Raw genomic sequence first — 55,518 nt, 5'->3', positions numbered from 1 at the left:
CCTGGCTGGCCTTTCTCGACAGCCGCTGCCCGGCCGCCGGCCTGACCCGCTGGATGATCCTGGTGGAGGGCGGCTACCGGGCCAACTGCAGCCTCGACGACAAGGCCATCGAAGGTCTGCAGCAGGCCGTCGCCATCTGGATTCGCAAGCATGTTTGAATTCGCCTGGCCCTGGGTATTCCTCCTCGCCCCGCTGCCCTGGCTGCTGCGCCTGCTGCTGCCGGCAGCGGACAGCGGCGAAGCCGCGCTCAAGGTCAGCTTCCTCAGCGAGCTGGAAGGCCTCAGCGGCCGTCGCGCCCGCGCCAACCTGCCGGCCTGGCGCCAACAGGCGCCCTTCGTCCTGTTGTGGCTGTTCCTGCTGCTCGCAGCGGCACGCCCGGAGTGGGTCGGCGAGCCCCTGCCCCTGCCAGCCAGTGGTCGCGACCTGCTGCTGGCGGTGGACGTGTCCGGCTCCATGGAGCATGACGACATGCAGTGGGATGGCGAAGACATCACCCGCCTGGCCTTGGTCAAGCAGCTGTTCGGCGACTTCATCGAGGATCGTCGCGGCGATCGCATCGGCCTGATCCTGTTTGGCAGCCGCGCCTACCTGCAATCACCACTGACCTTCGACCGCCATACCGTGCGCACCTGGCTGGATGAAGCGCTGATCAACATCGCCGGCCCACAGACCGCCATCGGCGACGCCATCGGCCTGGCGGTCAAGCGCCTGCGCGAACGCCCGGCCGACAGTCGCGTACTGGTGCTGATCACCGACGGCGCCAACAACGGCGGCGAGATCGAGCCGAAAACCGCCGCGCGCCTGGCCGCCGAGCAGCAGGTGAAGATCTATACCATCGGCATCGGCTCCGATCCCGAGCGGAGCGGCATCATGGGCATGCTCGGCCTGACCCCCGGTGTCGATCTGGACGAAGCGACCCTGATCGCCATCGCCGAACAGACCGGCGGCCAGTACTTCCGCGCACGCAACAGCGAAGAACTGCAGGAGATCGAAAGCACCCTTGACCGCCTGGAGCCAGCCGCCCAGCTGCCTACCCGCGCCCGTCCAGCCCACGCCCTGTACGCCTGGCCGCTGGCCATGGCCCTGTTCATCAGCCTGCTGCTGGTGGCCCGTGAACTGTGGCCACAGCACTGGCAAAACCTGGCCACACGCCTGCCGGGGGGCAAATGATGGAGATGCTCTGGCCCCACTGGCTGCGCCCTTTCTGGCTGCTTGTGCTGCCGCTGCTCGGCTGGTTGCTCTGGCAGCTCTGGCATCGCCAGCGGCGCAGCGGTCGCTGGCAGACCTTGCTGCCGGCCGCCTTTCAGGCCGTGCTCCTGACCGGCGGTCGAGTCCGCAGCAACAAGCTGCCCTGGATTGCCCTGGGCCTGGCCTGGCTGCTGGCCCTGCTGGCCCTGCTCGGGCCGAGCTGGCAGCGCATGGAGCAGGCCAGCCAGAAACGCGCCGACCCGCTGGTCGTGCTACTCGAACTGACGCCGGCCATGCTCGCCGGCGACGCCGCGCCAAACCGTCTGGAGCAAGCCAAGCGCAAGCTGCTCGATCTGCTCAGAGCCCGCCTCGATGCGCAGACCGCAATCATCGTCTACGCCGGCAGCGCCCACACCCTGGTGCCGCTGTCCGATGACCTGGCCACCGCGCGCAATCTGCTGGAAGCGGTCAAACCATCGATCATGCCCAGCCCCGGCCGCCAGGCCGACCTGGCCGTGGCCAAGGGCCTGGAACTGCTCGAACAGGGTGCTCAGGGCCGCGGCCGGCTGCTGCTGATCGGCAGTGAATTGAGCGAGACGGAGCGCGAGGGCATCCGCGCCAGCCTGCAGGACCGCCGCGAACAGCTGGCGATCCTCGGCGTCGGTAGCGTGCAGGGCGCGCCGATCCGCAATGACAACGGCACCTTCCTCAAGGATGCCAATGGCACCATCCTGGTCCCGCGCCTGGACGACAGTGGCTTGCGCCGCTTCGCCAACGAACTGGGTGGCCGCTACCGCCAGGCCCGCCCGGATGATGAAGACCTGCGCGCCCTCGGCCTGCTGGAGGGGCCGCAGGCGCTACGCGACAACGGCGAGCCGACCCAGTTGGCGGCCTGGGCCGACCAAGGCTACTGGCTGCTGCTGCCCTTGCTGTTGCTGGCCGCCTGCGCGGGTCGGCGCGGCTGGCTGTTCTGCCTGCCCCTGCTAATGCTAGTGAGCCCCCAGCCCAGCTATGCCCTGAGCTGGGATGACCTGTGGCTACGCCCGGACCAGCAAGGCCAGCGCCTGCTGCAGGCCGATCAGGCCAAACAAGCTGCCAGCCGTTTCGAAGACCCGCAATGGCAAGGCGAGGCACTGTACCGTGCTGGCGACTACCCCGCCGCCGCCGAACGCTTCGCTCGGGATGACAGCGCCACTGGCCACTACAACCGTGGCAATGCCCTGGCCAAGAGCAACGAGCTGGAGGCGGCCCTCGACGCCTACGAGCAGGCGCTGGAGCGCCAGCCCGAATTCCCCCAGGCCCTGCAGAACAAGGCCCTGGTCGAGCAGTTGCTGCGCCAGCAGCAACAGCAGTCGCAGCAGAACCAGAACGAGCAACAGCAAGAGCAGAACCCGCAGGAATCGCAGCAACCCGCCACCGGACAAACCTCACCCGGCCAGGGCGAGCAGTCCGCACAACAGCCACAGGCTCAGCCCGAGCAGCAGGCAGGGCAGCAGCAGGCACAGGAAGGCGAGGAACAAGCCGCCGAAGGCGAGGAACAAGCCGCCGAAGGCGAGCAGCAGGCCAATGCCCAGCAAGCTGGCGAGGGCGAGTCGCAAACCGACACCCAGGGCAGCGCCGCAGAGCCGCTCGACGGCGAGCAGCGCGACGCTCTGGAACAATGGTTGCGGCAGATCCCGGACGATCCCGGCGAACTGCTGCGGCGCAAATTTCGTTACGAACAACAGCAACGCCAGGAACAGACCCGATGAAGCGCCTGCTTTGCGCCCTCCTCTTTTGCCTTGTCACCCTGCAGGCCAGTGCTGCCGATTTTTCCGCCACCGTCGACCGCGCCCGCCTGAACGAGGGCGAGTCACTCGATCTGATCCTCGAATCGGACGACGCCACCGTCTTCGGCATGCCCGACCTGACCCCGCTCAAGCAGCAGTTCGAAGTGGTCAGCACGCGTCAGGAAAACCGCCTGTCCAGCTTTGACGGCAAGGCCCGCGCCAGTACCCGCTGGGTCGTCACCCTACTCCCACTGCAGACCGGCTTCGTGGTGATCCCACCGCTCAAGCTGGGTGACGCCGAAAGCCTGCCAATCACTCTGGAAGTCATCAAAAGCGAAGCAGGCGGCAAACTGGCACCGATCTTCATCGATGCCAGCCTGGACCGCGAAAGCGTCTATGTGCAGGCCCAGGCCGTACTGACCCTGCGCATCTACCATTCGGTGTCGCTGTACGACGACAGCAGCCTGACCCCGCTGAGCATCCCCAATGCCCGCGTCGAGCAATTGGGTGACCCGCGCACCTATGAAACCGACGTCAACGGCGTACGCCACGGCGTGATCGAACTGCGCTACGCGATCTTCCCGCAGCAGAGCGGCGAGCTGACCATCCCCGCCCAGGTCTTCAGTGCCACCCCGGCGCTACGCTCCTCGGGCCAGGACTACAACCCCTTCGGCCCACGTCCCGGGCGCCTGACCCGGGTACGCTCGCCACAGATCCCCCTGCAGGTGAAGGCCAAGCCGGCGAGCTGGCCGGCCAATGAACCCTGGCTACCCGCCCGCGCCCTGACCCTCAGCGAAGCCTGGAGCCCCGAGCCCGCCGCCACGCTGAACATCGGCGACTCGCTGACGCGCAACCTGATGCTGCGCGCCGAGGGCCTCTCCAGCGCCCAGTTGCCTCCGCTTCCGGTGCAGGACGTGGTCGGGCTGCGCCGTTACCCGGATCAGCCTCAACTGCGCAACCAGACCAACGACAAGGGGATGGCCGGCAGTCGTGAGGAAAGCGAGGCGCTGGTCGCCAGCCAGGGCGGCCGCATCAGCCTGCCCGCCGTGCAGCTGCACTGGTGGAACACCGAGACCGATCAACTGGAAACCGCCAGCCTGCCCGCCCGCGAGCTGCAGGTCGCACACAACCCCAGCCTCGACGTGGAAACGCCGACCAGCGACGCGGGTGAACTGCCTGCAGGCGACGCCCCACTGCTCTGGCCCTGGCAGCTGGCCAGCCTGCTGCTGAGCCTGACGACCCTGCTCGGCTTCGGTCTGTGGTGGCGCGCCCGCCGTCAGCCCGCGATTCTGCCAACCGCACAGAGCGGCCCGAGCCCACGCACCCTGCTCGATGACATCAAACGCGCCTGCCTGGCCAACGACAGCCAGGCCAGCCGTCAGGCCATCGATGCCTGGGCCCGCCAGCAACCGGAAACCCTGGCCGACATGGCCGAACGCTTCCAGCCGCTGTCCGAAGCCCTCGACGACCTCAACGGCACCCTGTACAGCGAAAGCGGCCATCAGTGGCAAGGCGAAAGTCTGTGGAAAGCCATCCGCAGCCTGCCACCGCTCGAGGCCGCGGCCAGCCCGCAGGAAACCAGCCCGCTGCCTCCGCTGTATCCACGCTGACCGCCTGTTCGGCAGCACAGGGCATTGCACGCCAGGAAGAACGACAATGAGCAACCTCAGTAGCGTGGAACTCAAGACTTTCGTGCCGGCCAAGGACTTCGCTCGCTCCCGGGATTTCTACCAGGCCCTGGGCTTCAACCTGCGTTGGAGCGACGACAACATGGCCTATATGCACCACGGTAGCTGCAGCTTCATGCTGCAGAACTTCTATGTGCGCGAGCAGGCGGAAAACTTCGTCATGCACCTGCTGGTGGAAGACGTGGCGTCATGGCACCGCCACCTCAGCGAAACCGGCTTGGCGGAGCACTTTTCAGTACGGATGGGCGAGTTGGTGGATCAGCCCTGGGGAATGCGCGAGTTCGTGCTGTTCGATCCCAGCGGTGTGCTCTGGCATATCGCACAGAACACCTGAGTGCAGCGCACCCGCGCTTACTCCGGCAGCAGCCCGATCGGGAAGAACTCACCGTTGCTCCACACGCCCAGCCAGAGCGTGCCGGCGATTTCCCGCTGTACCGCCAGCTCGACCAGTTGGTAGAACACGTTGCGGTGTACCAGCGCCTCCAGGTTGCTGCGCACATGCAGATAAGGTGACGGCTCCTGGGTCTGCGGGTCGAGCTCTACCCGCAGTGGATGCTCGGCCCCGGCCACGACTTCGTCCTCGACATTGGTGGTGAAACGCAGCACTTGGCCGTCACCTTCGCCCTCCACCTGTAGGCTCACTGCCACGAACGGCGCGTCGTCGACAGTGATGCCGACCTTCTCCACCGGGGTGATCAGGAAATACTTGTCGTCGTCGCGGCGGATGATGGTGGAGAACAGTTTGACCATCGGCTTGCGTCCGATCGGCGTGCCCAGGTAGTACCAGGTGCCATCGCGGGCGATGCGCATGTCGATGTCGCCGCAGAAGTCCGGATTCCACAGATGCACCGGCGGCAGGCCCTTGCCTTCGCTTTTGGGGATCTGTGCCAGCAGGCCGCCGGCCTTGTCTGCATCGCTCATGCTGTTCTCCTTGCCGCCCGCAGCGCCGATCAGCGCTCGCTCACCCCGAGCAGGGTACGGGCGTATTGTTCGAATGGCGCGCGCAGCTGATCTGCGGGCTGGTTGTCATACAGCGTCAGAAAGCCGCCGCGATTGCGAATACGGGCAGTATCCACCAGATAACGGGTGCCGACCTCGATCAGCATCAACTGGATCACCCCGCTGTCGATGCCCAGGCGATCCAGAGCCTCCTCGTCTTCCCACTCCTCGACCGTGCCAATGCGGTCGTCGGCATCGGCAAAGCGGGTGTACAGCAGGTAATGGGCGCCGGCTTCGCGGGCTTCGATCATGGCCTGATCCAGCCCCAGCGGGTGGGGCGAGCGGCGGACCAGCGGAAAGTATTCGACAAAGGCCTTGAAGGCCTCATCGGCCACTACATTGGGCCGAGGCTTGGCACCGCCTGGCGGCTCGTAGAAGGCCTGGGCGATAAACACGAAGGAATCGGCCTGCAGGCGCCAGGAGGCCGAGCGGCGAGTCTCGCTGTGGTCCAGCACCCCCACATCGCGCAGGTGGTATTCGGCGCCGGCGGCCAGGTCGCTGGTCTTCATGCAGCCACCCAGCGCTCCCAGCACCAGCAGCAGAATCAAGCTACGCATTGCATTTCCTCCCGTGCCGGTGACGGAAAACCGGCAGATGGGTAGTCATAGCAGCTTCCAGGCCAACGCGGCACGCGTTACAGCCCGCGCTGCCATTCCTGGCGCAGCCGGGCCTGCTCGGGACGCTCGATGGCCTGGCGCACCTGGGCCAGCAGCCGTGCCTTGTCTGCGCCCAAGTTGCCCTTGAGCACCAGGTAATTGGAGGCATGATCGCTGCGGAACACCGTATCCTGCAGCTCCAAGCCCTGCAGCAGCCGCTCCACCTCGTGGAACAGGGCCTGCTGGTCGAGCGGCTGGAAGTTCTCGAACCCCGAGCGGAAACGCGCCTCGCCCTGCGGGAAACTGACCACCAGAGTCGAGAGAAACTCCGGCTGCGCAGCGTTCATCAGGCGCGCCGAATTGTCGGCATGCTGCTCGCTAAGCGCCTTGCCGCCGAGACCATTGAGGATCATCACCGAGCGCGTGATGCCGGCCTGGCCCAGCTTGTCCAGGGCACTGAGGCTGGACGCGTAGGTCTCACCCTTGTTGACCCGCTCCAGCACTTCGTCATCACCCGACTCGCAACCGACATAGGCCATCTTCAGCCCGGCGTCGGCCAGTTCCTTGAGTTCCTCCACCGACTTTTTGCGCAGGTTGCGCGGCAGGCAGTAGCTGGAGACCCGCTCGACCTCGGGCATGTGCTCGCGGATAGCGTTGAGGATGTTCAGCAAACGTCGCGTCGGCAGCACCAGCGCATCGCCGTCGGCGAGAAATACCCGCTGTACGATCAGACGCTCGCCGGCGCGACGAATCTCGTCGAGCACCTGGGCCTCGTCGCGGGCGCGGAATTTCTTTTGCGGCTGCGTGTACATCTCGCAGAAGGTACAGCTGTTCCACGAGCAGCCGTTGGTGACCGGCAGGATCAGCGAGTGGGCTTCGCTCGGCGGCCGGAACACCGGCTCGATATAGGCAATGGGGAATTCGGCAGACATGGTTTCGTATATGTCGGTGGGCAGCAATCAGCCGCCGATGATTTTCATGATGGTGGTGCCGCCCGCAAAAGCAATGTCCTGCTTGTCCGCCAGGGCTCGCATCAACAAGCGTTGCAGCGCAGGCAAAGCCTGGTGCCGAGGCTTGTCGAGCAGGTCGCCGACATAGTGGCGATTACTCGACGACAGACAGCCATGCAGCCACCCCGTGGACGACAGACGCAGGCGCGAGCAGGTTCGGCAAAAAGGCACGCTCTCGTTGGCAATCACCCCGAAGAAGCCGCGCCCGGGAATTTCGTAGCGCAGCGCGGTGGCATCCACCGGCGCCGCAGCCTGGATGTACTCGTAACGGCTGGCCACGGTTTCCAGCAAATCCGCCATGCAATAGAACTGCTGCTGGAAACTGGCACCATCGCGGGCCAGATGGCCCATGCGCATCAACTCGATGAAGCGCAGCTCGAAGCCACGCTCCAGGCAGTAGTCGAGCAGCGGCAGTACCTGCTCGTGGTTTTGTCCGCGCAGCGGCACCATGTTGACCTTGATCTTCAGCCCGGCGGCTCGCGCTTCCTCCAACCCCTGCAGCACGGTCGGCAGATCACCGCCACGGGCGATGCGCTTGAAGTCGTCGGGATCGAGAGTGTCCAGTGAGACGTTGATGCGTTTGATGCCGCATTCGAGCAGCAGCGGCAGTTTGCGCGCAAGCAACTGGCCGTTGCTGGTCAGGCTGATGTCCTGCAGACCCAGGCGAGCAACCTCACGCAGAAAATGATCAAGCTTGGGGCTGACCAGCGGCTCGCCGCCGGTGATACGCAAGCGCTCGATGCCGGCGGCTTCGATCAAGTAGGCCACGCCACGCACCATGGCCTCGGCCGACAACTCGTCCTGCGCGGCCACCAGACGCTTGCCGTCCGGTACACAGTAGCTGCAGGCGTAGTTGCAGGCGGCGGTCAGGCTGACGCGCAGGTTGCGAAAGCGACGGCCCTGGCGGTCAACGATCATGGTGCGGCTCCGGAGCATTCATGCCCGAAGTATATGCCCGCCGCTGCCGCTGATAGGTGCATCATTGGCGGGCTGAATGGCACCTCAGGCGCCCGGTGCCTCGCCATCGCGCTTGCGCTTGTTGCCCATGCGCACGCCGATGTCCATGAGGAACTGGAAGAAGCCATCCTGGTCTTCCAGCACGCTGCTCCAGAACGGCGAGTGGTACAGCGCCACGGCGCCGTGCACGAGCGCCCAGGCCGCACAGTAGTGGAAGTAAGGCGGTACGTTCTCCAGCTTGCCTTCCTCGATACGCCCCTTGATCAGGTGGGTCAGGCGCTCGAAGTTGGAGGCGCGGATCTTGTGCAGCTGCTCGATCATCTCCGGCACCTGGTTGCCCTTGACCACCTTTTCCTCCAGGCGGTCGAACAGGCGGTAGCGCTGCGGATCGCGCATGCGGAACTCGAAGTAGGCACGCGACAGCGCTTCCTTGTCGCGAGCCACATCCTCGGAGTGGAACAGCGAGTTGAGGTCACGCTCGTAGTCCAGCATCAGGCGCAGGTAAACCTCGGCCTTGGACTTGAAGTGCTTGTAGATGGTGCCTTTGCCGATACCGACTGCGTCGGCGATCATCTCGACAGTGACGCTGTCTTCACCCTGTTCAAGGAAGAGCTTGAGCGCGGTATCGAGAATTTCCTGTTCGCGACGGCGGAATTCACGGACTTTGCGAGGTTCTTTGTTCATAAGGTGACTGCAGGATGGAAAATCGAAGCGCGTTATTATGCCTATCCAGTCCGAAAATGCACGGATCATCGGCGCCATGTTCACAATAAGCGACGAATTCCCTCTAGTAGAGGGCCTCTGCTATCTCAACCACGCCGCCGTGGCGCCCTGGCCAAAGCGCGCCAGCGAGGCCGTCATGGCCTTCGCCCGGGAAAACGTGGGCCTCGGTGCCCGCGACTACCCACAGTGGCTGACGGTCGAGCGGCGCCTGCGCGAACGCCTGATGCGCCTGCTCAACGCCCCCTCCACGGGCGACATCGCCCTGGTCAAGAACACTTCCGAAGCCTTGTCCTTCGTTGCCTTCGGCCTGGACTGGCAGATGGCCGACCAGGTGGTCATCAGCGATGAGGAGTTTCCTTCCAATCGCATCGTCTGGGAGGCGTTGAAACCGCGCGGGGTCGACGTCATCCAGGTCAGTCTGAGTGGCCACGACCCAGAAGGCGCATTGCTGGCAGCCTGCGGCCCGCGCACCCGCCTGCTGGCGATCAGCGCGGTGCAGTACGCCAGCGGCTTGCGCCTGGACCTGGTACGCCTGGGCGCCGAGTGCCAGCGGCGAGGTGTACTGCTGTGCGTTGACGCCATCCAGCAACTGGGCGCCCAGCCCTTCGATGTGCAGAGCTGCAATTGTGCCTTCGCCATGGCGGACGGCCACAAATGGATGCTGGGCCCTGAAGGGCTCGGCGCTTTCTACTGCCGCAGTGATCTGCGCGAACAACTGACATTGCACGAGTACGGCTGGCACATGCTGGAGCATGCCGGCGACTACGAGCGCAGGGACTGGCAACCCGCCAAAAGCGCACGTCGCTTCGAGTGCGGCAGCCCGAACATGCTCGGTGCCATGGCGCTGGAGGCCAGCTTGTCGCTACTTGAAGAAGTCGGCATGGAAAGGGTCGCAGCACAGATCGAGGAGCGCGTGCTGCAATTGCAGGAGGGCCTGCAGCAAATGGCGGGCATTGATCTGCACAGCCCGCTTAATCCAGTCCGCCGGGCGGGCATCCTCACCTTTAGCCTGGCGGGTTGGGACAACCAGCAATTGTTCGCCCAACTCCGGGAAAAACAGATCATCTGTGCCCAACGGGGTAAAGGTGTGCGCTTCTCCCCACATTTCTATACCGAGACAGGGGTAATCGAGCGCACGCTGGCAGTCCTAGACCAGTTGCGGCGGGGCTGAGTGCTCAGCAGCCGCCCGTGTATTCCAAATACGTTTAAGAAACCAGCACATCCAATCTGGACGATGGGCAATCCTGGCCAATACTTGGAGTTACTGGTGCGCGGCATCTCCCCCCAAGTGCCCCGCCAGCCAAGGTACCGTGGACCGCGTACCTTGTTTTTACTCCTAATGGTCTTGACCCGGATTCATCCCCCAGAACCCGGGTTTTTTTTGCCTGCGATTCGACCCAGCCTGGCTTGTTTCACCCCGCTGGGGATCAGCTCATCCGCGCCAGTGGAAATAGCCGCTTGAAATTCGCCGTGGTCTGCTCGGCCAGCGCCTCGAACGATTCGCCGCGCACCATCGCCAGAAACTCCGCCACTTCACGCACGTACTGCGGCAGATTGGGCTTGCCACGATGAGGAATCGGCGCGAGATAGGGCGAGTCGGTCTCCACCAGCAAACGGTCGGCGGGTACCTTGCGTGCCACTTCGCGCAGTGCATCGGCATTGCGGAAGGTGACGATGCCGGACAGCGAGATGTAGAAACCGATATCCAGCGCCGCCTTGGCCATCTCCCAATCTTCGGTAAAGCAGTGCAGTACGCCAGCCTGCGGCAGCGCCGCCTCGCGCAGCAGAGCCAGGGTGTCGGCACGCGCCTCGCGGGTGTGCACGATCACCGGTTTGCCGGTGGCCTGCGCTGCGTGCAGGTGCAGACGGAAGGACTGCTGCTGCAACTCGGCCGCCTCGGGCTCGTAGTGGTAGTCCAGACCGGTTTCGCCGATCGCCACGACATGGGGGTGATTCAACTCATCGAGCAGCCAGTCCAGCGCCGGAGCCTCGCCCTTTTCCAGATCCAGCGGATGCACACCCACCGAGCAGTCCACGTCGCTGTATCGCTCGGCCAGCCCCTTGACCGCGCCGGCGTTGTCTGCACTCACGCCAATGCACAGGAAGTGCTGCACGCCGCGCGCCCGCGCCGCATCCAGCGCAGCATCCAGGGAACCGCCGTGGGCAGCCAGATCAAGGCGATCAAGGTGGCAATGGGAGTCGACCAGCATGGATTCTCAATCTCTTAAATGACGAAGCGCCCGATTCGGGCGCTTGCGGTTAAACGGCTAACTCGTTTGCCTACATGGTGTGGGTCGGACGATCCGACTTCAAGGCACCGGCCAGATAGGTCTCGATCTTGTTGCGGGCGGTGTTGTCGCCATCGTTGAACTGCACGCCAACGCCTGCGGCACGGTTACCCTGGGCACCCTTTGGGGTAATCCAGACCACCTTGCCGGCCACCGGAATCTTCTCCGGCTCGTCCATCAGGTTGAGCAGCATGAACACCTCATCACCCAGCTTGTAGCTCTTGCTGGTGGGAATGAACAGCCCGCCGTTTCTAATGAAAGGCATGTAGGCGGCATACAGCACCGACTTGTCCTTGATGGTCAGGGACAATATTCCGTTACGCGGTCCCAGATTCGGAGGCAAACTCATGCACTAATCCTGGCAACTTAATCCAATTTCCCGATTCTAGCCCGGCCCGGGCAAGCTTGCCCACTGCACCAGCAGGGCTTCGAGAAGCAGAGCACCGTTCAGGTTGGCCTTGCCCAGCACTTTCTGCCGTTGCAGCAGCAGCCAGTCCTGCATGGCCATCACTTTGTGTTGTGGGGTTTTGTCGGCCAGATACTGGACGACCTTGCGCATATCGGCGGCGCCCAAGCCTTCTTCGTCGCGACTCAACTGATAACGCAGCATCAGCTGTGACCAGTCGCAGAACCAGTCGAACAACATGAGCATCGGCAGGCTTTTCCAGGCCTCGGCCAGTTGGCTGGGGCTGGACTGCTGCTTGAGCAGCTTTTTCACCCCCTCCACCACCAGTGCACGTTGCTCCAGCACACCCTGAACATGCAGGCGCCGCGCCATGAGTGGCGAGCCCGCCGCCAGGGCCAGCAACTCGCTGCGCTGCTCCTCGGTGCATTCCGGCAGCGCCTGGGTCAGCCAGGCCAGGCTGGCCGACTGACTCGGCAACGGGCAGGCCTGCTGCACACAGCGGCTCTTCACCGTCGGCAACAGACGGCTGGGCTGGTGGCTGACCAGCAGCAATACTGTGTTACCGGCTGGCTCTTCAAGGCTCTTCAACAGGGCGTTGGCGGCGTTGATGTTCATCGCCTCCACTGGTTCCAGCAGCACTACCTTGCGCCCGCCGAGCTGGGCGGTCTGCACGACAAAGCTGACCAACTCGCGCACCTGATCGACACGAATAGCCTTTTCGGCCTCCTCGGGTTCCAGCACAAAGGCATCGGGGTGCGTACCTGCCGCCAGCAGATGACAAGCCTTGCACTGCCCGCAAGCGCCCTGAGCAGAAGGGCTTTGGCACAACAATAGAGCCATCAGCCGTTCGGCCAGATCGCGTTTGCCAATACCCGCCGGACCATGCAGCAGATAGGCATGAGCATGCTGCTGGCGACTGGCGAGTTGCTGCCAGAGCTGCGCCTGCCAGGGGTAGGATTCAGCCACGGCAACGCTCCAGGATCAGTGGCAACATGGCGTCGATGTCACGCTGAACCTGCTCCAGCGGCTGCGCCGCGTCCAGTACTCGATAACGCTCAGGGATCTGAGTCGCACGCTGCAAATAAGCCTGCCGCACCGCCTCGAAAAAAATCTGCCCTTCCTGCTCGAAACGATCCAGGCGGCCACGCGCCGCCGCACGGGCCAGGCCAACTTCCACTGGCAGATCAAATACCAGGGTCAGATCCGGGCGCAGGTCGCCCTGCACGAAGCGCTCCAGTTCGGCGATACGCGCCTCGCTCAGACCTCGCCCGCCGCCCTGGTAGGCATAGGTAGCATCGGTAAAGCGGTCACACAGCACTACAGCACCACGCCGTAACGCCGGGCAAATCACCTCAGCCAGGTGCTGAGCACGCGCCGCGAAGACCAGCAAAAGTTCGGCATCACTGTTCATGACCTCATCACTGGGCGTCAGCAACAGCTCACGAATACGCTCGGCCAAGGGCGTTCCCCCCGGCTCGCGACTGAGCACCACCTCGATGCCATGCTCTTTCAAGCGCGCGGCAAGGTACTCGCGATTGGTACTTTTACCAGCCCCTTCGGGGCCTTCAAGGGTAATGAACAGACCACTCACGACGATTCCTTATTTGGGCGCAGGGCTGGAACGATAGTCGGCGCGGCGCTTGAGCTGATACTCGCGCACGGCCCGATTGTGTTGCTCCAGGTTGTCCGAAAAAACATGGCTGCCATCGCCTCGGGCGACAAAATACAGACTGCGCCCGGCCACAGGGTGCAGCGCGGCATGAATCGCCTCGCGCCCGGCCAGAGCAATCGGAGTTGGCGGCATGCCGTAGATCACGTAGGTGTTGTATGGCGTAGGCATCTGCAGGTGGGCACGCGTCAGATTACCGTTGTAGCGCTCACCAAGACCGAAGATCACCGTGGGGTCGGTCTGCAGGCGCATGCCCAGGGCCAGTCGGCGAACGAATACACCCGCGATCTGCCCGCGCTCTTCGGCCACGCCGGTTTCCTTCTCGACCATCGAGGCCATGATCAGCGCATCGTATGGTTTGCTATACGGCAAGCCTTCGGCGCGTTTACCCCACTCCTCATCCAGCACCTGATCCAGACGGTTACTGGCCTGCTTGAGCAGCTCGAGATCGCTCATGCCGCGCACATAGCGATAGGTATCAGGAAAAAAGCGCCCCTCCGGGCTGACACCTGGCATGCCCAGCTTATCCATCAGCGCCTTGTCACTCAGCTCAGCGAGATTCTGTTCGAGAGCATCCTGGCGCGCCAGAGCCGCACGTACCTGGCGAAAGTTCCAGCCTTCGACCAATGTCAGGCTGTATTGCACGACTTCCGCGCGCTGCCACAAACCCAGCAGGTCACGCGCACGCTGCTCAGGTAACAAACGATACTCGCCACTGTGCAATGCCTGATTCGGCAGGTTGAAGCGCCAATACAAACGCAACCAGAACGCCCCATCCAGCACGCCTTCGCCCTCTAGACGATTAAGCAGGCCGCCCGGCGTATCACCCGGCACCACCTCCAACAGACGCTCGGACTCCAGCTGCAGGGTTTGCTCGAGCGCACTCTTGAGCTGCCAACCCGCTACAGCGAGTACCAGTATCGCAGCCAGGAGAGCTACGGCCATCAGCTGTATTAACTTACGAATCACGAATCAGGTGTCCAGATGACTGCGAACAAGGCCCTGCAGTTTACGGGTGAGCGGGCCAACGGGCCAGACGCTGCTAGCCAGCTCACGCACCGGCCAGATGCCATAGAGGCTATTGCACAGGAAGACTTCCTCGGCATCGAGCAACTCCTCATAGCTGACGTCTCGCACGTGTACGGCTAAACCTGCTTGTTCAGCCTGGGCCAGCACCTCTGCACGCATCACCCCGGCCACCCCGCAACGCGACAGCTCGGCCGTGATCAGCACGCCATCGCGCAGCAGAAACAGGTTGCTGAACACGCCCTCAATGACCCGCCCGGAAGTATCACGCATCAAACCTTCGGCAAAAGCGGGATCGCTCCACTCATTGCGCGCCAGCACCTGCTCAAGGCGGTTGAGGTGCTTCAAACCGGCGAGCAAAGGCTGCTCAGCCAGACGCGTCACACAGGGAAACAGGCGCACGCCCTGCGCAGCGTTAGCCACCGGATAGGTCGGTGGAGGGCTGCCCAAAAGAATGCGCCGTGGCTGTGCGGGCTGCGGCGCAGCGTAGCCTCGCAGACCATCGCCACGGGTGATCAGCAGCTTGGCAACGCCGTCGCCCAGCTCGGCAAAGAACGCCAGCAACTCGGACGCCAGCAGCGAGTGGTCGAGCTCGATAGCCAAGCGCTGACAACCTTCACTCAGGCGCTGCAAGTGCCGCGACAAGAGGGGCGCCTGGCCGTTGTGCACGGCGATGGTCTCGAACAGGCCATCGCCGTATGCCAGGCCGCGATCTGCCACAGGCAGTTGCGCAGCCGGGCAGCCATCAACCCAGGTAAGCATCAACCCTGGAAGCGACGGAACACCAGCGAGCCGTTGGTGCCACCGAAGCCAAAGGAATTGGATAGCACTGCGTCGATTGCCAGCGGCTTGGCCTGATTGGCCACGAAGTCGAGGTCACAGCCCTCATCCGGCTGCTCCAGGTTGATGGTGGGCGGTGCCACCTGGTCGCGCAGGGCCAGCACGCTGAAGATGGCCTCGACCGCGCCGGCAGCGCCCAGCAAGTGGCCTGTCATGGACTTGGTCGAACTGACCGACAGTTTATAGGCATGATCACCAAACACCGACTTCACTGCGCAGGCCTCGGCCTTGTCACCGGCAGGCGTGGAGGTGCCATGGGCATTGATGTACTGCACCTGATCGGCATTGAGGCCGGCATCGCGCAGGGCATTGCTCATGCAGCGCGCAGCACCGGCACCATCCTCCGGCGGCGACGTCATGTGGAAGGCATCACCACTCATGCCAAAGCCTGCCAGCTCGGCATAGATGGTCGCTCCACGCGCCTTGGCATGCTCCAGCTCTTCAAGCACCAGAGCGCCGGCACCATCGGACAGCACAAACCCATCACGATCCTTGTCCCACGGACGGCTAGCACGCGCCGGCTCTTCGTTGCGGGTAGACAATGCACGCGCCGCACCGAAACCGCCCATACCCAGGCCACAGGTGGCCATTTCGGCACCGCCGGCGATCATCACATCGGCTTCGCCATAGGCGATATTGCGTGCAGCCATGCCGATACAGTGCGTGCCCGTGGTACAGGCAGTGGCAATGGCATAGTTCGGCCCCTGCAGCCCCAAGTGAATCGACAGAAAGCCGGAAATCATATTAATGATCGAGCCAGGCACGAAGAACGGCGAGATACGCCGCGGGCCTTGCTCGAACAGGGATTTGCAGTTGGTTTCGATATTGGTCAGGCCGCCGATACCGGAGCCCATGGCCACACCAATGCGCTCGCGGTTGGCATCGGTGACTTCCAGCCCGGCATCGCGAATTGCCTGGAAACTGGCCGCCAGACCGTACTGAATGAATAGATCGATCTTGCGTGCTTCCTTGGCCGACAGGTAGTCCTCGACGTTGAACCCCTTCACCGAGCCGCCGAAGCGCGTGCCGAAGGCAGAAAGATCCATATGTTCAATCAAGCCGATGCCACTGTGGCCTGCCAGAATGCCCTGCCAGCTGCTGGCCACATCGGTGCCCAGTGGCGACAGCATGCCCATACCGGTAACTACGACGCGTCTACGCGACACTGCAAAACCCTCTTTCTTATTGGACCTGGCCCGATAAAGAAAAACCGCACGCCTTTTCGGGCAGTGCGGCTTTTCTGGGCCGAAAACCGGCGATTACGAGCGCTTAAGCGTGCGCGGTAACGTAATCGATGGCTTCTTGAACGGTGGTGATCTTCTCAGCCTGCTCGTCCGGGATCTCGGTCTCGAATTCCTCTTCCAGAGCCATTACCAGCTCAACGGTATCAAGGGAGTCGGCACCGAGGTCTTCAACGAAAGAGGCGCTGTTGGTCACTTCGTCTTCCTTCACGCCCAGTTGCTCGGCAACGATTTTCTTGACGCGTTCTTCGATGGTGCTCATGTCTTGTTTTCACTCCTATGGAAAAAGATCCGTGCAGCTGGGCTGCAGTGTATAGAAAGGGTTTTCTAACTTTCAAGCTGAATGCCAGCACCCCCGCAAACTGTCGCCTTCTGCCGGTTGCACTTTTGTAACGGACTTTAGACGGCTTTTATGACAGTTGCTCGCAGAGGCGAGTCACATTCAGCTCATGTACATGCCGCCATTCACTGGCACCGTGGCGCCAGTTACATAGGCCGCGCCGTCAGAGGCAAGGAAGCCAACTACCTTGGCAATCTCCTCTGCCTGCCCCAGACGCCCCAGCGGAATTTGCGTCAGCAGCGCCTCACGCTGAGCCTCGGGCAGTTCACGAGTCATGTCGGTATCGATGAAGCCCGGCGCTACCGAGTTGACGGTAATGGCGCGGGAGCCGACTTCACGCGCCAGAGCCCGACCGAACCCCTCCAGACCAGCCTTGGCGGCCGCGTAGTTGGACTGCCCGGCATTGCCCATGGCGCCGACGACAGAGCCAATATTGATAATGCGCCCCCAGCGGGCCTTGGTCATGCCTCGCAGCACAGCCTTGGACAGACGGAACAGGCTGTTGAGGTTGGTATTGATGACATCGAACCACTCCTCATCCTTCATCCGCAGCATCAGGTTGTCACGGGTGATGCCGGCGTTATTGACCAGAATGGTCACGGCGCCGAAATCCTTCTGGATCTGCTCCAGGACAGCGTCGACTGATGCACTGTCAGCCACATTCAGCATCATGCCGGCGCCCTGGATACCCTGCCCTTTGAGCGCCTCACCAATGCGCGCGGCACCAGCCTCGCTGGTAGCAGTACCAATGACCACCGCCCCCTGGCGACCCAGCTCAAACGCAATAGCCTGGCCAATACCGCGACTTGCACCAGTAACCAGAGCAACCTTGCCTTGCAGATTCATGATGTTCTCCTTGTATCTCAAACCAGCGCCGCGCGAGCGGCAGCGAAGGCTTCCGGATTTTCCAGATTGTGGGTATTGACGCCTTTGACGCAGCGCTTGTTGAGCCCCGCCAGAACCTTGCCAGGACCGCATTCGACCAGCTCGGTAACGCCTTTTTCGGCCAGCAACTGCACGCTCTCTACCCAGCGCACAGGACTGTACAGCTGCGCCAGCAGATCGCGCCTGAGCGCATCCAGATCAGCCGGCACGGCGGCGCTAACATTCTGTACCAATGAAATCTGTGGCTCTTGCCAGGCCAGAGCATTGATCGCATCGGCGAATTTTTCGGCCGCCGGGCGCATCAACGCACAGTGCGACGGTACGCTGACCGGAAGCGGCATAGCCCGCTTGGCCCCACGCGCCTTGCACGCATCGATAGCGCGCTCAACGGCAGCTGCCGCACCGGCGATCACCACCTGCCCCGGGGCATTGAAGTTGACGGCACTGACCACCTCATCCTGCGCCGCCTCGGCACAGGCAGCCAAAACATCGGCATCTTCCAGACCGAGGATGGCCGCCATGCCGCCTTGCCCGGCCGGGACCGCCTGCTGCATCAGCTGACCGCGCAACTCGACCAGCTTCACCGCAGCTGAGAACTCGATGGCACCGGCAGCCACCAGCGCGGAGTACTCACCCAGGCTATGCCCGGCAACAAAAGCCGGGCGCGCACCACCTTCCGCCAACCACAGACGCCACAGGGCGATAGAAGCCGCAAGGATTGCAGGCTGGGTCCTGTCAGTTTCGTTAAGACGCTCTTCCGGACCCTGCTGAGTCAGCGCCCAAAGGTCATAACCGAGGGCCTCGGAGGCCTCACCAAAAGTATCCCGGACCAGCGCCTGCTGAGCACCGAGATCGGCAAGCATGCCGAGCGACTGGGAACCCTGGCCGGGAAAAACGAATGCGAGATAGGCTGACATTAAATGTGCCCTTTTGTGATTCCAGGTAGAAGAAACAGCACGGAGCAACCGGGCCGACAATTGCAGATTGGATGAAGTCCCCGCTGCCGCGGTCACAACCCATTGCGCGAAGATCTGCTGGCAAGGGCTGCGAACAGCCGAGATCTACAGCAACAAGTCTTCCAGACGGCCATGCAGGCGCTGCGGTAGATTCTCGCGCACCTCGATGACAGCTCGGCGAATGGCACTCTGAAACGCCTCGGCATCGGCACCGCCATGACTCTTCACAACGATACCCTGCAGACCCAACAGACTGGCGCCATTGTGCTGTGCCGGTGCCAGTTCATCTTTCAAACGCTTGAGCAGTGGCATAGCCACTGCGCCGGCCATACGCGAAACCAGACTTTCACTGAACAGGGTTTCGATGCGCGAGGTAATCATCGACACCAACCCCTCGCTGGACTTCAGCAGGATATTGCCCACGAAACCATCACACACCACTACATCCGCCTCGCCGCGATACAGGCCATCGCCCTCGACGAAGCCTATGTAGTTCAGACCTTCCGCCTGGCGCAGCAGGCTGGCAGCCAACTTGACTTGCTGGTTGCCCTTGATGCTCTCGGTTCCGACGTTGAGCAGCGCGATGCGCGGACGCACCACCCCCTGCGCCTCAGCAACCACCGAGCCCATTACCGCGAACTGATAGAGTTGCTCGGCACTGCAGTCGACATTGGCACCAAGATCAAGCACCTGGCATACGCCCTTGGCCGTGGGCACAGCCGTCACCATGGCCGGCCGATCGATACCCGCCAGCGGCTTGAGCACATAGAGAGAAAGCGCCATCAGCGCCCCGCTATTGCCGGCACTTACAGCGGCACTGACCCGACCATTGCGAACCAGCTCCAGCATGACGCGCATGGAGGAATCAGGCTTGCCCCGCAAGGCATGGGTAGGGCGCTCATCCATGCCAATCACTTCACTGGCGTGTTCGACACGCAGACGCGCACGATCAACACCCGAGTGATGGGAGATGAGTTTTTCAATGAGGGGAGCTTGACCAACGAGGGTCACGTGAAGCGAGGGGAATTCGGCCAGACTGGCAATGCAGGCCGGAACAATGCAGTGGGGACCGAAGTCCCCACCCATTGCATCAATCGCGATCTGCGGAGCGGACAAGGATTACTCGTCGGCGCCCTTGTCGATCACTTTACGGCCACGGTAGAAACCTTCCGGGGACACGTGGTGACGCAGGTGAACTTCACCGGTGCTCTTCTCGACGGACAGGGCGTTAGCCTCGAGCGCGTCGTGCGAACGGCGCATGTCGCGGGCAGAGCGGGATTTTTTGTTCTGCTGAACAGCCATAAATCAATAACTCCTAAACGTTTGGGTCACGCTTTAACTGCGCCAAAACACTGAACGGGTTGGACCGCGATACCTCGTCCTCGCTCGACTCGGGCTCATCGGCACCGACCGGCTGCTGGCATTCCTCAGGGGCATGGGCCGGAACGATGGGCAGAGCGAGTAAAAGCTCGTCTTCAACCAGCGTCATCAGATCCAGAGGATCTTCACCCACTTCCAGCACGTCATAGCCCTTGGGCAGCGACTGGGTATCCGCACCTTCCTTCACCACCGCGTAATGACACTCGCTGCGGATCGGCAGTGCGACCAGTTCCAGACAACGCTGGCAAACCATCTTGACCTCAACCTCGAGCTGACTGTGAATACTCACAGCACGACGCTCGCCACGTTCGAAGACAAGCTTCGCGTGAACCAGACCGGCATTATCAGCCAGCGGATCGCATAATCTGGCAAAACTGGCTAGCTGCATCTCCCCCTGAAGGGTGACACCGCGATCGGCAAGTTTGCGCGGATCAACGTGAGGTGGAATCGGCCCATTCGACATAGGCGCGACATTCTAGGGATGCCCCTTCCCCCTGTCAAAGGAATTTCCAACCTGTCCGTCGGGAGACATGATCACTAAAATCGCCCCTCGAACAGGAGATCCCCATGCCCCCTCTGGTACTCGCCTCAAGCTCGCCTTATCGCCGAGAGTTACTTATCCGCCTGCGCCAACCCTTCGAGTGGGCCAGCCCAGACATTGACGAAACCCCACTACCGGGCGAACAAGCCGAACCCCTGGTCCGACGCCTGGCGGAAGCCAAGGCCCGCGCCCTTAGCGAAAGATATCCGAACCACCTGATCATCGGCTCGGACCAGGCAGCCGTTCTGGATAAGCAGATTCTCGGCAAACCCCATAACTTCGACCGTGCCCGCGAACAGCTGCTGGCCGCCAGCGGCGCCAGCGTGACATTTCTCACCGGACTCGCTCTTCTCGACAGCTCCAGCGGGCACTGCCTGGTAGACGCAATCCCCTTCACAGTGCATTTCCGCTCACTCAACGAAGAGCAGATCTGCCGCTACCTCGCTGCCGAGCAACCTTACGACTGCGCCGGCAGCTTCAAGGCCGAAGGGCTCGGCATCAGCCTTTTTCGCGCCACCGAGGGAGATGACAGCACCAGCCTGATCGGCCTCCCACTGATCCGCCTGACCAGCATGCTGAATGACGCCGGCATCGCCATTCCCTGAGCCGCTATATAAATGAAAAGCCCGGCACTCGGCCGGGCTCCTCCACACACAGCAGATCAGCGCAAAGCCGGCCCCTGAAAGCCCATCCACATGGCCAAGCGCTCAGCCACGCTGGCGCCCAGCTTTTTGGTGAAACGATCCAACGGACTTTCTTCTCGCGTGTAGTCGACGATTGTCTTGGCCCCAATCACCTCACGCGCCACATAACTACTACTGCCCAGCGCATCCACCAGACCCAACTCCAGAGCCTGCTCTCCCGACCAGATCAAGCCCGAGAAGAGCTCGGGATACTCCTGCACCTTGAGCCGATCACCACGCCCTTTCTTGACGCTATCGATGAATTGCTGGTGCGTGGTTTTCAGCACACCCTGCCAAAACTGGGTTTCCTCTTCTTTCTGCGGCTGGAAGGGATCAAGGAAAGCCTTGTGCTCACCGGAGGTGTAGACACGACGATCCACACCGAGCTTATCCATCGCACCAACAAAACCAAAGGTGGCGGCAGTGACGCCAATGGACCCCACTAGACTGGCCTTATCCGCATAGATCTCGTCAGCCGCACTGGCGATGTAGTAGGCACCGGAAGCCCCAAGATCGCTGATCACCGCGTAGACCTTGATATCCGGATGTTCACCGCGCAGACGCTTGATCTCGTCATAGATGTAACCAGACTGCACCGGACTGCCGCCCGGGCTATTGATGCGCAGGATGATGCCTTTGGTCTTCTCATCCTCGAACGCAGCGCGCAGGCCACTGACGATATTGTCGGCACTCGCCTCCTCGTCAGCCATGATCATGCCGCGCACCTCGATCAGCGCAGTATGGCTCTCCGCCACGCCCGCCGACTTGCCCAACTTCAACGCTGGACTGAACAGCGCCAGCGCACCGAATAGATAGATGAACGCCAGCAACTTGAAAAAGATGCCCCAGCGCCGCGCTCGCCGCTGCTCGACAACCCCTGCCTGCAGGGTTTTTTCCAGCAATTTCCAGGCTTTGTCATCGCCAGCCGACGACTTCAACTCATCTGACATGCTCAGCCACCTCAACAGATCCAACAGAGACACGCCCACTCAGCCAGGCATGAAGTTCGCAAAACTCATTGATCGCCAGACGCGGCCCATGAGCCAGAAGACTCTCCAGCGACTGCGCACCAAAGCCCACCGCCACCGAATCCATCCCGGCATTACGCGCCATCTGCAGATCGAACACCGAGTCGCCAACCATCAACGCCTGTGAAGCAGGCAACCGACAATGATCGAGAATTTCATGCAGCATGCGCGGATGTGGCTTGCTGGCCGTCTCATCGGCGCAACGGGTGATATCGAAATAATCAAGCCAGCCACGCCCCTCAAGAACCCGCTGCAAGCCACGGCGAGTCTTGCCTGTGGCCACAGCCAGACGGTAACCCTGGCGCCGAAATGACTCCAGAGACTCCTCCACTCCCGCAAACAGCGGCGAAGGCTCACGTTCAAGCTGCAGGTAATGACCGCCATATCCCTCGCAGAGCCGAGCGATCATGGCCGAGTCATGCAGCTCCGGGTACAGCACCCGCACCGCCTCAGGCAGTCCAAGACCGATAATACCCCTAACCTGGGCATCACTCCGCACCGGCAGCCCACAATCATCAGCAGCACGGTGCATGGACTCGACGATTCGACCAATGGAGTCGACCAACGTGCCATCCCAATCGAAGACCAGCAGTTGGTAGTCAGACACCGAGACGCTCCAGGGTCACTTCCCACATATCATCGACCGCCGCCTCAAGCTCCAAGCGCTGGCCGTCCGGCAGTTCGATCCTCAACTGATAGGCATGCAGAAACAGGCGCTTTCCGCCCAACTCGCGAATCTCGCGAGTGAATTCCTCATCGCCATACTTGGAATCACCAGCAATCGAGTGCCCAGCATGCTTGGCATGCACGCGGATCTGATGAGTGCGCCCAGTGATCGGGCTCGCCTCGACCAGAGTGGCGAACTCGCCAAAGCGGCGCAGCACGCGGAACTCGGTGAGCGCCTCCTTGCCCTCGGGATTGACCTCAACCATGCGTTCGCCGGAACGCAGATTGTTCTTCAACAGCGGCGCAGCAACCTTCTTCTTCGAAGTCGGCCAACTACCGCGCACTAGCGCCATGTAGCGCTTGTCGACGCCATCACCACGCAGAGCTTCATGCAGATGACGCAGCATACTGCGCTTCTTGGCGATCATCAGCAGCCCCGAAGTATCACGATCCAGGCGATGAACCAGCTCGATATCCTTGGCATCCGGGCGCAGCTGGCGAAAGGCCTCGATCACGCCGTAATTCAGACCGCTACCACCGTGCACGGCGATACCGGCTGGCTTGTTCAGCACAATCAGCGCCTTGTCCTCATAAACGACTGCCACCTCGAGACGCTCCAGCAGGCTTTGCGCCAACGGCACCGGCTCATCGCGATCGGCCAAACGCAGCGGCGGAACTCGCACGATGTCGCCAGCCTGAAGCTTGTACTCGGGCTTGATCCGCCCCTTGTTCACCCGAACCTCACCCTTGCGCAGGATGCGGTAGATCAAGGTTTTCGGCACACCCTTGAGGCGGGCGAGAAGGAAATTATCAATACGCTGACCGGCATGATCCGGCACAACCTCAAGCAGCTGGACGCCGGAGGTTGGAGAATTGTCTGTAGTCATGGCGGCGATCATAACAATTTTTTATGGAATTGAAGCACTTAATCATTACTGATATAGTCGCGAACGCCGCCAAAAGCGGCCCGGTTAGCGGATGATCGACATCCATACCATCCCTGCCGAGCGCAACCCTTTCTGGACGTAAGGCCGTCCGACGGAATTCTCGCCGCACAGAGCGTGCTGAATGCCGGAAACAAAGCCTTGAGCCAACGAGCCTGCCGCGAGATCGCCAACCAGGCTCGACAGACGCGCAGGCCTAGCCTGCGATAATGCAAACCCGCTGCGGATTCTGCGAGCGGCACCCGATTTCAGCGATACGTGTAGGGTGGAGATGCACAACCGTCGAACTGCGTAGCTACAGGCTTTACCAAGACGCGTCACAATTCGTCCGCAGCGAACGGTTGATTCCTCCCCTGACTGAGTGCTTCTGTCACCACAGCAAACAGGAGCGTAGTCGCGGTACCGGCCCCACTGGCCTGACCGCTAGACACCGGTGTGATTTACGACCACGCCGGCGCGCCCCCTGACACCGACCGTAGAAGTCGTGTGTGCCAAACGCCGTTTCCGTTAGCCACGGAAACCATTGGTACAACATGAAAAGAATGCTGATCAACGCAACTCAACCCGAAGAGTTGCGTGTCGCCCTGGTAGATGGCCAGAAGCTCTATGATCTGGACATTGAGTCCGGCGCCCGCGAACAGAAGAAGGCCAATATCTACAAAGGCCGCATCACACGCGTCGAGCCTAGCCTCGAAGCTGCCTTTGTTGATTTCGGCGCCGAGCGTCACGGCTTCCTGCCACTGAAAGAAATCTCCCGCGAATACTTCTCCAAGGCTCCGGAAGGCGGCCGCGTCAACATCAAGGAAGTGCTCAAGGAAGGCCAGGAAGTCATCGTCCAGGTCGAGAAGGAAGAGCGTGGCAACAAAGGTGCCGCCCTGACCACCTTCATCAGCCTGGCTGGCCGCTACCTGGTGCTGATGCCGAACAACCCGCGTGCGGGCGGGATCTCCCGCCGCATCGAAGGTGAAGAACGCAACGAGCTGCGCGAAGCGCTGAACGGCCTCAACGCCCCGGGCGACATGGGGCTGATCGTGCGTACCGCCGGTCTGGGTCGCTCCAGCGAAGAACTGCAGCTCGACCTCGACTATCTGGTGCAGCTGTGGACCGCAATCAAGGACGCCTCCAAGGATCGCGCCGCGCCATTCCTGATCTACCAGGAATCCAACGTCATCATCCGCGCCATCCGCGACTACCTGCGCCAGGACATCGGCGAAGTACTGGTGGATAGCGTCGAAGCCCAGGAGGAAGCCCTGGCCTTCATTCAGCAGGTCATGCCGCAGTACGCCAGCAAGATCAAGCTGTACGAAGACAGCGTGCCGCTGTTCAACCGCTTCCAGATCGAAAGCCAGATCGAGACCGCCTTCCAGCGCGAAGTGAAACTGCCGTCCGGTGGTTCCATCGTCATCGACCCGACCGAGGCCCTGGTGTCCATCGACATCAACTCGGCGCGCGCCACCAAAGGCGGCGACATCGAAGAAACCGCCCTGCAGACCAACCTGGAAGCGGCCGAGGAAATCGCCCGCCAGCTGCGCCTGCGTGACATCGGCGGCCTGATCGTGATCGACTTCATCGACATGACCCCGGCCAAGAACCAGCGCGCCGTGGAAGAGAAAGTCCGTGAAGCCCTGGAAGCCGACCGTGCCCGCGTACAGGTCGGCCGCATCTCGCGCTTCGGCCTGCTGGAAATGTCCCGTCAGCGCCTGCGTCCGTCGCTCGGCGAGACCAGCGGCATCGTCTGCCCGCGCTGCAACGGCCAGGGCATCATCCGCGACGTCGAATCCCTGTCGCTGGCTATCCTGCGCCTGATCGAAGAGGAAGCCCTGAAGGACCGCACCGCCGAAGTCCGCGCCCAGGTGCCGATCCCGGTTGCCGCCTTCCTGCTCAACGAGAAGCGCAACAGCATCACCAAAATCGAGCTGCGCACACGTGCGCGTATCGTCATCCTGCCGAACGACCACCTGGAAACCCCGCACTTTGAAGTCCAGCGCCTGCGCGACGACAGCCCGGAAGTGATGAGCGGCCAAACCAGCTACGAGATGGCCAAGGTCGAGGTCGAGGAAGAGGCTACCGCCACCCGCACCCTGGTGCGCCAGGAAGCGGCACTCAAAGCCACTCCGCCGCGCCCGGCAGCACCGACCCCGGCCGCTCCGCTGGCTCCGACTGCCCCGACGCCACAACCGAGCCTGTTCAAGGGCCTGGTCAAGTCCCTGGTGAGCCTCTTCGCCGGCAAGGAAGAAGAGCAGCAGCCAGTGGTCGAAGCCAAGCCGGCCGAGCGCAAGCCACGCAATGACGAGCGCCGTGGCGGTCGCCAGCAGAACCGTCGTGACGGTCGTGGCAACCGTGACCGCAACGACCGTGGTGAGCGTGCCGAACGCGAAGAGCGCAAGCCGCGTGAGGAGCGCCAACCGCGCGAGCCTCGTGAAGAGCGCCAGCCGCGTGAAGCCCGTGAGCCACGTGAAGAGCGCCAGGCCCGCGAGCCGCGTGAAGGCCAGGAAAACCGCCGCGAGCGCCAGCCGCGCGAAGCCCGCGAGCCACGCGAAGAGCGTCGCCGCGAACTGCGCGAACCGCTGGACGGCAACACCGCCAATAGCCAGGAGCAGAGCAACGAGCGCAAGCCACGCGAAGAGCGCCAACCGCGTCCGCCGCGTGAAGAGCGCCAGCCGCGCGCGCCACAGAATGTGGATGCGGCCGAGGAAGAAGTACTGGACAGCGCCGAGCAGCAGGATGATGGTCAGGACAACGGTGAAGGGGGCGATCGCCCACGTCGTCGCTCCCGTGGCCAGCGTCGCCGCAGCAATCGCCGCGAGCGCCTGCGTGATGCCGACGGCAACCCGATTGTCGAAGAAGCCGGCGAAGCCGAGGCCACCGAAGGTGCTACCACCACCGCAGCGGAAAGTGCTGCTGTAGCGGCTGTTGCGGCACTGAACCAGGCCAACGCGCAAACCCCGGCAGAAGCGCAAGCTGAAGTCACCCACGCTGCCGAGATCACCAGCGAGCCGGAAGCTGCTGAAGCTGTAGCGCCAGTCTTGGCCGAAGAGCCTGCCGCCCAGCCAGTGGTTGAAACGGCGCCTGTCGTAGAAGCTGCCGCAGCAGTACAGCCCGCAGTGGAACCTGAGCCTGTAGCTCCGGTCGTTGAAGTGAAAAAAGAAGCTGCGCCAGCCCCTGTAGCCGCACCGGAAGTGGCGCCAAACAGTACTGGCCGCGCACCTAACGATCCTCGTGAAGTGCGTCGTCGCAAGCAGGAAGAAGCCGCCCGTCTGCAGGCTGAAGCCGCCGCAGCCGCTGCTGCAGCACTCACTGCCAGCAGCGAAACGGCTGCCGAAAAGCCCGCCGAGCAGGCAGCTGCAGCGGTTGAGGAAGTCGTTGAGGCTCCTGCCACCGCGGCCGAATTCGAGCCGACTGTGGTAGAAGCAGAGCAACCGGCCGAGAGTGCCGAGCAGCAAACTGCTGCAGATGAAAGCGCCACTCAGGCGAAAGAGGAAGAAGCCAAGCCGCAGGTCTGAGTCTGAAGGCCTGGCACATAAAGGGGATGCTTCGGCATCCCCTTTTTTGTACATGCAGCAACGCTTGAATTCGGCCGACGCCCTACCTAGTTTTACCCTGTCGGCCCGATGTGCGAGCCCTGAATGGAGTCCACTGCATGAAGCATTTCTTTCTCGTCACGCTGATCTTGCTCACGTTGAACGGTTGCTCTACCGAGTACATCATCACCACCACCGATGGGCAGATGCTCACCACGGCCGACAAGCCAGAACTGGACGAAGATACCGGAATGATCGAGTTCGAAGACAGTGAAGGGCGCAAGCAACAGATTCCGCAGAATCAGGTGAAACACATGCTGGAACGCTAGATGCATCCTCAGCCACTCAAACAAAACCCCGCCTTGGCGGGGTTTTGTTTGAGTGGCATATCGCTTGCTTAGGGTTCAACAGCAGAACCCTCTCCAACGGCGGAGCCGGTTCATAGACAATGGCGTCGTTTCTGGTCACGCAGCATGCTGCAGGCTGGAGCGGCGCCTTTTTGTTCAACGGCGGAACACGACATGACCGACAGCAGCACCTCGCAACAGCAAGCCCTGGCCTGGGTCGCGGGCAGCGATGCACCGGAAAAGAGCACTCTCAACCTGGGATTTATGGCCCTGACTGACTCTGCCTCGCTGATCGTCGCGGCCACCCAAGGCTTCGCACAGCCTTATGGGTTGACCCTCAACCTGCAGCGCCAAGCCTCCTGGGCCGGTTTGCGCGACCGCCTGCTGAGCGGCGAACTGGATGCCGCACAGACCCTCTACGGCCAGGTGTATGGCATCCATCTGGGTATTGGCGGCCCAACCACCCAGATGGCCATTCTCATGGGCCTGAACCAGAACGGCCAGGCCATCAACCTCTCTGAGCCCCTCAAGCGCAGCGGAGTGGTCACTGCCGAGGCACTCGCCGCCCGAGCGCGCCAAGGCAGTGCAAAACTCACTTTCGCCCAGACCTTTCCCACCGGCACACATGCCATGTGGCTGTATTACTGGCTGGCGGCTCAAGGCATTCATCCACTGGAGGACGTCAGCACGGTAGTCGTGCCACCTTCGCAGATGGTCGCGCATCTGCGCGCCGGGCGTATTGACGGCTTCTGCGCCGGCGGCCCTTGGGGTGCTCTGGCCGTAGAAGAGGGCCAAGGCTTCACCCTGGCCACCAGCCAGATGATTTGGGCCGACCATCCGGAGAAAGTGCTGGGTGTGACCCGCGAGTTCGTCGAGCAATATCCCAACACGGCCCGCGCCCTGACCATGGCCGTGCTGGAGGCCAGTCGCTTCATCGACGAGAACGAAGAAAACCGCCGCAGCACTGCTCAGCTGATCAGCAGCAGCGACTATGTAGACGCCCCACTGTCTTCCATCCAGCCGCGCTTTCTCGGCCAGTATGAAGACGGCCTCGGTCACGCCTGGCTGGATGCGCACCCACTGCGCTTCTTTGCCGACGGTCAGGTGAACATGCCCTGGCTGTCCGATGGCATGTGGTTCATGACCCAATTCCGCCGCTGGGGCTTGCTGCGCGCCGATCCGGACTACCTCGCCGTCGCCCGTGAGGTTCACCAGCTTGACCTCTATCGCCAGGCCGCAGAGGCCGTTGGCGTCAAGGTGCCCGAACAGGCGATGCGCCGCTCGGTACTGCTCGACGGCAGCGTCTGGGATGGCAGCGACCCGCAGGGCTATGCCCGCAGCTTCGCGATCCACGCCCGCAGCAACGATACCGCCATCGCCCTGTAACGCAGCGAGAACACAGCACGATGCTACGCATACTCCTGATCAACGATACCCCGAAGAAGGTCGGTCGCCTGAAGAGCGCCCTGGTCGAGGCAGGTTTCGAGGTGATCGACGAATCCGGCCTGACCATCGACCTGCCCGAGCGGGTCGAAGCCGTCCGCCCGGATGTGGTTCTGATCGACACCGAATCTCCCGGCCGTGACGTGATGGAGCAGGTGGTACTGGTCAGCCGCGACCAGCCGCGCCCTATTGTCATGTTCACCGACGAGCACGACCCGCAGGTGATGCGCCAGGCCATTCAGTCCGGGGTCAGCGCCTACATCGTCGAGGGCATCCAGGCCGACCGCCTGCAGCCGATCCTCGACGTGGCCATGGCACGCTTCGAAAGCGACCAGGCCCTGCGCGCCCAACTGCAAGCCCGCGACGCCCAATTGGCCGAACGCAAGCGTATCGAGTTGGCCAAAGGCCTGCTGATGAAGATGAAGAGCTGCAACGAAGAGGACGCCTACACCCTGATGCGCCGTCAGGCCATGAGCCGCCAACAGAAGCTGATCCAAGTGGCTGAACAGATCATTGCCATGCATGACATGTTGGGGAACTAGGCTGAAGCCGCGGATTTATGCGCTCTAGAATGGGCGCTCGCCGCACTCGTAAGCCCACCTACAAAGATGCGCTGGCTGTGGCAGGCAAAGCGCTAGCGCGGTCCGATCGTCCGGCTGGCGCGTCACGTATGCCGATCTAAAGCCTCTCGCCGCCCCGCAGCTACGCTTGAAACACCGACTGAGCTGACTGCACCACTGATTTGCCGGCAAACTGCTCTGGACAGCCGTCAGCCAAGCCCCTTATCTTCGCCGCCAGGCCACACGCAGGTGGCCAGCGTCGCTCGGACGGTTCCGGGCGCTTACGTACCTCGAGGAAGCCATGGCTGATAACGCCAAGCGCCGTTTTGCGCGCATCGATCGTCTCCCCCCCTACGTTTTCAACATCACCGCCGAACTCAAGATGGCTGCTCGCCGCCGTGGCGAGGACATCATCGACTTCAGCATGGGCAACCCGGACGGCGCTACCCCGCCGCACATTGTCGAAAAGCTGGTCCAGGTCGCCCAGCGCGACGACACCCACGGCTACTCCACCTCCCGTGGCATTCCGCGCCTGCGCCGCGCCATCTCGCGCTGGTACAAGGACCGCTATGAGGTGGAGATCGATCCGGAAACCGAAGCCATCGTCACCATCGGCTCCAAGGAAGGCCTGGCGCACCTGATGCTGGCCACCTTGGATCATGGCGACACCGTGCTGGTGCCCAACCCCAGTTACCCGATCCACATCTACGGCGCGGTGATCGCCGGCGCCCAGGTGCGCTCGGTTCCGCTGGTTCCGGGCGTGGATTTCTTCGCCGAGCTTGAGCGGGCCATCCGCGAGAGCATTCCCAAGCCGAAGATGATGATTCTCGGCTTCCCCTCCAACCCCACCGCGCAGTGCGTGGAACTGGACTTCTTCGAGCGCGTGGTGGCCCTGGCCAAGCAGTACGACGTGCTGGTGGTGCACGACCTGGCCTACGCGGACATCGTCTACGACGGCTGGAAAGCGCCGTCAATCATGCAGGTGGAAGGCGCCAAGGACATCGCCGTAGAGTTCTTCACTCTATCCAAGAGCTACAACATGGCCGGCTGGCGTATCGGCTTCATGGTCGGCAACCCGGAGCTGGTCAGTGCGCTGGGGCGGATCAAGAGCTACCACGACTACGGCACCTTTACCCCACTGCAGGTGGCAGCCATCGCAGCACTGGAGGGCGACCAGCAGTGCGTCCGAGATATCGCCGAGCAGTACCGTCAGCGCCGCAACATGCTGGTCAAGGGTCTGCACGAGGCCGGCTGGATGGTGGAGAAGCCCAAAGCCTCGATGTACATCTGGGCCAAGATCCCCGAGCCGTACGCCCACCTGGGTTCGCTGGAGTTCGCCAAGAAACTGCTGCTGGAAGCCAAGGTCTGCGTCTCGCCGGGCCTGGGCTTTGGCGACTACGGCGACGACCATGTGCGTTTCGCCCTGATCGAGAACCAGGACCGCACCCGCCAGTCCATTCGCGGGATCAAGGCGATGTTCCGCGCCGACGGCCTGCTCAAGGAGCCACCGGCCAAAACGCGCAAAGCACCAGCCCAGTAAAGCCAGAGGCCCCGACGAAAAACCGCCGGGGCCTCTGGCTATCACCCCGAATAATCCAACGCCGTCCACAATTGTCCCTGACCGACCAGGCAACCAGGGCGCTGCATGGCCTCGCCCGGCACTGCCTGCAAGCGTGCACCGAGCCCTTGGGAGTCATCCTGACGCTGACTCAGCCACTGGACACGCCCACAGTTGGGCGTCTCGATCAGATAGCTGGCCACCACGCCCGACGGCGCCTCCGGTAAACGAATGACATCCAGTACCCAGCCCGCTTCCTCGCGACGCTCGCCATCAGCCACCAGCACCGTCCAGGCCCGCCCTTCGTCGATCACCAGATAAGCGCCATTGGCACGAGGCTGTTCGCTCTGCGATTGGGCGCAACCGGCGAGCAGGGCCAGCAGCACAATTGTCATCAGCTTCTGTTGCATTGTCGGGAGCTCCTCTGGATGGCCGCAGTGAGTTTGCGCGCACGAATTCAGGCAGTGGAGCGATCCTAACATCGAATACTGTTTATCTGTACAGTATTTTTTATTAGGCTATCGCCCGACTTACCGAGGCCCGCTTTCCGGGCAGCGCATCGCCAAACAGGAGTCTTGCCATGCTGGATGTCATGCAGCTGAAACACGCGGTCAACCGGATGAATCCGGAGCGGGTACGCAGCACGGTCGAAGAACTGCTGCTCGAAGGCATCGTCACAGAGCGCCGCACCCCCTTCAACCGCGCCCATTTCAACGGCTGCTTCGCCGAGATCGAAGCCCTGTTGCAGCGCGCCGGCTATCACCGTCAGCTGGACGTGGTGGGTTATCAGGGCCAGGCGTATGCCCTGTTCGATCCGGCGCGCTGGGAAGCGGTGCAGGTGCTGCGCTGGCTGCGCGACTTCACCGAGGAAACTCGCGCCAGCGGCTGATGCACTGCCCACTATTGCACGCGCCGGGCGCAGCCCTGCACTGCCTTGGTTCGCCCGGCCTGGCCTGGTGAGTACGCGACAAAAGGCGTTTTGACTGCTGCCATAGCCCCCTATCAAACTGATTTACAAGGAATTATTCAGGTCTCCGAAGCATACGGAAGGAACTGGCAAGGCCTTTGCAAAAGACCTTTCAGCCACACCCGTCTTCGGATCGCCAACGGCGGTGATCGGGACGAATAGACAAAGACGTCGACGCAACCAGCCCTTCGGGCCGGTTTGCTGCGACGTCTTTTTTCGTTTCTGACCACGAGGAAATCTTCAATGCGCAAGACTCGCCGTACTCCGTTGAAAACCCTGCTCGGCGCCGCCCTGCTGGCGCTATCCCCGCTTTCCATGCAGATCGCCCTGGCCGCCGAGCCGGAGAAGGAAGAACTCAAGCTTGGCTTCATCAAGCTCACCGACATGGCGCCGCTGGCCATCGCCTACGAGAAGGGCTATTTCGAGGACGAAGGGCTGTTCGTCACCCTGGAGGCCCAGGCCAACTGGAAAGTGCTGCTGGACCGGGTAATCGATGGCGAGCTGGACGGCGCGCACATGCTGGCTGGCCAGCCGCTGGGCGCGACCATCGGCTTCGGCACCAAGGCCGAGGTGGTCACCGCCTTCTCCATGGACCTCAATGGCAATGCCATCACCGTCTCCAACGAAGTCTGGGCGGAAATGAAGAAACATGTGCCGATGGAAAACGGCAAGCCGGTGCACCCGATCAAGGCCGACGCGCTCAAGCCGGTGATCGAGCAGTACAAGGCCAAGGGCAAGCCGTTCAACCTGGGCATGGTGTTCCCGGTTTCCACCCACAACTACGAGCTGCGCTACTGGCTGGCCGCCGGTGGCATCAACCCAGGCCTGTACGCGCCGGAAAAAGGCGACATCAGCGGGCAGATCAACGCCGACGCACTGCTCTCGGTCACTCCGCCACCGCAGATGCCGGCGACCATGGAGGCAGGCACCATCAGCGGCTACTGCGTGGGCGAGCCGTGGAACCAGCAGGCCGTATTCAAGGGCATCGGCGTGCCGGTGATCACCGACTACGAGATCTGGAAGAACAACCCGGAGAAGGTCTTCGGCGTGTCCAAGGCCTGGGCCGAAGCCAACCCGGAAACCCACAAGCGCCTGGTCAAGGCCCTGATCCGCGCGGCCATGTGGCTGGACGAGAACAACAACGCCAACCGCGCCGAGGCCGTGGAAATCCTCTCCCGTCCGGAATACGTCGGCGCCGACGCCAAGGTCATCGCCAACTCCATGACCGGCACCTTCGAGTACGAGAAAGGCGACAAGCGCGAAGTACCGGACTTCAACGTGTTCTTCCGCCACGACGCCACCTACCCCTTCTACTCGGACGCCATCTGGTACCTGACCCAGATGCGCCGCTGGGGCCAGATCAGCGAGGCCAAACCGGACAGCTGGTATCTCGACGTGGCCAAGCAGGTGTATCGACCGGATCTGTACCGCGAGGCGGCCAACGAGCTGATCAGCGAAGGCAAGGCCAAGGCCGATGACTTCCCGGCGGCCGACGAAGACGGCTACCGCGCGCCGAGCAGCGACTTCATCGACGGCGTGACCTACGACGGGCGTACACCCAACGCCTACCTGAACTCCTTCCAGATCGGCCTGAAAGGCACCGAGTAAACCCGCGCAGGCGGGGCCAGCCGGCTCCGCCCTCGCCCACGAGAGGACAGGACGATGAGCAACCCGAACGTCGCCACCCCGATCAAGCAGACCGTCGATACCGCGCGCAGCCAGGCCCTGATCAAGCGCTGGGCACCGGCAATCATCCTGCCGCTGGCCGGTATCGTGTTCTTCCTGCTGTTCTGGCAGCTGGTGGCCAACAACATCCAGACCAGCCTCGGCCAGTTTCCCGGGCCGGTGCAGGTCTACAGCCAGTTCGGCTCGCTGGTCGACGCCCACGTCGCCGAGCGCGCCAAGGCCGAGGCCTTCTACGAGCGCCAGGAACAGCGCAACGCGGCGAAACTGGCGAAAGACCCGAGCGCCGAGGTGAAGATCCGCCCCTACACCGGCAAGCCGACCTTCTTCGACCAGATCGTCACCAGCCTCTACACCGTGCTGGCCGGTTTCGCCCTGGCCAGCCTGGTCGCCGTGCCACTGGGCATCCTCTGCGGCCTGTCGAAAAGCATCTACGCCGCAGTCAACCCGCTGATCCAGGTGTTCAAACCGGTTTCGCCGCTGGCCTGGCTGCCACTGGTGACCATGCTGGTCAGCGCCCTCTACACCAGCAGCGACCCGCTGTTCGCCAAGTCCTTCATTACCTCGGCCATCACCGTGGCGCTGTGCTGCCTGTGGCCCACCGTGCTCAACACCACCGTCGGCGTGGCCGGCCTGGACAAGGACCTGACCAACGTCAGCCGCGTGCTGCGCCTGTCGCCGCTCGACCATGTCCGGCGCATCGTGCTGCCGGCCGCCGTGCCGGCCATCTTCACCGGCCTGCGTCTGTCGCTGGGTACCGGCTGGATGGTGCTGATCGCCGCCGAAATGCTGGCGCAGAACCCCGGCCTGGGTAAGTTCATCTGGGACGAGTTCCAGAACGGCAGCTCCAATTCCCTCGGCCGCATCATGGTGGCGGTGATCGTCATCGGCCTGATCGGCTTCCTCCTCGACCGCCTCATGCTCCTGCTGCAGAAGTCCGTGAGCTGGGACAAGAACGCCGTGCTGCGCTAAGGAGAACGACCATGAACCAAGCACACCTCGAACTGAGCGGCGTCGGCATCGACTTCCCCACCGACAAGGGCCTGTTCTGCGCCCTGCAGAACGTCAACCTGAAGATCGACAAGGGCGAGTTCGTCTCGCTGATCGGCCACTCCGGCTGCGGCAAGTCCACCGTGCTCAACATCGTCGCGGGGCTGTATCAGGCCACCACCGGCGGAGTGATCCTCGACGGCCGCGAAGTCAACGAGCCCGGCCCGGAGCGCGCCGTGGTGTTCCAGAACCACAGCCTGCTGCCCTGGCTGACCTGCTACCAGAACGTCGAACTGGCCGTGCGCCAGGTGTTCAAGGACAAGTCGCGCAAGGAAGTGCGCGACTGGACCCTGCACAACCTGGAGCTGGTGCACATGCTGCACGCCAAGGACAAGCGCCCCAGCGAGATCTCCGGCGGCATGAAGCAGCGCATCGGCATCGCCCGCGCGCTGGCCATGCAGCCCAAGGTGCTGCTGATGGACGAGCCTTTCGGGGCGCTGGATGCGCTGACCCGCGCGCACCTGCAGGACTCGCTGATGGAGATCCACCGCGACCTCGGCAACACGGTGATCATGATCACCCACGACGTCGACGAAGCGGTGCTGCTGTCCGATCGCATCGTGATGATGAGCAACGGTCCGGCCGCCACCGTCGGCGACATCCTCAAGGTCGACCTGCCGCGCCCGCGCGACCGCCTGGCCCTGGCCAACGACGCGCAGTACCACCACTGCCGCGCTGCCGTGCTGGAGTTTCTCTACCAGCGCCAGCAACGCCCCGCTGCCTGATTCACCGGTCTGCCCGGCTCCCTTGGCCCGGCCCTGTGCCGGGCTTTTTCATGGCTGCTGCAAAGTGGCCGAAGCGCCCCTTGTGCAGACATGCTGCGGCCTCCTACGCTCAGCGCGGATATAACAAGAACACGGAGTTCCTATGCCTTACAGCGTCTACGTTGCCGCCATTCTGACCCTCGTCCTGATCGGACTTTCACTCAATATTTCGCGCCTGCGCATGCGCTACCAAATACCCTTTGGCGACGGCGGCAAGATGGATCTGACCAAGGCCATACGCGCCCACGGCAACAGCTTGGAGCAGTCGGTACTGTTCATCGTGCTGCTCTATCTGGGTGAAGCTACCGGCCAGGTCAGCCCGGCGCTGACCGCCGCTCTTGGCTTCGCCTTCATCATGCTGCGTCTGCTGTACTGCACCGGCCTGTTCGCCCGCATCCTGCTACTGCGCCAGGCCAGCCACGGGCTGACCCTGCTGCTGATGCTGGTGCTCAGCCTGCTTCTGCTGATGCCGAGCTGATGCGCAGGCAAAAAAACGCCGCGAAGATCGCGGCGGGAGAGTGAGTAGCACACACCTACAGTACTAGGTGTGATGTTGCAGCTCTGGTGTGACCGTTTGATGACCATCCGGCAACACCTCGTCGGGCAGCCCATGCGGCGCCTCCAGCCGCTGCTTGAGGCGCTCGACAAACTGGTCGGCGGCCTGCTGGGTGCGAAAGGGCACGGCACAAAGCCCCAGTTTGACGATCCAGCCGCGCTCGGCGGCTTCGCTCATGCTGATATCCATAAGATCACCCTGATGAGTGGATAGATCCGGCAGGGCGAGCTTAGGCCAGGAAAGTGACAGCTCAAAAGTCAAAAAAACACTAAGCGAATGCTGCTGCGGTTATGAACCAATAACAGGCAACAACCTCTCTAGGGTGCACCTTTTACGCTCACGCACTGGCATGTCCGACAGCGGCCTAGCGGCTCTTGCTCAAGCGGCTTGCATGGGGCGTGGCCAAGTCTTTCTCGGTGCAGGTGGCGCTATCCAGCCCCCCAGAGCCGTCTGGTCACGGTCGGTTCCAACAGCGGCCGTGGCAGCCCCTGTATCGACACGGGACTGACAGCGGCGGTGCAGAGGTTTATGGTGGTCTATCACGAACGGAGGAGAATCCCATGCCCTGGTATGCCTGGCTGATCATCATCCTGGCGCTCGGCTCCATCCTGGGCAGCTTGCTGCTGCTGCGCGACAGTGCCCGCAAACTGCCGCTGAGCGATGAACAACTCGCCCGCATTCACCGGCGCAATGCCGAGCAGGATGCCAAGGACGCCGAAGACCGCTGAGCTCCATCGACAAGGACGTACATGCTTTCGCTTCAACTGCGCGCCCTGCTGCCTCTGCTGGTGCTGGCCAGCTGCTTTACCCTGGGTTACCTGCAACCCCCTGCCCTGCTCTTCGGCCTGCTGTTCGCCGCCTGGATCATGCTGGGCTCAGGCCGACTGCCGGGCTGGCTGTGGTGGAGTGGTGGACTGCTGGCCGGCATTGCGCTGGCGGCCCATCTGCTGCCCGGTTTCCACCCGCTGCCCTTGTGGCCGTCTCGCCAGCTCAGCGCCGACGCCCCACCCTATGCCCTGCGCCTGTCCTGGGACAAGCTGCTACTGGGTATGACCCTACTGGCCTGGTGGCTCGGTAAGCCACGCAATACAGCGCCTCGGCCCAAAACGGCCTGGCTGAGTGCTTGCGCCACCTTACTTGGCGTTCCTCTGCTGGCACTGCTGCTGGGCCTGGTCGGCTGGCAACCGAAGTGGCCGGAAGGCTTGTGGCTGTGGCTGGCGGTCAATCTCGGCGTGACCGCGCTGGCCGAGGAGCTGCTGTTCCGCGCCTGGCTGCAACCGGCACTCTGTAGACGCCTGGGGGTGGTCTGCGGCATTGGGCTGACGGCCGCGCTGTTCGGCGCCGCGCACATGCCCTTCAGCCCGCTGTTTGCCCTGGTGGCCACCTTTGCCGGGCTCGGCTATGGCCTGGTGTTCCATGGCAGCGGGCGTCTGTGGCCAGCCGTGCTTCTGCACGGCGCGGTCAATCTTCTGCACTTGCTGCTGCTGAGCTATCCAGTGCGTACGGTCTGACGACGATGCCGTATGGGGTAAATATGCGCTGCAGCGTTCCGTTCTCGCGCAGCAGATCGAGGGCATGGCGGAAATCCTCGGCACTGATGGGCGCATGTGGGCTGAGCAGGGCGTAGTGGCGGTAACGCTGATCCTCCCAGTCTGAAACCAGCAATTGATCCCTGAGCTGCGGCTGCTCGCGCAAGCGCGCGCCCAACCAGGAACGGGTAATGGGAGCAATGTCGGCCCGCCCCTTGAGCACCAGCTTGAGATTGCTCTCGTGGGAATAGGTCAGAACGGCGTTGAAGTTTTTCTCCAGCCACTTGGGGTCGTTCTTGAAGCCGGCAAAACCATAGTGGTAACCATTGAACAGGGCCATGCGCTTGCCCTGCAGGTTATCGAAAAAGCGCTGATCGCGGCCTGAGTCGGCACGGGCGATCAGTACTTCCGCATCCTCCAGGCCCATATCGATGCGCGGGCCGGCAATGCCCTGCCAGCTCCAGTCGGGGTTCTCAAAGATAGCGATATGAATACGGCCACTGCGAAAGTCGTCGAAGCGCCGGTTCAACGAAGTTGCACGCAGGCCAAAACGATGCTGGTTCTGCACCTGGTTAAGCGCGACCACCAACTCCCCAAGCAAGCCGCCCTGCAGATTCTCCTCGGGCTTGATCACATAGGGCGGGAAATGGACGGCCGCAATCAGCACCTCGTCCGCGGCCACCGCCCACTGGCAACACAGCACCAGTAACAGCAACAGCCCCCGCGCCCATCCCTGTGGACACCGCAACATATTGACCCCTTGGACAACAACGCTCGCCAGAGACTAGCCCAGGCATCCTGCCAGGTAAATGTCGATCAATGTCGAATGGGGTCGGCATGCTCCACGTCGCTTCCTCTGGCATCCCGCAGGTGATACCTGGCAAGCAGTTCAGAGAATTGGCCGTTGTCGCGTAACAATCGCATGAGTTCGCCCAGCCGGGCAGCACTCAGCGGCGAGCCTGGACGCAACAACGCATGATGGTGGTAGACCTGGTCGGCACGTTGCGAGATCAGCAACTGCTGACTCTCCTGCGGGTACTCGCGCTGGAAGATCGGCAAGTAGGAACGCGTCACCACACTGACATCCACACGATCGTGCAGCAGCATCAGCAGGTTGCTGTCATGGGAGTAGGTCAGCGATGCCTGGAAGTGGCTCGCCAGAAACGCCTGCTCCGCATTGAAGTCGGCAAAGCCATAGTGATAACCGGTATAGAGGGCCATGCGCTTGCCCTTCAGGCTGTCGAAGAAGGACTGATCGCGACCTGGCTGCTTCTGTGCGACATAGACCTCGGCGTCGATGATCTGCAGGTCGAGCTTGGCCAACTCGGTGTACTGCCAGCCCCACTCCGGCGATTCGAACAGGATGAGGTCATAGCGGGCCTGCTGGAAGTCGCGGTAGCGCCGGGTAACCGAGGTCGGCACCAGGCTGAAGCGGTAGTCGTTCTGGACACTGTTCAAGGCCGCCAGCAACTCGGGCAGCACGCCAGCAGGCGACTCGCTCTCGGGTTTAATCACATAAGGCGGGAAGTGATAGGCGCCCACTCGAACCTGCTGTGCGGCCAGCAGAACCGGCGCCCAGCAGGCAATCACGATAAGCAGCAGGCGCATGAGCAAGTGCAACGCGGCACCTCGTGACAGGAAGGCTAAAGTCCGACATATCCCTGTCTCCAAGCCAGGCCAGCGCCGGCTCATAGGAAGCTTAGCAGGCCATGGCGAATAAAAATCACAGCCGGCCAGATTGGCCACCCGCATGATCAGCAAGCGTCCTTGATCACCAGGGTCAGGGCCTGCTCGGCCAGTTGATCCAAGCTGACCTTGCCGCCTGGGCGGAACCAGGTGGTGGTCCAACTCAGTGCGCCGGTCAGGAAGCGCCGCAGGATAAAGGGGTCGGCACTGAAGAAGCCTGCGGCGCGGGCCTCACCCAGCACGTCCAGCCAGATTTGCTCATAGGTATCACGCAGGCTGAGGATATAGGCCTGTGCCTCTTCGGACAGTGAACGCCATTCGTAGACCAGCACGCCCATGGCCTCGCCAGTGCCGCCCATGATCGACTGCAGCTCGCAACGGATCAGCGCCAGTACGCGCTCACGCGGACCCTGCGCTTCCTCCAGTGCCGCGCGCAGCAGCGCGGTGTTGTAGATCACCGTCTCCTCCATCACCGCCCTGAGGATCTCGTCCTTGCTCTTGAAGTGATGAAAGATGCTGCCGGACTGAATACCCACGGCGCTGGCCAGATCGCGCACTGTGGTGCGCTCGTAGCCCTTGCTGCGAAACAGATGGGCTGCAGTTTGCAGCAGCTTGCCACGGGCACTCTCCGGGTCGATCAGCTCGCCGCTGGCCACCATCTTCTGCATCACGTCACGGGCTTTCTGTTCGTCCAGGCTCATCGCTCCCCCATATGGAATGCCGCTTGCGCGTGCATTGTACGCCAGCCAACCAAGCAAGCGCTCGGGATAAATTAGACCAAACACTTTTCAACCAAGCGCTTGCTTGGTAGTGTTTCGCCACCTGAGTGATTGCGCGGAATGACCACAATGAGCAAAACCGTTCGCATCGGCTGCGCCTCCGCCTTCTGGGGCGACACCTCCACCGCCGCCGCCCAGCTGGTACGTGGTACCGAGCTGGACTACCTGGTGTTCGACTACCTGGCCGAAATCACCATGTCGATCATGGCCGGCGCGCGTATGAAGAAGCCCGACGAAGGCTACGCCACCGACTTCGTCGAGGTGCTGGCGCCACTGCTCGGAGAGATCGCAGAGAAAAAGATCCGCGTCATCAGCAACGCTGGCGGGGTCAATCCGGCCTCCTGCGCTAAGGCCCTGGCGGCCGCCTGCGAGAAGGCCGGGGTGAGCCTGAAGATCGCCGTGCTGCATGGCGACAGCCTGCAGACCAAGCTGGGTGAGCTGGCCAAGGCCGGCACCGTGGAAATGTTTACGGGCGCCGCGCTGCCGCCCATGTGCGTGTCGGTCAATGCCTACCTGGGCGCACCGGGCATCGTCGCGGCTCTTGAGGCCGGCGCCGACATCGTGATCACCGGCCGCGTGGTCGACAGCGCGGTGGTCAGCGCCGCGCTGGTGCACGAATTCGGCTGGACCTGGAACGATTACGACAAGCTGGCCCAAGCCGCCCTGGCCGGCCACATCATCGAATGTGGCGCACAGTGCACCGGCGGCAACTTCACCGATTGGCGCGATGTGCCGGACTACGAACACATCGGCTTCCCGGTCATTGAAGTGCGCGATGACGCCAGTTTTGTGGTGAGCAAACCTGAGAGCACGGGCGGCCTGGTCAGCGTGCTGTCGGTCGGCGAGCAGATGCTCTACGAGATCGGCGACCCACGTGCTTATTATCTGCCCGACGTGGTCTGCGACTTCACCCAGGTGCAGCTGACCCAGGTCGGCGCCAACCGTGTTGAGCTGAAGGGCGCGCGCGGCCTGCCGCCGACCGATCAATACAAGGTCAGCGCCACCTACCCCGACGGCTTCCGCTGCACCGCCAGCTGCCTGATCGCCGGTATCGATGCCGTGGCCAAGGCCGAGCGGGTCAGCCAGGCGATCATCGCCAAGACCGAGGAAATCTTCGCCGAACGCGGCTGGGGCCCCTACCGCGAGGTGCATATCGAACTGCTCGGTGCCGAGGCTACCTATGGTCCGCACGGCCAGCGCCAGGACACCCGCGAGGTAGTGATCAAGCTCGCCGTGCGCCATGCGAAGAAGGAGGCCTTGATTTTGTTCTCCCGCGAGATCGCCCAGGCCGCCACCGGCATGGCGCCGGGCCTGACCGGCATCGTCGGCGGGCGCCCGACCGTGTACCCGGTGATCCGCCTGTTCAGCTTCCTGGTGGATAAGAGCGCCTGCGAATTGGCGGTGGAGATCGACGGTGAACGCCGTGTGGTCGCCCTGCCCCAGCTGGACACCTTCGCCCCGGAGCAAATCACCAACGCAGTCGCCGTACCAACCACCGACGGTCAGGCCGATGCCAGCGTGCCGCTGATCAAGCTGGCCGTCGCCCGCTCCGGCGACAAAGGCAACCACAGCAATATCGGCGTCATGGCCAGAAAGCCCGAATATCTGGCCTGGATCGCGGCTGCGCTGAGTGAAGGCGCCGTGGCCGAATGGATGCAGCATGTGCTCGATGGCCAGACCGGCAAGGTCAGTCGCTGGTACCTGCCGGGCAGCCATAGCCTCAACTTCCTGCTGGAGAATGCCCTGGGCGGTGGCGGCGTGGCCAGCCTGCGCATCGACCCGCAAGGCAAGGCGTTTGCCCAGCAGCTGCTGGAATTCCCCGTACCAGTGCCCAAGGCTCTGGCGCAGGCTCTGGGTGAATAGCTCTGTGGGAGCGGCTTCAGCCGCGATGCGCTTGCTCTGGCCTCATCGAGGCTGAAGCGGACTGCCGCCCAGCCGCTCCCACACCGACTGAGAAGGACAACAACAATGGCATACGACTCCGTCTTCAAGCCTGGCCTGTTCAGCGGCCAGACCATCCTCGTCACCGGCGGCGGCAGCGGCATCGGCCGCTGCGTGGCCCATGAGCTGGCAGCCCTGGGTGCGCACGTGGTGCTGGTCGGGCGCAAGCTGGAAAAGCTGGAAAAGACCGCCGGCGAAATCCTCGAAGACGGCGGCCGGGCCAGCTTCCAGGTCTGCGATATCCGTGACGAGGAAGCGGTCAAGGCCATGGTCAAGGCGGTCATCGCCGAGCACGGCCCCATCCACCACCTGGTCAACAACGCCGGCGGCCAGTTCCCGGCCCCGCTGATCGGCATCAACCAGAAAGGCTTCGAGACCGTGGTGCGCACCAACCTGGTCGGCGGTTTCCTGGTGGCCAAGGAAGTCTACCTGCAGAGCCTGAGCAAGCACGGCGGCAGCATCGTCAACATGCTCGCCGACATGTGGGGCGGCATGCCCGGCATGGGCCACTCCGGCGCCGCCCGTGCCGGGATGGAGAACTTCACCAAGACCGCCGCCTACGAGTGGGGCCACGCCGGCGTGCGGGTCAACGCCGTGGCGCCGGGCTGGATTGCCTCCAGCGGCATGGACACCTACCCCGAGTCGATGAAGACCATGATCCGCAACCTCAAGGACCACGTGCCGCTGCAGCGCATCGGCAGCGAGTCGGAGGTGGCCGCCGCCATCGTCTTCCTGCTCTCCCCCGGCGCCAATTTCATCAGCGGCAACACCATCCGCATCGACGGCGCCGCCAGCCAGGGCACCCGCGCCTGGACCCTGGGCAAGGCGAAAACCAGCGAGTCCTATAACGGCTTCCACCGGGCCTACCTGCCCGACGTGTTCAAGGAGTAAGGCGATGCCGGTCATTCAATCCGAACTCGATGTTCACGGTGAAGCCTTCGCGCAGAACCGTGAGGCCATGCTGGCCGCGATCGCCAGCTTCCGCGAGGTGGAGCAGAAGGTCCTCGACAAGGCCGCCGAGGCCAAGGCCAAGTTCGACAAGCGCGGCCAGCTGCTGCCGCGCGAGCGCCTCAACCTGTTGCTCGACGCAGGCGCGCCATTCCTCGAACTCTGTTCGCTGGCCGGCTACAAGCTGCACGACGACAAGGACGGCACCCAGGCCGGCGGCGGCATCATCGCCGGCATCGGTTACGTGGCCGGCGTGCGCTGCCTGGTGATCGCCAACAACAGTGCGATCAAGGGCGGCACCATCTCGCCCACCGGTCTGCGCAAGTCCCTGCGCCTGCAACAGGTAGCCAGCGAGAACAAGCTGCCCATCGTCACCCTGGCCGAGAGCGGCGGCGCCAACCTGACCTATGCGGCGGACATCTTCGTCGAGGGCGCGCGCGCCTTCGCCAACCAGGCGCGCCTGTCCGCCGCCGGCATTCCGCAAATCACCGTGGTGCATGGCTCGTCCACCGCTGGCGGCGCCTACCAGCCGGGTCTGTCCGACTACGTGGTGGTGGTGCGCGGCAAGGCCAAGATGTTCCTGGCCGGCCCGCCCCTGCTCAAGGCCGCCACCGGCGAGATCGCCACCGACGAGGAACTGGGCGGCGCCGAGATGCACGCCCAGGTCGCCGGCACCGCCGAGTACCTGGCCGAAAACGACGCCGATGGCGTGCGCCTGGCCCGCGAGATCGTTGCCATGCTGCCGTGGAACCAGCAGTTACCGGCACGCCCGGCAAAGAACTATCGCGAGCCGCTGTACCCAACCCACGAGCTGCTCGGCGTGGTTCCGGCGGACGCCAAGAAGCCCTACGACGTGCGCGAGATCATTGCCCGCATTGCCGACGGCTCGGAGTTCCTCGACTTCAAGCACGAGTTCGACAGCCAGACCGTCTGCGGCCACCTGCAGATCGAGGGCCAGCCCTGCGGCCTGATCGGCAACAACGGGCCGATCACCCCGCGCGGTGCGGCGAAAGCCGCCCAGTTCATCCAGCTGTGCGAGCAGAGCAACACGCCGATCCTGTTCTTCCACAACACCACCGGCTTCATGGTCGGCACCGAGTCCGAGCAGCAGGGCGTGATCAAGCACGGCTCGAAGATGATCCAGGCGGTGGCCAACGCCACCGTGCCCAAGCTGACCATCGTCGTCGGCGGCTCCTACGGGGCCGGCAACTACGCCATGTGCGGTCGCGGCCTCGATCCGCGCTTTATCTTCGCCTGGCCCAACAGCCGCACCGCGGTGATGGGCGGCGCCCAGGCCGGCAAGGTGCTGCGCATCGTCACCGAGGACAAGCACCGCAAGGAAGGCAACCCAGCCGACCCGAAGATGCTCGACATGCTGGAAATGGCCACCGCACAGAAGCTCGACAGCCAGTCCACCGCGCTCTACGGCACCGCCAGCCTGTGGGACGACGGCCTGATCGACCCGCGCGACACGCGCAAGCTGCTGGGCTTTCTGCTCGACATCTGCGCCGAGGCGCACATGCGGCCACTCAAGACCAATACCTTCGGCGTAGCCCGCCTGTAACCCCCATTAGGAGCTAGCGAAATGATCTTTACCCAGGAACACGAAGAACTCCGCCGCACCGTGCGCAACTTCGTCGAGCACGAGATCAACCCGCATGTCGACCAGTGGGAAAAGGACGGCCGCTTCCCCATCCACGAAATCTTCAAGAAGGCCGGCGACCTCGGCCTGCTGGGCATCTCCAAGCCGGAGAAGTTCGGCGGCATGGGCCTGGACTACAGCTACTCGATCGTCGCCGCCGAAGAGTTCGGCACCATCCGCTGCGGCGGCATTCCGATGTCCATCGGTGTGCAGACCGACATGTGCACCCCGGCCCTGGCCCGTTTCGGTTCCGATGAGCTGCGCGAGGAATTCCTCAAGCCGGCGATTGCCGGCGACATGGTCGGCTGCATCGGCGTCTCCGAGGTCGGCGCCGGCTCCGACGTGGCGGGCCTGAAAACCAGTGCGCGCAAGGACGGCGACGATTACGTGATCAACGGCAGCAAGATGTGGATCACCAACTCCCCCTCTGCCGACTTCATCTGCCTGCTGGCCAACACCAGCGACGACAAGCCCCACGTCAACAAGTCGCTGATCATGGTGCCGATGAACACCCCGGGCATCACCCTCAGCCCGCACCTGGACAAGCTCGGCATGCGCAGCTCGGAAACCGCCCAGGTGTTCTTCGACAACGTGCGCGTGCCGCAGCGCTACCGCATCGGCGCAGAAGGCGCAGGCTTCATGATGCAGATGCTGCAGTTCCAGGAAGAACGCCTGTTCGGCGCGGCCAACATGATCAAGGGCCTGGAGTACTGCGTCGACAGCACCATCGACTACTGCAAGCAGCGCCACACCTTCGGCGCGCCTTTGATCGATAACCAGGTCATCCACTTCCGCCTGGCCGAGCTGCAGAGCGAGATCGAAGCCCTGCGCGCGTTGGTCTACCACGCCACGGAGCTGTATGTGAAAGGGCGCGACGTGACCAAACTCGCCTCCATGGCCAAGCTCAAGGCCGGTCGTTTGGGCCGTGAAGTCACCGACAGCTGCCTGCAGTACTGGGGCGGCATGGGCTTCATGTGGGACAACCCGGTGTCGCGCGCTTACCGCGACGTGCGCCTGGTGTCGATTGGCGGCGGCGCCGACGAAATCATGCTCGGCATCATCTGCAAGCTGATGGGCATTCTGCCGGGCAAGAAAAAATGATGTGTCTGAACTGTGGGAGCGGCTTCAGCCGCGATAACTGATCGAGGTGCCATATGAGTGATCTACCCCACTGTCAGACCCTGCTGCTGGAACAGGTCGAGGGCGTGCTCCATGTCACCCTCAACCGTCCGGACAGCCGCAACGCCATGAGCCTGGCGATGGTCGAGGAACTGCGCGCCGTGTTGCGTGCCGTGCGCCATGACCAGGGCGTGCGCGCCCTGGTGCTGCGCGGCGCCGGCGGGCATTTCTGCGCCGGTGGCGACATCAAGGACATGGCCGGCGCCAGGGCGAAGGGCGGCGACGCCTACCGCGAGCTGAACCGCGCCTTCGGCAGCCTGCTGGAGGAAGCCCAATGCGCCCCGCAGGTGCTGGTCGCCGTGCTGGAAGGCGCGGTACTCGGCGGTGGCTTCGGCCTGGCCTGCGTCTCCGACATCGCCATCGCCCACCAGGGCGCCAAGTTCGGCCTGCCGGAAACCAGCCTGGGGATCATTCCAGCGCAGATCGCCCCCTTCGTGGTCAAGCGTATCGGCCTGACCCAGGCCCGTCGCCTGGCCCTGACCGCCGCCCGCTTCGACGGTGCCGAGGCCCTGCGCCTGGGCCTGGTGCACTTCAGCGAAGTCGACGACCAGGCCCTGGTCGGCCGTCTCGCCGAATGCCTGCAGCAGATCCGCCAGTGTGCCCCCGGCGCCAATGCCGCGACCAAGGCCCTGCTGCTGGCCACCGAGACGGAACACCTCGGCAGCCTGCTCGACCACGCCGCCGGCCAGTTCGCCACCGCGGTACTGGGCAGCGAGGGTGTCGAAGGCACGATGGCCTTCGTGCAGAAGCGCAACCCGAAGTGGGCTGAGTAGTGACTTCCCTCTCCCCGCGGGGAGAGGGAATGAATTGATGTAGCCCGGATGCAATCCGGGAAAACGAATCCCCGGATTGCATCCGGGCTACGAATAGCAGGAGCACGACGATGCCCGCCTTCAACAAGATCCTGATCGCCAACCGCGGCGAAATCGCCTGCCGGGTAATACGCACCGCCCAGGACCTCGGCTACCGCACCGTGGCGGTATTCTCCGAAGCCGATACCGGCGCCCGCCACGTGCAGCTGGCCGACGAAGCCGTGTGCATCGGCCCGGCACAGGTCAACCAGTCGTACCTGGTGATCGACAACATCATCGCCGCCGCGCAGAAGACCGGTGCCGACGCCATCCACCCCGGCTACGGCTTCCTCTCCGAGAACGCCGAGTTCGCCCGCGCCTGCGAGGCGGCCGGCATCGTGTTTATCGGCCCGACCGTCGAAGCCATTCACCTGATGGGCAGCAAGCGCCTGTCGAAGATCGCCATGTGTGATGCCGGCGTGCCCTGCATTCCCGGCTACGAAGGCGCCGAGCAGGACGATGCGACGCTGATTCGCGAGGCCGAGCGCATCGGCTATCCGCTGATGATCAAGGCCAGCGCCGGCGGCGGTGGCCGCGGCATGCGCCTGGTGCATCAAGCCAGCGAACTGCAAGCACAGATCCGTACCGCCCGCTCCGAAGCGCAAAACGCCTTCGGCTCCGGCGAGCTGATCCTCGAGCGCGCGGTAATCCAGCCGCGCCATGTCGAAATACAGGTGTTTGGCGACCAGCACGGCAACATCGTCTACCTGGGTGAACGCGACTGCTCGGTGCAGCGCCGCCACCAGAAAGTGGTCGAGGAGGCGCCCTGCCCGGTGATGACACCCGAACTGCGCCAGGCCATGGGCGAAGCGGCGGTCAAGGCGGCGGCCTCGGTCAACTACATCGGCGCCGGCACCGTGGAATTTCTGCTCGATAACCGTGGCGCCTTCTACTTCCTGGAAATGAACACCCGCCTGCAGGTCGAGCATCCGGTCACCGAGCTGATCACCGGACAGGATCTGGTCGCCTGGCAGATCCGCGTGGCCGAGGGCCAGCCGCTGCCGCTCAGGCAGGACGAGATCCGCCTGACCGGCCACGCCATGGAAGTACGCCTGTATGCCGAGGATTCGGCCGCCGGCTTCCTGCCGCAGACCGGCCAGGTGCTGCGCTGGGAACCGGCCCTGCGCGACGGTATCCGTATCGACCACGGCTTGCTCGAAGGCCAGCCGGTGACGCCGTTCTACGACCCCATGCTGGCCAAGGTCATCGCCTACGGTGCCACCCGCGACGAGGCCCGGCGCAAGCTGATGCGCGCCGTGGAGGACTGCGTGCTGCTGGGGGTTAACGGCAACCAGCGCTTCCTCGCCAACCTGCTGGCGCATCCCGAGTTCGCCGCCGGCAACGCCACCACCGCCTTTATCGGCGAGCACTTCGCCAATGATCCGAGCCTGGCTCCGCAAGCACCGTCTGCCGCCGAGCTGGCTACCGCCGCCACCCTGCTCTACCAGGCATCGGCAAGCGCCCGCGCTCATCAACCAGGCCTTTCCGGCTGGCGCAACAGCGGCGGCGCGCCGTGGCGCTACGTGCTCAAGCAGGGCGAGCAGAAACACTCGATCGAGCTGCAGGCGCTGGAATCCGGCGAACAACCGCTGCTGCGCGCGCAGGTTGGCGAACACGCCATCGAGCTGCGCCTGCTGGCCAGCGATGGTCGCTGGGCAGCCCTGGAACTGGATGGCATCCGCCAGCGCCGCGCCTATCACCTGGCCGGCGAGCAGGTGTGGCTGTATGGCCACAACGGCAACCTGGAGCTGGTCGATGTCACCCACGCGCCAGCCGACGGGCAGAGCGCCGCCAGCTCAGGCACGGTCAAGGCACCGATGGACGGCGCCATTGTCGATGTGCTGGTCAGCGAGGGACAGAAGGTCGGCAAGGGTCAGCTGTTGCTGGTACTGGAGGCGATGAAAATGGAGCATCCGCTCAAGGCCGGCATGGATGGCGTGATCCGCCGCGTCCAGGTCAGCCAGGGCGACCAGGTGAAGAGCCGCCAGCTGCTGGTGGAAGTCGAAGCCGCCGAAGCCTGACGCAGGGTGGATGGCGTCCAGAATCTCGCCACGATCCTTATCCACCTGGCGTTGAGTGTGGGAGCGGCTTTAGCCGCGATGCTTTTACCCTGGCCCTATCGCGGCTAGAGCCGCTCCCACATTGCCCGTCCATGCCCCCAAACAAAAACCACGGAGTTCGCGCATGTCCCTGTCCGGCAAGACCCTGTTCATCACCGGCGCCAGCCGTGGCATCGGCCGCGAGATCGCCCTGAAGGCTGCAGGCCAAGGCGCCAATATCGTTATCGCCGCCAAGAGCGCCGAGGCCCACGCCAAACTGCCGGGCACCATCCATTCGGTGGCAGCAGAAGTTGAAGCCGCCGGCGGCAGGGCCCTGGCGCTGCAACTGGACGTGCGCGAAGAAGAGGCAGTGAAGGCCGCCATGGCCCAGGCCGCCGAGCACTTCGGCAGCATCGATGCACTGATCAACAATGCCGGCGCGATCAAACTGGTGGGCGTCGAGCACCTTCCGCCCAAGCGCTTTGACCTGATGTTCCAGATCAATACCCGCGCGGTAATGGTCTGCAGCCAGGCGGCCCTGCCCTACCTGAAGCAGAGCAAGGGTCATATCCTCAGCCTGTCGCCACCGCTCAACCTCGACCCCAAGTGGTTCGCCAACTACGGCCCCTACACCACCACCAAGTACGGCATGAGCATGCTGACCTTAGGGATGCACGAGGAATTCCGGAAATATGGCATCAGCGTCAACTCACTGTGGCCGAAGACGGTGATCGCCACCGCCGCCATCGAATTCGAGGCCGGCGGACCCGCAGTGATGAAAGCCGCACGCCTGCCGGCGATCATGGCCGACGCCGCCTGCGCCATCCTGTCGAGCAGCGAGCGCACGATCAGCGGCCGCCTGCTGATCGACGAGGAAATACTGCGCGAGCAGGGCCAGGAAGACTTCGAGCAGTACCGCTACGACCCGGCTGGCAAGCTGATGACCGATTTGTTCGTCGATTGACGCCAGCGCCCATCTGACGCCAACCCAGGTCTGGCGTCAGATAGACGGGTATCCCTAGGCTGTACCCGCCCCGCAACAAAACAGGCACAATGCCAGCATCATGCGCGCATTCCGCAGCCGCATGCCGGGAACGTCGATAAGAACGTCGCCTCTGCCGCACATCAGAAAAAATACCTTCGCATTGCTCGCCAGGCCCCTGCCTGGCCTACCAGGGGAAACCATGAACCAAGCCTTTCGTATTGTCTGGAACCAAGCTCGCAACGCCTTTGTCGTAGCCGATGAACACGCCAGTAGCCGGGGAAAATCCACTGGAGGTGGCTGCCTGCTCGCTGCATTGGGTCTGGGCTTGAGCCTTGCCGCCAATAGTGCCCAAGCAACGGGCATCTGTAGCTCGGGCAGCAATACGATCAGTACTGCCGAGACCAGCCGGTGCGACCTACCGGACAATGCCAGCCTTACAGTTACCCAGAGCGGCAGCATTACCGAGTCCAATACCCAGGCAGTCGTTGCCTACGAAAGCTTCGGCACCATCAGCAACGCTGGCACCATCCGCACTACCGGCGGTGCCGATCTCCTTACAGGTTCGGCCATCCTGCTTCAGGCTGGTGAAGGCGTGGAAAGCGGTACCAGCATCAGCAACCTCGCAGGCGCAACTATCGAAGGCTCAATCAATGGCCTATCACTGGATGCACACCTCTATACCCTGAACGTCGAGAGCATCAGCAATGCCGGCACCATCAGCGGCCAATGGGGTATCTTCACCCAAGGCGAAGTCAATGTCGGCACACTCACCAACAGCGGCACTATCAGCGGTAGCGGCAACAGCGGCTACGGCATCTACCTGAATGGCGATGCCACACTCGCCACACTCGACAACAGTGGCACCATCAGCGGCGATAACACAGGTATTACCATTGGCAATAACTCCCAACTAGCGGTACTCAATAACAGCGGCACCATTTCCGGTGACCGTTTTGCCATCTCGACAGCGGCCACAGGGACCAGCCTCCCGCAGATCAACATCATCGGCACTCAGGCCCGGCTGATCGGTGATGTGGCCGCTCAAGACAGTACCCTGACCCTGAAATCCGGCGCCGACTTCGCCAATGAAAATGCCGTCTACGTGGATCGCATCGTGATCGAGAGCGGCGCGACGCTGCGCATAAATGAAGGCCTTTCCAGCTCCGGGATCGAGAACGGTGATGGTGTTCAGGTCAGCAACGGCCTCAGCAACGCGGGCACCCTCAGCGTGGCGGCCGGCGTGACCGGGATGCTGATTGGCGACTACAGTCAGAGTGCCGACGGCGCACTGAAGATTGGCGTGACCAGCGACAGCAGCTACGGCAAGCTGGTGGTCGAAGGCACTGCCACTCTGGCCAGCAATGCCAAGATCGTGGTCGATGTCAGCAACCCCAACTACAGTTTCAGCGCCAAGAGTCTGCAGGATGTACTGAGCGCTGACACGCTGAACAGTGACGGCACCTTCTCCGTCAGCGATAACTCGCAGCTGTTCGACTTTGGTGCAGCCAAGGATGGCAACACCGTCGACCTAACGCTGAGCAAGAGCAGCAGCGTACTGGATAGCGTGATCAACACCGGAAACAGACCAGCCAAAGGCGCCGCCGGCGTGCTGGACGAGGCCATCGGCAACGATCCGGACGGTGAGCTGGCCGGCTACTTCGTCGGCCTGACCAGCGAGCAGGAAGTCTCCGACGCCGTCACCCAGACCCTGCCCACCGTTGCCGGCAACGTCAGCAATGCCACCAGCAACACCCTGGCTGGCATCAACCGGGTAATCCAGGCGCGCCAGGACAGCAACAGCGGCCTTTCTTCCGGCGATGCGGTCAGCGAAGGTAATCTGTGGATCAAGACCTTCGGCTCCTGGGCCGAGCAGGATGAGCGCAGCGGTATCTCAGGCTACGACGCCGATACCCAGGGCCTGGCCATCGGTACCGACGCAGCCATCAACGAAACCACCCGCCTCGGCCTGGCCTTCGCCTACGCTCAGACCGATCTGGACAACGACTCACGCATTGCCCCACAGGATGCGCAAATCGACACCTTCCAGCTGATCGGCTACGGCAGTTATGCCCTGACTGCCGACACCGAGCTGAACTTCCAGCTCGACGGCGGCCAGAATCGCACCGACAGCAAGCGCCGCATGCCGTTCGCTGATGCCACCGCCAAGGCCAACTACGACGGCTACAACTTCCACGCCGGCGTCGGCATTGGCCACAACCTGCGCCTGAATGAACAGCTGACCTTCGTACCCTCGGCCCGCGCCGACTACACCTGGATCGGCACCGACTCCTATCACGAGAAAGGTGCCGGCGCGCTCAACCTGGATGTCGACAGCAACGACGCTGAGGAGCTGCTGCTGAGTGTCGATGGCAAGCTCGACTACTCCCTCTCCGAGGCCACCGTACTCAGCGCCAACCTAGGCGCCGGCTACGATGTGATCGACGAAGACAGCTCCATCACCTCGACCTATGCCGGCTCTCCGGGCGCCGCCTTCAAGACGCCGGGCATGGACATGGAGCCCTGGGTGGCGCGTGCCGGTCTGGGTCTGAGTCACACAATGGCTAACGGCACCGAAGTCAGCCTGCGCTATGACGCCGAAGCGCGCAGCGACTTCACCAATCAGGGTGCTTCGTTCAAGGCCCGCTGGGCCTTCTAAGCAGTCGCGGCAGCAAGCAAAAGGCCAGGTGATCAACCTGGCCTTTTGCTTTACACCTCGGCCCAGCGCCGCAGCAGGTTGTGATAAATCCCGCCCAACTGGGTGGCCACGGCACTGCCCGCCCCTTGCTCACGGGTGAGTTGCTGCGCACTGCTGTCCAACTGGAACAGCAAGGTGCGCTCACCATCGTCGCGCACCATGCTCTGTATCCAGAAAAACGCGGCAATGCGCGCCCCTCGCGTCACTGGCATGACCTGGTGCAGACTGCTCGCCGGATAGAGAATCAGATCACCGGCCGGCAGCTTGACGCTATGGCTGCCGTAGGTGTCCTCCACCAACAATTCGCCGCCCTCGTACTCCTGAGGCGCCGTGAGAAACAACGTCGCCGACAGATCGGTGCGGATACGCTCCCCTCCAGCCTCGCCACTCACGGCATTGTCGACATGCAGCCCGTAGGACTGCCCGCCCTGATAACAGTTGAAGCGCGGCGCGAGAATCCGCTTCGGGAGAGCCGCTGAAACAAACACCGGGTTACGCTCAAGTGCATGCAGAATTACCTGACCTAGCGACTTGGCCTCAGGCAAATCGACCGGCAACTGCAGGTTGTCCTTGACCTGTACAGCCTGGTGCCCAGCCGTGGCACGGCCATCCATCCAGCGCGCCTGCAGCAGGATCTGGCGAAACTCGCCGAGCTGCTGTTCGTTCAATACTTGCGGGATGCGAAGCATCATCTTTCTGTCTCCACCTCTATGCGCCCCGATCCGCCGACGAAACTCAAAACCTCAGGCACCAGTGGCTATTCTCCGATATCCACAGGCTCCGGCCTATCGATACCATTTATGAAAAAACTCTCGAGTCTAGGCTCCTAGACCTGTGCACCCGAGGCAAAGCTAGAAAGGGTATTCTGCAACCATCTGTCGCAACAGCACTTGCCGCAGCCTAGACAGGCCCCCATCGCCGATGCGAATGAACCTTTTATTGCCTCTGGCCAGCGCACTTTTTATGAGCGCCTGCGTCAACCTGCCCAGCCCAGACGAGCGCCGCCAACAAGCCACCACTCTAGCCCATGAGCAAGGCTGGCAAAGCCTGGAGGTAGAGACTGCCCTCTTTCGTCTACAAGCCTATGTGCCTGGCAGCATGCATGCGAGCGACGAACTGACCCTCTACTTCGAGGGAGATGGACTCGCCTGGATCAATGCCCGCTCCCCCTCCACCGACCCGACGCCAGTTGACCCGCTAGCGCTGCATCTGGCATTGGAGCAACCACAAGGCAATGCCGCTTATCTCGGGCGTCCCTGCCAATATCTGGACGCCAGCAAGGCGCCTTGCGCAAGACGTTACTGGACCGAGGCACGCTTTGCCGAGGCAGTGGTGAATAGCCTCGACCAAGCCGCCGACCATTTGAAGATCCGCGCCGGTGCTCGGCGCCTGATACTGGTCGGATACTCTGGGGGAGGCGCCTTGGCCATGCTGGTGGCGGCACGGAGAAGCGACGTAGTGCGTGTCATCACGGTTGCTGGCAATCTCGATCATACCGCTTGGACCCTCCACCACAGGGTCGCGCTCCTGCGAGACTCACTCAATCCTGCATGGCTGCGCCCGCAGCTAGCTAATCTAGAACAGTACCATCTGACGGGCGAACGGGACCGAGTCATGCCCCCACGGCTGGCAGAAGACTTTATCGCCGGCTATCCGCCTGGCCATCAGGCCCGAGTCATGGTGCTACCGGGTTACGATCACAGCTGCTGCTGGGCTGAACACTGGAAGACACTCTGGCCACTGGTCAGGTATGACTAGTTACGGAACTTGAACTGCAGCTCCGCGCCCTCGACCGTATCCCAATAGTCCGCGTTCTTGTCGCCATGATCATTGGTGATCAACCTGCCGTTGAGCTCGAACGGTCCCGGCTCCTTAGGCTTCTCGACGAACATCTCCGGCAGCAGTGACGGTGGCGTGAGTGTTTCCACCGGCTCATCGGGCTGGATCTGCTCGACCAACTCCGGCGGCAAATGCAAATCCAGACGCGCGGGTGGCAACGCCTGTTCCTTGTCGACCTCGACCGCAGGCATGGGCCTACTGTCTGCGGACTCGGAAAGGCGGGTGTCCTCGACTACCTTGCTGCCAGGCTCGGGAAGTTTCTCCGGGGTTTGTGCCGGCTTGGGTGTCGGCTCGACAGGCGCAACAGGTGGCGGCTTGGGCGTATCCGCCGGTATGGGCGCAGAAGAACCCGCTGAATGGGCAGGCGCTGGAGAAGGCTGGTCGTCACAGGCGCTGAGCAGGCTCAAAACCAGCAACAGGGGCAGAACAGGCAAGCGGGGCATGGCAAACGAACACGGCAACGAATGCCTATATGCTCGCCCCTGCCCCGCATTCTGGCAAGCCAGCAACCTCTAGTCCCGCTGCAGGCGCCGGAGCTCGGCCGGCACATCCTGCTGCGGGTACTGGCGCGTCAAATGCTGCAGCAACTGCTCGGCCAAGGCCTGCTGCCCCTCCTGACGCAGGCGCACCACCTCTTGCAGGCGCTCACTCAGCGGCGCGGACTCAGCCAGCGTGCCGGCCAGCCGCTCAGGTGCGCGACGGGCATATTCCTGAGTCCGAGCCCGGGCCTGCTCGGCAGCCTGCACCTTGGCCGCTCCAGGCGCCTCAGCCTCGTTCGATGAGGTATCGGCCAGAGCGTCCATTGCCGGCGCAGCAGGAGCAGCCTGGCGCGGCATCGCTGCTGCGGGTGGTGAGATTGCAAACGCTGCAGACGACTCGGCGATCGTCGGCTGACGCGCAACCTCGGCTTTCTTCTGTTCCATGCTACCGGCCGGCTCGGCCAGCAGCTTCGGTGCCATCTCCCGCAGCACCGGAGCCTGCGCGGCAGCAGGGCTGGGCAGATCGTAGGCGCCGGGCACCTGCTCCTGCGTGCGTAGCGTCAGGCTCAGGCCGATGCCCAGCGTGGCCAGGCCGGCGAAGGCCAGCGACCAGCGGGTATTGCTACCGGCCCCGAACAGCCAGGCATGCAGGCG

The 55,518-nt window shown here is 62.9% G+C and carries 56 protein-coding genes and 1 pseudogene (2 of these 57 running past the window's edge); 28 read left to right on the top strand and 29 right to left on the bottom strand.

The window, feature by feature from the left end; genetic code table 11:
• From ACF8C6_RS01940 to ACF8C6_RS01920, 5 genes and pseudogenes are all read left to right on the top strand, one after another.
• A protein-coding gene (locus ACF8C6_RS01940; RefSeq protein ID WP_392497750.1) for a DUF4381 domain-containing protein crosses the window boundary here: on the top strand, nt 1-158 show its final stretch. It extends 337 nt beyond the left edge of the window; only the last 158 of its 495 coding nucleotides appear in the window; its start codon lies beyond the left edge, outside the window; it ends in the stop codon at nt 156-158.
• Nucleotides 151-1,162: pseudogene (locus ACF8C6_RS01935) on the top strand (vWA domain-containing protein); the annotation flags it as partial. The gene ACF8C6_RS01940 and the pseudogene ACF8C6_RS01935, both read left to right, overlap by 8 nt.
• A 7-nt stretch (nt 1,163-1,169) precedes the next feature.
• Entirely contained in the window at nt 1,170-2,939 is a 1,770-nt protein-coding gene (locus tag ACF8C6_RS01930; RefSeq protein ID WP_392497749.1) for a VWA domain-containing protein, read from the top strand.
• Nucleotides 2,936-4,567, top strand: a complete 1,632-nt coding sequence (locus ACF8C6_RS01925) for a BatD family protein (protein ID WP_392497748.1) — start codon at nt 2,936-2,938, stop codon at nt 4,565-4,567. Before ACF8C6_RS01930 ends, ACF8C6_RS01925 begins: the two co-directional genes overlap by 4 nt.
• 46 nt (nt 4,568-4,613) lie before the next feature.
• Entirely contained in the window at nt 4,614-4,979 is a 366-nt protein-coding gene (locus ACF8C6_RS01920; protein WP_392497747.1) for a VOC family protein, read from the top strand.
• A 17-nt stretch (nt 4,980-4,996) separates the two neighbouring features.
• On the opposite strand, the gene ACF8C6_RS01915 is transcribed toward ACF8C6_RS01920, so the two are convergent.
• The 5 genes from ACF8C6_RS01915 to ACF8C6_RS01895 all read right to left on the bottom strand — a co-directional run bounded on the left by ACF8C6_RS01915 (nt 4,997) and on the right by ACF8C6_RS01895 (nt 8,891).
• On the bottom strand, nt 4,997-5,566 hold the full coding sequence (locus ACF8C6_RS01915) for a DUF1285 domain-containing protein (RefSeq protein WP_392497746.1): 570 nt from the start codon (nt 5,564-5,566) through the stop codon (nt 4,997-4,999).
• 29 nt (nt 5,567-5,595) lie between these two features.
• A complete protein-coding gene (locus ACF8C6_RS01910; RefSeq protein WP_392497745.1) occupies nt 5,596-6,201 on the bottom strand; it encodes a DUF4823 domain-containing protein in 606 nt (201 codons plus the stop codon).
• A 77-nt stretch (nt 6,202-6,278) separates the two neighbouring features.
• Nucleotides 6,279-7,172, bottom strand: coding sequence for a radical SAM protein (locus ACF8C6_RS01905; protein WP_392497744.1), 894 nt, complete (start codon nt 7,170-7,172; stop codon nt 6,279-6,281).
• A 27-nt stretch (nt 7,173-7,199) separates the two neighbouring features.
• On the bottom strand, nt 7,200-8,168 hold the full coding sequence (locus tag ACF8C6_RS01900; protein ID WP_392497743.1) for a GTP 3',8-cyclase MoaA: 969 nt from the start codon (nt 8,166-8,168) through the stop codon (nt 7,200-7,202).
• A gap of 84 nt (nt 8,169-8,252) precedes the next feature.
• Nucleotides 8,253-8,891 carry a TetR/AcrR family transcriptional regulator gene (locus ACF8C6_RS01895; RefSeq protein WP_277692179.1) on the bottom strand — a complete coding sequence of 213 codons (639 nt, stop codon included), beginning with the start codon at nt 8,889-8,891 and terminating at the stop codon, nt 8,253-8,255.
• A gap of 76 nt (nt 8,892-8,967) precedes the next feature.
• On the opposite strand from ACF8C6_RS01895, the gene ACF8C6_RS01890 reads away from it, so the two are divergent.
• Complete coding sequence (locus ACF8C6_RS01890; protein ID WP_392497742.1) at nt 8,968-10,101, top strand: aminotransferase class V-fold PLP-dependent enzyme; 1,134 nt, start codon at nt 8,968-8,970, stop codon at nt 10,099-10,101.
• Nucleotides 10,102-10,357: 256 nt separating this feature from the next.
• On the opposite strand, the gene ACF8C6_RS01885 is transcribed toward ACF8C6_RS01890, so the two are convergent.
• The 13 genes from ACF8C6_RS01885 to ACF8C6_RS01825 form a co-directional block, all read right to left on the bottom strand.
• On the bottom strand, nt 10,358-11,140 hold the full coding sequence (locus tag ACF8C6_RS01885; RefSeq protein WP_392497741.1) for a TatD family hydrolase: 783 nt from the start codon (nt 11,138-11,140) through the stop codon (nt 10,358-10,360).
• A gap of 70 nt (nt 11,141-11,210) precedes the next feature.
• Nucleotides 11,211-11,567: a PilZ domain-containing protein gene (locus ACF8C6_RS01880; RefSeq protein ID WP_068826636.1), complete on the bottom strand. Its 357-nt coding sequence runs from the start codon at nt 11,565-11,567 to the stop codon at nt 11,211-11,213.
• Between the two features lie 36 nt (nt 11,568-11,603).
• Nucleotides 11,604-12,590 carry a DNA polymerase III subunit delta' gene (locus ACF8C6_RS01875; protein WP_392497740.1) on the bottom strand — a complete coding sequence of 329 codons (987 nt, stop codon included), beginning with the start codon at nt 12,588-12,590 and terminating at the stop codon, nt 11,604-11,606.
• The gene (tmk, locus tag ACF8C6_RS01870) at nt 12,583-13,215 is read right to left on the bottom strand and encodes a dTMP kinase (RefSeq protein WP_392497739.1); all 633 of its coding nucleotides are present in this window, start codon (nt 13,213-13,215) and stop codon (nt 12,583-12,585) included. Before tmk ends, ACF8C6_RS01875 begins: the two co-directional genes overlap by 8 nt.
• A gap of 9 nt (nt 13,216-13,224) precedes the next feature.
• On the bottom strand, nt 13,225-14,262 hold the full coding sequence (gene mltG, locus ACF8C6_RS01865) for an endolytic transglycosylase MltG (RefSeq protein WP_392497738.1): 1,038 nt from the start codon (nt 14,260-14,262) through the stop codon (nt 13,225-13,227).
• A gap of 3 nt (nt 14,263-14,265) precedes the next feature.
• Nucleotides 14,266-15,081, bottom strand: coding sequence for an aminodeoxychorismate lyase (pabC, locus tag ACF8C6_RS01860; RefSeq protein ID WP_392497737.1), 816 nt, complete (start codon nt 15,079-15,081; stop codon nt 14,266-14,268).
• Nucleotides 15,081-16,325, bottom strand: a complete 1,245-nt coding sequence (gene fabF, locus ACF8C6_RS01855) for a beta-ketoacyl-ACP synthase II (protein WP_392497736.1) — start codon at nt 16,323-16,325, stop codon at nt 15,081-15,083. The genes pabC and fabF overlap by 1 nt, the downstream gene beginning before the upstream one ends.
• Before the next feature lie 103 nt (nt 16,326-16,428).
• Nucleotides 16,429-16,662: an acyl carrier protein gene (gene acpP, locus ACF8C6_RS01850; protein WP_068826648.1), complete on the bottom strand. Its 234-nt coding sequence runs from the start codon at nt 16,660-16,662 to the stop codon at nt 16,429-16,431.
• A 180-nt stretch (nt 16,663-16,842) separates the two neighbouring features.
• The gene (gene fabG, locus ACF8C6_RS01845; protein ID WP_392497735.1) at nt 16,843-17,586 is read right to left on the bottom strand and encodes a 3-oxoacyl-ACP reductase FabG; all 744 of its coding nucleotides are present in this window, start codon (nt 17,584-17,586) and stop codon (nt 16,843-16,845) included.
• A 17-nt stretch (nt 17,587-17,603) separates the two neighbouring features.
• Nucleotides 17,604-18,542 (bottom strand): ACP S-malonyltransferase, encoded by a 939-nt coding sequence (fabD, locus tag ACF8C6_RS01840; protein ID WP_392497873.1) that lies wholly within the window; start codon nt 18,540-18,542, stop codon nt 17,604-17,606.
• A 144-nt stretch (nt 18,543-18,686) separates the two neighbouring features.
• Nucleotides 18,687-19,697 carry a phosphate acyltransferase PlsX gene (gene plsX / locus ACF8C6_RS01835; RefSeq protein ID WP_392497734.1) on the bottom strand — a complete coding sequence of 337 codons (1,011 nt, stop codon included), beginning with the start codon at nt 19,695-19,697 and terminating at the stop codon, nt 18,687-18,689.
• Nucleotides 19,698-19,700: 3 nt separating this feature from the next.
• Nucleotides 19,701-19,883, bottom strand: a complete 183-nt coding sequence (rpmF, locus tag ACF8C6_RS01830; protein WP_021700475.1) for a 50S ribosomal protein L32 — start codon at nt 19,881-19,883, stop codon at nt 19,701-19,703.
• 13 nt (nt 19,884-19,896) lie between these two features.
• Nucleotides 19,897-20,424 (bottom strand): YceD family protein, encoded by a 528-nt coding sequence (locus tag ACF8C6_RS01825; protein WP_392497733.1) that lies wholly within the window; start codon nt 20,422-20,424, stop codon nt 19,897-19,899.
• Between the two features lie 104 nt (nt 20,425-20,528).
• Here ACF8C6_RS01825 and ACF8C6_RS01820 point away from each other — a divergent pair, with 104 nt between their 5' ends.
• Nucleotides 20,529-21,107: a Maf family protein gene (locus ACF8C6_RS01820; protein ID WP_392497732.1), complete on the top strand. Its 579-nt coding sequence runs from the start codon at nt 20,529-20,531 to the stop codon at nt 21,105-21,107.
• A gap of 56 nt (nt 21,108-21,163) precedes the next feature.
• On the opposite strand, the gene sppA is transcribed toward ACF8C6_RS01820, so the two are convergent.
• Genes sppA through rluC form a run of 3 tightly spaced genes read right to left on the bottom strand, consistent with a single transcriptional unit; the run spans nt 21,164 to nt 23,766 of the window.
• Nucleotides 21,164-22,135, bottom strand: coding sequence for a signal peptide peptidase SppA (gene sppA / locus ACF8C6_RS01815; protein ID WP_392497731.1), 972 nt, complete (start codon nt 22,133-22,135; stop codon nt 21,164-21,166).
• Entirely contained in the window at nt 22,125-22,820 is a 696-nt protein-coding gene (locus ACF8C6_RS01810; protein ID WP_392497730.1) for an HAD-IA family hydrolase, read from the bottom strand. Before ACF8C6_RS01810 ends, sppA begins: the two co-directional genes overlap by 11 nt.
• Nucleotides 22,813-23,766 (bottom strand): 23S rRNA pseudouridine(955/2504/2580) synthase RluC, encoded by a 954-nt coding sequence (rluC, locus tag ACF8C6_RS01805; RefSeq protein WP_392497729.1) that lies wholly within the window; start codon nt 23,764-23,766, stop codon nt 22,813-22,815. The genes ACF8C6_RS01810 and rluC overlap by 8 nt, the downstream gene beginning before the upstream one ends.
• A 590-nt stretch (nt 23,767-24,356) precedes the next feature.
• Between rluC and rne the strand changes: the two genes are divergently transcribed.
• The 5 genes from rne (at nt 24,357) to alaC (ending at nt 31,234) form a co-directional block, all read left to right on the top strand.
• Entirely contained in the window at nt 24,357-27,326 is a 2,970-nt protein-coding gene (rne, locus tag ACF8C6_RS01800) for a ribonuclease E (RefSeq protein ID WP_392497728.1), read from the top strand.
• A 137-nt stretch (nt 27,327-27,463) separates the two neighbouring features.
• Complete coding sequence (locus tag ACF8C6_RS01795; RefSeq protein ID WP_277690336.1) at nt 27,464-27,673, top strand: YgdI/YgdR family lipoprotein; 210 nt, start codon at nt 27,464-27,466, stop codon at nt 27,671-27,673.
• A gap of 192 nt (nt 27,674-27,865) precedes the next feature.
• Complete coding sequence (locus ACF8C6_RS01790) at nt 27,866-29,077, top strand: CmpA/NrtA family ABC transporter substrate-binding protein (protein ID WP_392497727.1); 1,212 nt, start codon at nt 27,866-27,868, stop codon at nt 29,075-29,077.
• Between the two features lie 20 nt (nt 29,078-29,097).
• Nucleotides 29,098-29,676 (top strand): ANTAR domain-containing response regulator, encoded by a 579-nt coding sequence (locus tag ACF8C6_RS01785; RefSeq protein ID WP_021699650.1) that lies wholly within the window; start codon nt 29,098-29,100, stop codon nt 29,674-29,676.
• Between the two features lie 319 nt (nt 29,677-29,995).
• Complete coding sequence (gene alaC, locus ACF8C6_RS01780; RefSeq protein ID WP_392497726.1) at nt 29,996-31,234, top strand: alanine transaminase; 1,239 nt, start codon at nt 29,996-29,998, stop codon at nt 31,232-31,234.
• A gap of 41 nt (nt 31,235-31,275) precedes the next feature.
• Here the strand turns inward: alaC and ACF8C6_RS01775 are convergent, their stop codons facing one another.
• Entirely contained in the window at nt 31,276-31,662 is a 387-nt protein-coding gene (locus ACF8C6_RS01775; RefSeq protein WP_392497725.1) for a hypothetical protein, read from the bottom strand.
• 170 nt (nt 31,663-31,832) lie between these two features.
• Between ACF8C6_RS01775 and ACF8C6_RS01770 the strand changes: the two genes are divergently transcribed.
• The 5 genes from ACF8C6_RS01770 (at nt 31,833) to ACF8C6_RS01750 (ending at nt 36,194) form a co-directional block, all read left to right on the top strand.
• Nucleotides 31,833-32,141: a transcriptional regulator gene (locus ACF8C6_RS01770; protein ID WP_392497724.1), complete on the top strand. Its 309-nt coding sequence runs from the start codon at nt 31,833-31,835 to the stop codon at nt 32,139-32,141.
• Nucleotides 32,142-32,462: 321 nt separating this feature from the next.
• The gene (locus tag ACF8C6_RS01765; protein WP_392497723.1) at nt 32,463-33,827 is read left to right on the top strand and encodes a CmpA/NrtA family ABC transporter substrate-binding protein; all 1,365 of its coding nucleotides are present in this window, start codon (nt 32,463-32,465) and stop codon (nt 33,825-33,827) included.
• Between the two features lie 54 nt (nt 33,828-33,881).
• Nucleotides 33,882-34,874, top strand: coding sequence for an ABC transporter permease (locus ACF8C6_RS01760; protein ID WP_392497722.1), 993 nt, complete (start codon nt 33,882-33,884; stop codon nt 34,872-34,874).
• 11 nt (nt 34,875-34,885) lie between these two features.
• Nucleotides 34,886-35,677: an ABC transporter ATP-binding protein gene (locus tag ACF8C6_RS01755; RefSeq protein ID WP_392497721.1), complete on the top strand. Its 792-nt coding sequence runs from the start codon at nt 34,886-34,888 to the stop codon at nt 35,675-35,677.
• Between the two features lie 142 nt (nt 35,678-35,819).
• Entirely contained in the window at nt 35,820-36,194 is a 375-nt protein-coding gene (locus tag ACF8C6_RS01750; RefSeq protein WP_392497720.1) for an MAPEG family protein, read from the top strand.
• A 63-nt stretch (nt 36,195-36,257) separates the two neighbouring features.
• Here the strand turns inward: ACF8C6_RS01750 and ACF8C6_RS01745 are convergent, their stop codons facing one another.
• Nucleotides 36,258-36,449, bottom strand: coding sequence for a hypothetical protein (locus ACF8C6_RS01745; RefSeq protein ID WP_392497719.1), 192 nt, complete (start codon nt 36,447-36,449; stop codon nt 36,258-36,260).
• 383 nt (nt 36,450-36,832) lie between these two features.
• Between ACF8C6_RS01745 and ACF8C6_RS01740 the strand changes: the two genes are divergently transcribed.
• Together ACF8C6_RS01740 and ACF8C6_RS01735 are read left to right on the top strand one after the other, a co-directional pair.
• Nucleotides 36,833-37,000, top strand: coding sequence for a DUF2897 family protein (locus tag ACF8C6_RS01740; RefSeq protein WP_277690326.1), 168 nt, complete (start codon nt 36,833-36,835; stop codon nt 36,998-37,000).
• 21 nt (nt 37,001-37,021) lie between these two features.
• Nucleotides 37,022-37,783 carry a CPBP family intramembrane glutamic endopeptidase gene (locus ACF8C6_RS01735; protein ID WP_392497718.1) on the top strand — a complete coding sequence of 254 codons (762 nt, stop codon included), beginning with the start codon at nt 37,022-37,024 and terminating at the stop codon, nt 37,781-37,783.
• On the opposite strand, the gene ACF8C6_RS01730 is transcribed toward ACF8C6_RS01735, so the two are convergent.
• From ACF8C6_RS01730 to ACF8C6_RS01720, 3 genes are all read right to left on the bottom strand, one after another.
• Complete coding sequence (locus ACF8C6_RS01730) at nt 37,734-38,552, bottom strand: amino acid ABC transporter substrate-binding protein (protein ID WP_392497717.1); 819 nt, start codon at nt 38,550-38,552, stop codon at nt 37,734-37,736. The genes ACF8C6_RS01735 and ACF8C6_RS01730 overlap by 50 nt on opposite strands.
• 65 nt (nt 38,553-38,617) lie before the next feature.
• Entirely contained in the window at nt 38,618-39,409 is a 792-nt protein-coding gene (locus ACF8C6_RS01725) for a substrate-binding periplasmic protein (protein WP_392497716.1), read from the bottom strand.
• A gap of 146 nt (nt 39,410-39,555) precedes the next feature.
• Nucleotides 39,556-40,182 carry a TetR/AcrR family transcriptional regulator gene (locus ACF8C6_RS01720; protein ID WP_392497872.1) on the bottom strand — a complete coding sequence of 209 codons (627 nt, stop codon included), beginning with the start codon at nt 40,180-40,182 and terminating at the stop codon, nt 39,556-39,558.
• A 153-nt stretch (nt 40,183-40,335) separates the two neighbouring features.
• Between ACF8C6_RS01720 and ACF8C6_RS01715 the strand changes: the two genes are divergently transcribed.
• From ACF8C6_RS01715 to ACF8C6_RS01680, 8 genes are all read left to right on the top strand, one after another.
• Nucleotides 40,336-42,129 (top strand): acyclic terpene utilization AtuA family protein, encoded by a 1,794-nt coding sequence (locus tag ACF8C6_RS01715; RefSeq protein ID WP_392497715.1) that lies wholly within the window; start codon nt 40,336-40,338, stop codon nt 42,127-42,129.
• Nucleotides 42,130-42,234: 105 nt separating this feature from the next.
• Nucleotides 42,235-43,098 (top strand): SDR family oxidoreductase, encoded by an 864-nt coding sequence (locus tag ACF8C6_RS01710; protein ID WP_392497714.1) that lies wholly within the window; start codon nt 42,235-42,237, stop codon nt 43,096-43,098.
• A 4-nt stretch (nt 43,099-43,102) separates the two neighbouring features.
• A complete protein-coding gene (gene atuC / locus ACF8C6_RS01705) occupies nt 43,103-44,719 on the top strand; it encodes a geranyl-CoA carboxylase subunit beta (RefSeq protein ID WP_392497713.1) in 1,617 nt (538 codons plus the stop codon).
• 21 nt (nt 44,720-44,740) lie between these two features.
• Nucleotides 44,741-45,898 carry a citronellyl-CoA dehydrogenase gene (atuD, locus tag ACF8C6_RS01700; RefSeq protein ID WP_392497712.1) on the top strand — a complete coding sequence of 386 codons (1,158 nt, stop codon included), beginning with the start codon at nt 44,741-44,743 and terminating at the stop codon, nt 45,896-45,898.
• Between the two features lie 53 nt (nt 45,899-45,951).
• On the top strand, nt 45,952-46,749 hold the full coding sequence (locus tag ACF8C6_RS01695; RefSeq protein WP_392497711.1) for an enoyl-CoA hydratase/isomerase family protein: 798 nt from the start codon (nt 45,952-45,954) through the stop codon (nt 46,747-46,749).
• 110 nt (nt 46,750-46,859) lie between these two features.
• Nucleotides 46,860-48,848, top strand: a complete 1,989-nt coding sequence (gene atuF, locus ACF8C6_RS01690) for a geranyl-CoA carboxylase subunit apha (protein WP_392497710.1) — start codon at nt 46,860-46,862, stop codon at nt 48,846-48,848.
• A gap of 163 nt (nt 48,849-49,011) precedes the next feature.
• Entirely contained in the window at nt 49,012-49,830 is an 819-nt protein-coding gene (locus tag ACF8C6_RS01685; protein WP_392497709.1) for an SDR family oxidoreductase, read from the top strand.
• A 220-nt stretch (nt 49,831-50,050) separates the two neighbouring features.
• Entirely contained in the window at nt 50,051-52,507 is a 2,457-nt protein-coding gene (locus ACF8C6_RS01680) for an autotransporter domain-containing protein (RefSeq protein ID WP_392497708.1), read from the top strand.
• 50 nt (nt 52,508-52,557) lie between these two features.
• Here ACF8C6_RS01680 and ACF8C6_RS01675 read toward each other — a convergent pair whose 3' ends face one another.
• On the bottom strand, nt 52,558-53,238 hold the full coding sequence (locus ACF8C6_RS01675; protein WP_392497707.1) for a Fe2+-dependent dioxygenase: 681 nt from the start codon (nt 53,236-53,238) through the stop codon (nt 52,558-52,560).
• Between the two features lie 247 nt (nt 53,239-53,485).
• On the opposite strand from ACF8C6_RS01675, the gene ACF8C6_RS01670 reads away from it, so the two are divergent.
• Nucleotides 53,486-54,304 (top strand): alpha/beta hydrolase, encoded by an 819-nt coding sequence (locus tag ACF8C6_RS01670; RefSeq protein WP_392497706.1) that lies wholly within the window; start codon nt 53,486-53,488, stop codon nt 54,302-54,304.
• On the opposite strand, the gene ACF8C6_RS01665 is transcribed toward ACF8C6_RS01670, so the two are convergent.
• The gene (locus tag ACF8C6_RS01665) at nt 54,301-54,576 is read right to left on the bottom strand and encodes a hypothetical protein (RefSeq protein WP_392497705.1); all 276 of its coding nucleotides are present in this window, start codon (nt 54,574-54,576) and stop codon (nt 54,301-54,303) included. The two genes, ACF8C6_RS01670 and ACF8C6_RS01665, sit on opposite strands and share 4 nt — an antisense overlap.
• Nucleotides 54,577-54,897: 321 nt before the next feature.
• A protein-coding gene (locus ACF8C6_RS01660; protein ID WP_392497704.1) for a hypothetical protein crosses the window boundary here: on the bottom strand, nt 54,898-55,518 show its 3' portion. 159 nt of this gene lie beyond the right edge of the window; 621 of the gene's 780 nt are visible here — the last part of the coding sequence; its start codon lies beyond the right edge, outside the window; the stop codon is at nt 54,898-54,900.

This window comes from Pseudomonas sp. zbq_18, assembly GCF_043102245.1.
Lineage (GTDB): Bacteria > Pseudomonadota > Gammaproteobacteria > Pseudomonadales > Pseudomonadaceae > Aquipseudomonas.
This window is presented reverse-complemented; position numbering and strand designations above follow the sequence as displayed.

What these genes read in the sequence shown, in the direction of transcription:
- ACF8C6_RS01930 (WP_392497749.1), top strand. Translation starts at nt 1,170, where the DNA reads ATGGAGATGCTCTGGCCCCACTGGCTGCGCCCTTTCTGGCTGCTTGTG.
- ACF8C6_RS01925 (WP_392497748.1), top strand. Translation starts at nt 2,936, where the DNA reads ATGAAGCGCCTGCTTTGCGCCCTCCTCTTTTGCCTTGTCACCCTGCAG.
- ACF8C6_RS01920 (WP_392497747.1), top strand. Translation starts at nt 4,614, where the DNA reads ATGAGCAACCTCAGTAGCGTGGAACTCAAGACTTTCGTGCCGGCCAAG.
- ACF8C6_RS01915 (WP_392497746.1), bottom strand. Translation starts at nt 5,566, where the DNA reads ATGAGCGATGCAGACAAGGCCGGCGGCCTGCTGGCACAGATCCCCAAA.
- ACF8C6_RS01910 (WP_392497745.1), bottom strand. Translation starts at nt 6,201, where the DNA reads ATGCGTAGCTTGATTCTGCTGCTGGTGCTGGGAGCGCTGGGTGGCTGC.
- ACF8C6_RS01905 (WP_392497744.1), bottom strand. Translation starts at nt 7,172, where the DNA reads ATGTCTGCCGAATTCCCCATTGCCTATATCGAGCCGGTGTTCCGGCCG.
- ACF8C6_RS01900 (WP_392497743.1), bottom strand. Translation starts at nt 8,168, where the DNA reads ATGATCGTTGACCGCCAGGGCCGTCGCTTTCGCAACCTGCGCGTCAGC.
- ACF8C6_RS01895 (WP_277692179.1), bottom strand. Translation starts at nt 8,891, where the DNA reads ATGAACAAAGAACCTCGCAAAGTCCGTGAATTCCGCCGTCGCGAACAG.
- ACF8C6_RS01890 (WP_392497742.1), top strand. Translation starts at nt 8,968, where the DNA reads ATGTTCACAATAAGCGACGAATTCCCTCTAGTAGAGGGCCTCTGCTAT.
- ACF8C6_RS01885 (WP_392497741.1), bottom strand. Translation starts at nt 11,140, where the DNA reads ATGCTGGTCGACTCCCATTGCCACCTTGATCGCCTTGATCTGGCTGCC.
- ACF8C6_RS01880 (WP_068826636.1), bottom strand. Translation starts at nt 11,567, where the DNA reads ATGAGTTTGCCTCCGAATCTGGGACCGCGTAACGGAATATTGTCCCTG.
- pabC (WP_392497737.1), bottom strand. Translation starts at nt 15,081, where the DNA reads ATGCTTACCTGGGTTGATGGCTGCCCGGCTGCGCAACTGCCTGTGGCA.
- acpP (WP_068826648.1), bottom strand. Translation starts at nt 16,662, where the DNA reads ATGAGCACCATCGAAGAACGCGTCAAGAAAATCGTTGCCGAGCAACTG.
- fabG (WP_392497735.1), bottom strand. Translation starts at nt 17,586, where the DNA reads ATGAATCTGCAAGGCAAGGTTGCTCTGGTTACTGGTGCAAGTCGCGGT.
- fabD (WP_392497873.1), bottom strand. Translation starts at nt 18,542, where the DNA reads ATGTCAGCCTATCTCGCATTCGTTTTTCCCGGCCAGGGTTCCCAGTCG.
- rpmF (WP_021700475.1), bottom strand. Translation starts at nt 19,883, where the DNA reads ATGGCTGTTCAGCAGAACAAAAAATCCCGCTCTGCCCGCGACATGCGC.
- ACF8C6_RS01825 (WP_392497733.1), bottom strand. Translation starts at nt 20,424, where the DNA reads ATGTCGAATGGGCCGATTCCACCTCACGTTGATCCGCGCAAACTTGCC.
- ACF8C6_RS01820 (WP_392497732.1), top strand. Translation starts at nt 20,529, where the DNA reads ATGCCCCCTCTGGTACTCGCCTCAAGCTCGCCTTATCGCCGAGAGTTA.
- sppA (WP_392497731.1), bottom strand. Translation starts at nt 22,135, where the DNA reads ATGTCAGATGAGTTGAAGTCGTCGGCTGGCGATGACAAAGCCTGGAAA.
- rluC (WP_392497729.1), bottom strand. Translation starts at nt 23,766, where the DNA reads ATGACTACAGACAATTCTCCAACCTCCGGCGTCCAGCTGCTTGAGGTT.
- rne (WP_392497728.1), top strand. Translation starts at nt 24,357, where the DNA reads ATGAAAAGAATGCTGATCAACGCAACTCAACCCGAAGAGTTGCGTGTC.
- ACF8C6_RS01795 (WP_277690336.1), top strand. Translation starts at nt 27,464, where the DNA reads ATGAAGCATTTCTTTCTCGTCACGCTGATCTTGCTCACGTTGAACGGT.
- ACF8C6_RS01790 (WP_392497727.1), top strand. Translation starts at nt 27,866, where the DNA reads ATGACCGACAGCAGCACCTCGCAACAGCAAGCCCTGGCCTGGGTCGCG.
- ACF8C6_RS01785 (WP_021699650.1), top strand. Translation starts at nt 29,098, where the DNA reads ATGCTACGCATACTCCTGATCAACGATACCCCGAAGAAGGTCGGTCGC.
- alaC (WP_392497726.1), top strand. Translation starts at nt 29,996, where the DNA reads ATGGCTGATAACGCCAAGCGCCGTTTTGCGCGCATCGATCGTCTCCCC.
- ACF8C6_RS01775 (WP_392497725.1), bottom strand. Translation starts at nt 31,662, where the DNA reads ATGCAACAGAAGCTGATGACAATTGTGCTGCTGGCCCTGCTCGCCGGT.
- ACF8C6_RS01770 (WP_392497724.1), top strand. Translation starts at nt 31,833, where the DNA reads ATGCTGGATGTCATGCAGCTGAAACACGCGGTCAACCGGATGAATCCG.
- ACF8C6_RS01765 (WP_392497723.1), top strand. Translation starts at nt 32,463, where the DNA reads ATGCGCAAGACTCGCCGTACTCCGTTGAAAACCCTGCTCGGCGCCGCC.
- ACF8C6_RS01760 (WP_392497722.1), top strand. Translation starts at nt 33,882, where the DNA reads ATGAGCAACCCGAACGTCGCCACCCCGATCAAGCAGACCGTCGATACC.
- ACF8C6_RS01755 (WP_392497721.1), top strand. Translation starts at nt 34,886, where the DNA reads ATGAACCAAGCACACCTCGAACTGAGCGGCGTCGGCATCGACTTCCCC.
- ACF8C6_RS01750 (WP_392497720.1), top strand. Translation starts at nt 35,820, where the DNA reads ATGCCTTACAGCGTCTACGTTGCCGCCATTCTGACCCTCGTCCTGATC.
- ACF8C6_RS01745 (WP_392497719.1), bottom strand. Translation starts at nt 36,449, where the DNA reads ATGAGCGAAGCCGCCGAGCGCGGCTGGATCGTCAAACTGGGGCTTTGT.
- ACF8C6_RS01740 (WP_277690326.1), top strand. Translation starts at nt 36,833, where the DNA reads ATGCCCTGGTATGCCTGGCTGATCATCATCCTGGCGCTCGGCTCCATC.
- ACF8C6_RS01735 (WP_392497718.1), top strand. Translation starts at nt 37,022, where the DNA reads ATGCTTTCGCTTCAACTGCGCGCCCTGCTGCCTCTGCTGGTGCTGGCC.
- ACF8C6_RS01730 (WP_392497717.1), bottom strand. Translation starts at nt 38,552, where the DNA reads ATGTTGCGGTGTCCACAGGGATGGGCGCGGGGGCTGTTGCTGTTACTG.
- ACF8C6_RS01725 (WP_392497716.1), bottom strand. Translation starts at nt 39,409, where the DNA reads ATGCGCCTGCTGCTTATCGTGATTGCCTGCTGGGCGCCGGTTCTGCTG.
- ACF8C6_RS01715 (WP_392497715.1), top strand. Translation starts at nt 40,336, where the DNA reads ATGAGCAAAACCGTTCGCATCGGCTGCGCCTCCGCCTTCTGGGGCGAC.
- ACF8C6_RS01710 (WP_392497714.1), top strand. Translation starts at nt 42,235, where the DNA reads ATGGCATACGACTCCGTCTTCAAGCCTGGCCTGTTCAGCGGCCAGACC.
- atuC (WP_392497713.1), top strand. Translation starts at nt 43,103, where the DNA reads ATGCCGGTCATTCAATCCGAACTCGATGTTCACGGTGAAGCCTTCGCG.
- atuD (WP_392497712.1), top strand. Translation starts at nt 44,741, where the DNA reads ATGATCTTTACCCAGGAACACGAAGAACTCCGCCGCACCGTGCGCAAC.
- ACF8C6_RS01695 (WP_392497711.1), top strand. Translation starts at nt 45,952, where the DNA reads ATGAGTGATCTACCCCACTGTCAGACCCTGCTGCTGGAACAGGTCGAG.
- atuF (WP_392497710.1), top strand. Translation starts at nt 46,860, where the DNA reads ATGCCCGCCTTCAACAAGATCCTGATCGCCAACCGCGGCGAAATCGCC.
- ACF8C6_RS01685 (WP_392497709.1), top strand. Translation starts at nt 49,012, where the DNA reads ATGTCCCTGTCCGGCAAGACCCTGTTCATCACCGGCGCCAGCCGTGGC.
- ACF8C6_RS01680 (WP_392497708.1), top strand. Translation starts at nt 50,051, where the DNA reads ATGAACCAAGCCTTTCGTATTGTCTGGAACCAAGCTCGCAACGCCTTT.
- ACF8C6_RS01675 (WP_392497707.1), bottom strand. Translation starts at nt 53,238, where the DNA reads ATGATGCTTCGCATCCCGCAAGTATTGAACGAACAGCAGCTCGGCGAG.
- ACF8C6_RS01665 (WP_392497705.1), bottom strand. Translation starts at nt 54,576, where the DNA reads ATGCCTGCGGTCGAGGTCGACAAGGAACAGGCGTTGCCACCCGCGCGT.